The sequence below is a fragment of the Martinezella rhizogenes genome, assembly GCF_027460065.1.
Taxonomy (GTDB): domain Bacteria; phylum Pseudomonadota; class Alphaproteobacteria; order Rhizobiales; family Rhizobiaceae; genus Agrobacterium; species Agrobacterium rhizogenes_C.
On sequence record NZ_JAPYZZ010000022.1, the window covers coordinates 1 to 57,671 of the forward strand.

Genomic DNA, 57,671 nt, shown 5'->3' on the forward strand with positions numbered 1-57,671 from the left:
GCGGCCAGATGCGTGGCAAGCGAATGATATCAGGCGGACGAAAGCCGATCAGAGACGCTCTCTACGTCGCAGCCTTACCAGCCATTCGTTTTGATCCGAACATGAGAGCCGTCTTCCAGCGGTTGAAGGCAAAGGGCAAACCCGGAAAGGTCGCCCTCGTCGCCGTCATGCGCAAGATGATCATCATTCTCAATGCAAGAATGCGTGATCACAATGCAACGGTGCTTGACGCGTAACACCGTTGCTTTTCTTTTGTGGCGATGAGGTCCAGCGCATGACGGCGGGCTTCTTCGTCCGCCGCGAACACATCGTCCATCGTCTCGGCGGAGCGGCCGTCATGCATGCGGTCCATGACAGTTTCGACGATTTCGGCCATGTCGAGAAAACCGATACCTCCAGCGACGAAAGCGTGAAAGGCGGTCTCCTCGGCCGCGTTGAGGGCCGCGCCTTGCAAGCCGCCGCGCTCCAGCGCCGTACGGGCGAGCCGCAGCGCCGGGAAGCGGGCTTCATCAGGTGCCTCGAAGTCGAGCCGGGCGAGTTTTGCGAAATCCAGTCGCTCGACGCTCAGATTGCCGCGTTGCGGATAGGTGAGGGCATAGGAGATGGCGGTGCGCATGTCGGGAGAACCGAGCTGCGCGATATAGGAGCCATCGATATAGCCAACCATCGAATGGATGATCGATTGCGGATGGACGATCACTTCCACCTGGTCGGGTCTGAGATCGAAGAGATATTTCGCCTCGATCATTTCCAGCCCCTTGTTGAACATCGAGGCACTGCCGATCGAGACCTTCAGCCCCATCGACCAGTTGGGATGGGCGCGGGCGATATCCGCCGTGACATTGGACATCTCCTCCCGCGACCAGGTGCGGAAGGGCCCGCCGGAGGCCGTCAGCACGATGCGTTCCACGGCCTGTTTGTGTTCACCCGTCAGGCACTGGAAAATCGCGCTGTGTTCGCTGTCGACCGGGATCAGCCTGCCACCGCCCTGTTTGATCGTGCGCAGAAAAACATCGCCCGCCGAAACGAGGCATTCCTTGTTGGCAAGTGCAACATCGGCGCCGCGCCGGGCGGCCGTCAGCGTGGGGGCGAGGCCGGGGGTGCCGGCAATCGCTGCCATGACCCAGCCGGCATCCATCGAGGCTGCCTCTTCAAGGCCGGCCTTGCCCGCTGCGGCCTTGATGCCGGTGCCTGTCAGTGCCGATTTCAGCACTTCGTATTTGTCGTCTTCCGCAGTGACTGCAAGCTGCGCGCCAAATTCCCGCGCCTGTTCCGCCAGAAGCGCGATGTTTCCCGCGCCGGTCAGAGCCATGATCTCGAACCCGTCGCGGCCGCCCAGCTGGCGCACGACATCCAGAGTATTGGTGCCGATCGAACCCGTCGAACCCAATATGGTCAGCTTGCGTGGCATTTCACTGGCATTCGTCATCTTCAGCCCGTCGGTTTTTATTTGGCAAATTTAGGCTCTACTCGCGAAAACCCGCCATAACAAGGACAAAGCCCAGGCTATTGTTTTTGTGAGGCGCAAAGCCATATGCAAGAAAATGACAAGAGGATGTTGATGCGACGTTTCGTGGTTTCCAGCGGCTGGATTTTTGCGGCAAGCCTTGTGCTGGTTCTGGTTTTCATTCCTTTCGATCCGCGCCTTTCCGAAACCGCGCAGGCACTGCCGGGCCGAATAGTCACCTTTAATCGCGCGATTACCGATTTCGGAACCTTCCGCTGGATGCTTTATTCCACGGGCGCGCTCGCCATTCTCGCTTATGTTGCCGCGCGTGTCCTGCAGGCGCAGACCTATGGCGGGCGGCTGAGAACGGCGTGGCGGCTTCTGGCTTATTTTTTCCTGACGATCGGCACGGCGAGTATTCTCGTCCATACGCTGAAATTCCTGATCGGGCGCGCGCGGCCGGAGCTTTTTCTGGAAATGGGTGCCTACAGCCTCACGCCTTTCACCGGCGACAATCTTTATGAGAGTTTCCCTTCCGGCCATTCGACGGCTGCCGGAGCGTTTTTCGGTGTTTTCGCCATGCTGATGCCGCGCTTCCGCTGGGCGTTTCTGCTGCTTGCGCTTGTCATCGGCGTGTCGCGTGTCATCGTCGGTGCGCATTATCCCAGCGATGTCGCAGCCGGGCTGCTGCTCGGCCTGTGGACGGCCATGGCCTTCGCCTTTATCTTTGCCCGGTCCGAAATGCTGTTTCGTTTCGATGCACAGGGCTGGCCGCAACCGAAGAATGCAAGCCCTGCGGCGGCTGAAATAAGATAAAGACATTTAACGGGACGGGATGGGGGCGAGAGTGATGGAAGACGCGAAAGCCGGGCATGAAAAGGACGTCAGAGCCGTTCAAGCCATACGCACCTGCGTTGCCGTGGCCGGTGGCGGACCGGCAGGCATGATGCTCGGCCTGCTGCTCGCCCGTAGCGGTATCGATGTTGTTGTCGTCGAGAAACACGGGGATTTTCTGCGCGATTTTCGCGGCGACACCATCCATCCTTCCACGCTTGAACTGATGGAACAGCTCGGTTTCATCGACGAGTTCCTAAGCCTTCCGCATACGCGTGCGCCGCGGCTGAATGCGGTTATCGGCGGTGAGCGCGTCACGATTGCGGATTTTTCCCGCCTGCCGGTCCGGCACCGTTTCATCGCCTTCATGCCGCAATGGGATTTTCTCAATTTCATCGTCGGCAAGGCAGGGCAATATGAAAATTTCCGCCTGCTGATGAATGCGCCGGTCACCGGCCTCATCGAACGGGACGGGCGCGTCGGCGGTCTCACCGTCGAAACGCCGGAAGGGGTCATCGAGATCGCTGCCGATCTGGTGGTCGGTGCGGATGGCCGTAACTCCATCGTCCGCGAAGCGGCGGGGCTCGAGGTCCAGCGCTTTGGAATTCCGACCGAGGTGCTGTGGCTGCGCCTTTCGAAACAGCCTGATGATCCGGCCGAAACCATGGGGCATGCCGGTTCGCGACAGGGTTTCGTGATGATCAACCGGAGTGATTACTGGCAATGCGGTTATGTGGTGCGCAAGGGATTTTTCGCGGACATAAAGCTGGAGGGGATCGAAGCCTTCCGGGACAGGGTCGCGGAAATCTGCCCTTTCCCACGCGAAAGGCTCGATGAGCTCAAGAGCTGGGACGATGTGCATCTCCTGACCGTCCGTATCGACCGTCTGAAGCGCTGGTGGAAACCCGGCCTGATCTGCATCGGCGATGCGGCTCATGCTATGTCACCCGTCGGCGGCGTCGGCGTCAATCTGGCCATTCAGGACGCGGTTGCCGCCGCCAATATATTGGTGCCGGTGCTGGTGTCCGGCCGGGCCATTCGTGACGACGACCTCGCCGCAATCGAAAAGCGGCGGTCCTTCCCGACCAAGGCCACGCAGTTTCTGCAGCGGATGATGCGTATCGGTCGCAAGAAAGGGCAAGAGGAAAGGGCGGAAAAACCCAAAGGCCCGCCCGCCTTCGTGCGGGCGATCATCCGATTTCCGCTTCTTTCCCACCTTACTGGCCGGCTGGTGGGATTGGGTTTCCGCCGGGAAAAGATCGAGACGCCGTGAGGGCCATCAGGACGAGCGGCCGATTTCCTGCGCATATTTCAACCCGATAACGGCTGATCCGATCAACCCCGGTTCGATGCGGCAGATGGCGGGCACGACCAGCGGGCGGTCGAAGCGTCTGAGAATGCGGGCCCTGACTGCTTCATCCAATGCGGCGAGAAGCTCCCGCGAGTTCGAAAGCCCGCCGCCCACCGGCACAATGGTCGCGCCGGTGACATTGATCACCATCGCCAGCGGCGAGGCGAGAATATCGATGAGAACATCGATGGTTCTGGCGGCTTTTACATCGCCCGCCTGCCAGGCGGCGATAATATCCTCGCTGGTCATCTCCTGCCGGTGCAGATGCGCATGCAGTTTTTCCATGCCTCGGGCGCTGCCGATGGCGTCGACACAGCCTGTGAGGCCACAGCCGCATTCGAAGCGGGGCAGCGAGACCGGCGGATTGCCGGCCGATGTCGCGGCCACGGGCCCATGGCCCCATTCGCCGGCAAAACCGCCATGGCTATTGATGAGCTTGCCATCGATCACCAGCCCACCGCCGACACCGGTTCCAAGGATGACGCCGAAAACCACGCGGTGGCCCTGACCCGAGCCGATTTCCGATTCGGCGATCACGAAACAATCCGCGTCATTCGAGACGATGACGGGAAGGTTGATGGCTTTTTCCAGTTCGTCCTTCAAGACCCGGCGATGAATGCTCGGAATATTAGCGACGGTAGCCTTGCCGGTGTCGGGATCGATGACCCCGGCAATCGACAACGATACGCAGCCGGGCGTACCTCCGCTCGCATCGATGACGGATTTGAGGCCGGCGGCGAAGTCTTCGAAACTGGTTTTCGGCGTTGGAATGCGCGGCATCGGGCGAATATCGTCCGGGGCATGGGCAATCGCGCCCTTGATGGTCGTTCCGCCAATATCGAAACAAACGATCATGGTTTAAACTCCGGAATGCGCGGCATCGTAGATTTTTTCTCCACCAATCCAGGTCGAATGCATCTGGAGGTCGGGTGTGAGCACAACGAAATCGGCATCGAAACCGGGCAGGAGTTTTCCCTTGTCCGATGCGCCGACAGCCTGTGCAGGATAGGCGGATGCCATTCTCAAAGCTTCTTCCAGCGGCGTGTCCAGCTTTTCGTGCATGAAGCGGACGCAGGAGAGCATGTCGATATCCGCCCCCGCCAGCGTGCCGTCTTCAAGCGTCAGCCGGCCGCCATTGCGATAGACACGTCTGCCATTCAGTTCGAACCCATCATCATCCGTGCCTATAGTCGACATGGCGTCGGTGACGAGGAAAATCTGGCCGGGGCCATTCTTGGCGCGTAGCGCAATGCCGATGGCGGCCGGATCGACATGGAAACCATCGGCGATCAGCCCGCAATCCAGCCCGCCGTTCGAAAGGGCTGCGCCAACCAGACCGGGTTCGCGGTGGCCAAGCGGGCTCATGGCGTTGAAAAGATGCGTCACCATGGAAGCGCCGGCCTCGGTATAGGCCGTTGCAACGTCGAGGCCGGTATCTGTATGGCCGAGACTGACCACGATGCCGGCTTTTCTCAGCGTTGCGGCCTGCTCCTCGGTCACGTTCTCAGGGGCAATGGTCGTCATCACGAAGGCAAGTTCCGCCTTGCAGCCGGTCAGAACGGCAAGATCGGCCGTCTCCATCTTGCGGATCAACGCCGGATCATGGGTGCCCTTGCGTGCGATGGAGAGATGCGGCCCTTCGAAATGCAAGCCCAGAAAGCCCGGCAGCTGCGTCTTGCCGGCGGCAATACCCGCCTTTGCCGCTTTCGAGGTTACATCCGGCCGGTCGGTAATGAGCGTGACCATCAGCGCCGTTGTGCCGAACCTGGCGTGAGCGGAACAGATGCGGGCAATGCCTTCGACATCCGGCTGATTGTTGAACATCACCCCGCCGCCGCCATTGACCTGGAGATCGATGAATCCAGGCGCGATCAGCAGTCCCTTCGCGTCGATCGCTTCGGATTCGGCTGGCACGCAGTCGGAGATGGCAGCAATATGCCCGTCGCCGACCACGAGCACCCTGCCGTCATGCCACGCGGCGCCGTCGAAAATGCGGGCGCCGACAAATGCCTTGATGCCGCTCATTGGGTTTCCGTTACCTTCTTCAATGCCACGGGTGCATCCGGGTTGAAGCCACGCGCGCGGGACAATTGTTCTATGAAGCCATAAAACGGCGCAATCAGCAGCAATGCGTCGGTCAGCGGGTGGTTGGTCTCCACGAAAGGCAGGGGCTTGGCCGGGCTGCCCTCTGTGGAGGTGACGAAAACACTCGCACCCTTATGGGCAAGACCTGCAGCGATGTCAGTGACGGAGGTTTCGGCGCGGTCGCGGGCGGCAAAGGCGATGACGGGGAATTGCGGCGCGACCAGCGAGACAGGGCCATGCATTACTTCAGCCGAGGAGTAGGCTTCGGCATGCAGCTCGCAGGTTTCCTTGCATTTCAGTGCGGCTTCCGCGGCAATGGCAAGGGCAGGGCCGCGGCCCAACATGTAAAGCGATTCTTCGCCCTTCACCGCCTCGCCGATATGGCTCCAATCGAGCGCGACGGCCTTGGCGAAATTCTGCGGCAGAGCGCTGACGGCCTTGGCAAGCAGGCTGTCTTCCGTCCATTCTGCAAGGATCGCCAGACCGGCGACGATGGAGTTGACGAAGGATTTGGTTGCTGCCACGGCTTTTTCCGGCCCCGCCTGGATATTGATGGCGTGGTCGGCCGCCTCACCCAGTGGAGAAGGCAGGGTGTTGACGAGCGAGAAGGTGAGCGCGCCGCCCTTGCGGGCGCTTTGTGCGAGCGCAACGATGTCAGGGCTCTTGCCGGATTGCGAGACGGCAAAGGCCGCTGCCCGTTCCAGCCGGAGTTTCGTCTGGTAGATGGAGGCGAGCGAGGGGCCGAGCGAGGCGACCGGCAGACCGGTCTGCAATTCGATCGCATATTTCAGGAAATGTGCGGCGTGATCGGAGGAGCCGCGGGCGATGGTGACGACGACCGCCGGGTCACGGGCCTTCAGCTTGCTGCCGGCCTCCAGGAAGTCGGTCTTGGCATTGTCCAGCAGGCGGGCGACAGCATCGGGAATCTCATCGATTTCCTGGCGCATCAGGGTTGTCATTGTTTCGTGTCCTTGGTCAATGTTTCACTCTGGACCCATCGTCAGTTCGGCGACGAGGTCATAGGCATCACTACGGTAAAGTGCGCGGGATATTTCCATGAGGCGCCCGCTTTCCAGATAGGCCATGCGCTGAACGGAAAGCGCTGCCGAGCCGAGCGGAACCCCAAGCAGCTGGGTTTCCTCATCCGTGAGATTGCGGGCCGAGATGCGCTGAATGGCGCGCACGGGGCGGATACCGTTTTTTTCAAGCTCCAGATAAAGCGAGTTTTCAACCAGTTGCGGATCGGGCAGAATATCGCCCGGCAGGCTGGTGACTTCCAGTGCGATCGGCTGGTCATTGGCAAGACGCAGGCGCGTGAGCCGCGCCACCATGGCGGATTGGGAAAGACCGAGCGCCATCATTTCATCGCCGGTGGGGTGGAACAGTCCCCTGTCCAGCCAGCGGGTGCTCGCCGTCATGCCGCGCCGGCGCATGTCCTCGGTGAAGGAGGTGAGCTTGGTCAGCGGCTGCTGCATGCGGGTGATGGGCTTGACGACAAAGGTGCCCGAACCATGCCGGCGAACGAGAAGGCCGTCGCGGACAAGATCATCCACCGCCTTGCGCACGGTGACGCGGCTTACACAGGCGCTTTCAGCAATATCGCGCTCCGGCGGCAGGGCGTCCCCATGTTTCAGGCGGCCGCCATTGATGGCGTCTTCGATTGTCTGGCGCAATTTCAGGTATAGCGGGCCGCCGCCTGATTGCAGGTCCTCCAGATTAAGCGCTGCCCCGTTCATCCATAACCTCTGTCACAATCCGATATGGCTGCTTCTGGCTATACCACAGAAGATAGGATCGGCAATACCAAAATAGAACCATTCGGGAACTTGTATTATTAATCGGAGCATTTTTCGTTCATGCGCCTCAAATTAAGGCCACATGATCGAAATTTACGCATTAACCAAAAAAATTTTCCCATCGACGGAATTGCTATAGACGATTGGCATTTTTTTGGTATTGTTTTGGCATCGGTTGCCGGTGAATAGCTGTTGCGCGTCCCGCTGGCCTGGAAGAATCGGTTTCTTATCCGCGACTTGCCAGAGTAAATCGAATTTTGCTTGACCGTTGTGAAAACTAATTTCATCATGGTTAGAAATTATCGCAGATAACTGAATAACCAACGCAGAATTGGTTGCTTTTGCGAAAATTATTTACGAGTGAGCAGGGAACAAAGTTCATGAAGGTGGGAATTATCGGACTCGGATTCCGTCTCGGTTATCTGGGCTACGTTTTTCATGAGATCGACAAGGATTTCGAGATCGTCGGTTATGTCGACCCTCATCCGGCAGGTCTGCCGGGTTTGCAGGAAAAGGGCATTTCGGCCGGCAAGGTCTATGACAGCCCGGAAGCGCTGATCGCCGGTGAAAAATTCGATCTCCTGATGATCGGCTCGCCGAACCACATGCATCTGGAGCATATCCGCATCGGCCTCGAGGCCGGTTGCACCATCTTCTCGGAAAAACCCATCGTCGTCAGCATCGAGGAAAGCCTCGAACTCGCCCGGCTGCTCAACAAACACGGCCATGAGCGGCTGCTGGTCGGTCTGGTCCTGCGTTATTCGCCGCTTTACCGCGATCTGCGCGCCGCGCAGGCCGAAGGCAAGCTGGGTGATGTCGTTTCCATCGAGGCCTCGGAGCATATCCCGCCCTATCATGGCGCATTCTTCATGCGCGACTGGCGGCGTTACGAGAATTATTCCGGCTCCTTCATGTTGGAAAAATGCTGCCACGATCTCGATCTCTATAATGGTGTGGTCGGCGCGCGGCCGCGTTTCGTATCGAGCTTCGGTGGGCGCAAAAGCTTTACGCCGGCAAATGCGCCGCAGAATGACGGCATCAACGACATGGAGGTCTATCACCGCAAGCCGAGCGGCTGGATGGGCTCCGACAGGGTCTTCGACAGCGACGGCGACATCATCGATTACCAGACGGCGATCGTCGAATATGAAAACGGTGCCTCGCTCGCCTTCCATACTAATCTCAACGTTCCCGACGATTTCCGCCGCTTCTGCGTCATCGGCGCCAAGGGCATGGCAGAGGGTGATTTCGTGCGCGGCTTCCTGAACGTTCACAATGCCCGCACCAATGAGAAGACCGTCGCCAAGACCTATTCTGCGGCGACCACGCTCTCCCAGCATTATGGTGCGGACGAGCAGATGGCCGAGGACGTCATCGCCCATATCGTCAAGGGTACGCCCTTGCCAGTTTCCGCACTCGATGCGATTGAGGCCGGCATTCTGGCGCTTGCCATGGATGAGGCGCGCCATGGCCGCAAAGTGGTCGATCTGAAACCGGTCTGGGAGGAGTATGATCTGGCGCTGCACGGTCAGCCGCATTCCCCCGCCGTGAAATCGGCTTGAGGGGGTCTGCGCGATGGATGCCAAACGCAGCGCAGTCATCTTCGCCTGGCTTCTTCTCGTCCCGGCGCTTTTATATATCACGCTTATCGTTGCTTACCCGCTGGTGGACACATTCATCCTGTCGTTCACCGATGCGTCACTCAAAAAAGTGACGAACTGGGTCGGCTTCATCAATTACGAGAAAATCTTCAACGCGACTTTTGCCGATGTCATCACGCGGACCTTTATCTGGACGTTCTTTTCCGTCTCGATAAAGATGATCATCGGTACATTTGGTGCAGTGCTGTTGAATTCCGCCGTTCCAGGCCGTGCGGTATTCCGCATCCTGACCATGCCGCCATGGATCGTGCCGATGGCTATCGGCATCTTCATGTGGGGCTGGATGTATAATGGCCAGTTCGGCATGATTTCCGGGGTATTGCAGAATCTCGGCCTGGTGGATGGCCCCGTCGCCTTCCTTGCCTATGGCAGAACCGCCTTCTGGGCGACGATCGTGACCGATGTGTGGATCGGCGTGCCGATGGTGACGCTTTATCTGCTGGCCGCCATCCAATCCATTCCGCAGGATCTCTACGAGGCGGCCTGGACGGATGGCGCAAGCCGCGCCTATCGCTTCCGCCGCATCACGCTGCCGCTGATGCTGCCGGCCATGATCACCATGTCCGTCCTGTCATTGATTTCGACGTTCAATTCCTTCGATATCATCTGGATTCTGACGCGCGGTGGTCCGAATGGCGAAACCACGACGATGATTATCGACACCTACAAGACGGCGATCGGGGCCTACAAATATGGCGAAGGTGCCGCGCGCGCCGTGCTGATCTGTATCTTCCTGTCGATCTTCACCTTCTTCTATTTCCGCATAACCCGCCGTTTCTCGCAGGAGGCCACACGATGACCGACAGACATGCGAGGATCAACCGTTACACCTGGTATGAAATGGTCGGAATCTATTGCGGTATCGCCGTATTCCTGGCCTTCGTGCTGGCGCCTTTCGTCGAAGGCTTCCTGGTATCGCTGAAGCCGCTCAGCCTGCTGTTTTCCTCACCCTACAGGTTCTGGCCGGAGAACGGTTCCTTCGAGGCCTACCGGACGATGTGGGTGAGCGTACCGGGCTTCGCGCTTTATATTTTTAATTCGTTCTTCATTGCGGGTTCCATCACCCTGATTGTGCTCGTGCTCGTCATCCCCGCCGCCTATGCCTTTGCGCGTTTCGAGTTCAAGGGAGCCGGCCTACTTCTGGGCATATTCCTGGCGGTGAAGATGTTCTCCGGCGCGGTGCTGCTCATCCCGCTGTTTCGGTTGATGCGGTCCATCGGCGTGCTGAACAGCTATTTCGCGATGATCATTCCCGGTGTTGCGTTCATCATCCCCACGGGCATTCTGCTTCTCGTGACCTATATGCGCCGTATCCCGCGGGAGCTGGAGGAAGCGGCCTATGTGGATGGGGCGAGCCGGCTTTATACGCTTCGCAGGGTGGTCTTGCCGATCGCAACGCCGGGCATTGCCGTTGTCGCGATTTCCTCCTTCATCGAAGCCTATGCTCAGCAATTCATCTACGCGCTGACCTTCAACTCGAAGACAGAATACATGCCGCTGCCGGTCGGGCTGTTTGCCTATTTCGGTCGGCAGGAAGTCGTCTGGAACGAGCTGATGGCGGCGAGCTTCGTGGGCATCGCACCGGCGATGATCGCGATCTTCCTGATGCAACGATATCTCGTCGGCGGGCTGACTGCCGGCGCGGTGAAATAAGCAATAACCGGAACGACTACCAAAACGGGAGACTAACTATGGCACTGAAACATTACGGATTGGCGCTCTGCGCTTTCGCATTTGCCGGTTCCACCGCCCTTGGCACGGTGGCGGCGCATGCCGCCGACAAGGAGATCAGCTGGATCTATTGCGGCGACAAGATGGATCCCATCCATGAAAAATACATCAAGGAATGGGAAGGCAAGAACGCTGGCTTCAAGGTCGTGCCTGAGGTCGTTGGCTGGGAACAGTGCCAGGACAAGGCCACAACGCTTGCTGCCGCCGGCACGCCTGTCGCCATGGCCTATGTCGGATCGCGCACGCTGAAGCAGTTCGCGCAGAACGATCTGATCGTTCCGGTGCCGATGACCGAGGACGAAAAGAAAACCTATTATCCCAACATCGTCGATACGGTCACCTTCGAGGATACGCAATGGGGCGTGCCGGTCGCTTTCTCGACCAAGGCGCTCTACTGGAACAAGGACCTGTTCAAGCAGGCCGGTCTCGATCCGGAAACACCGCCGAAGACCTGGGCTGAAGAGATCGCCTTTGCCAAGCAGATCAAGGAAAAGACCGGTATCGCCGGTTACGGCCTGCCTGCCAAGACCTTCGACAACACCATGCATCAGTTCATGCATTGGGTTTACACCAATAATGGCAAGGTTATCGATGGTGACAAGATCACCGTCGACAGCCCTCAGGTTCTCGAAGCTCTCAAGGCCTACAAGGACATCACGCCCTATTCCGTCGAAGGTCCGACGGCCTACGAGCAGAACGAAATCCGGGCCATCTTCCTTGATGGCAAGGTCGGCATGATCCAGGCTGGCTCGGGTGCTGCAACTCGTTTGCAGGCAACCAAGATCAACTGGGGTATTGCAACGCTTCCGCTCGGCCCTGAAGCCAAGGGTCCCGGCACGCTGCTCATCACCGACAGCCTTGCGATCTTCAAGGGAACCGGCGTGGAAGAAAAGGCGACCGAATTCGCCAAATTCATCACCTCGCCCGGCCCGCAGGGTGAATACGAGTTGCAGGGCGGCGCTGGCCTCACCCCGCTTCGTCCGTCGCCGAAGGTTGATGAGTTCATCGCCAAGGACCCCTTCTGGAAGCCGCTGATCGACGGTATCGCCTATGGTGGTCCCGAGCCGCTCTTCACCGACTACAAGGGCTTCCAGGACGTGATGATCGAGATGGTGCAGTCTGTGGTCACGGGCAAGGCTACGCCGGAAGACGCCGCGAAGAAGGCATCTGCCGCTCTCGAGCAGTACAAATAATTCCTCGTGAACACGGATGCGGGCGCAAGGCCGCCCGCATCCTCTCAATTTCGCCGCGGGAATGCCTGCGCCCCTTTTTTGGCGCTCCGTCCCCGTGTTTTTCAACGGTTCCGATCCAGCGCGGTTTTGTCCCTGTTTCGGACCATCTCTGAACGTGGCCTGATGTCGGCCGCTGACGGGAGAGGCAAGTCTTGGGTCAGCTTTATCTCAACAACGTCCGCAAGAACTATGGACATTTCGAAGTCATCAAGGGCGTTCAGCTCGACATCAGGGATGGCGAGTTCGTCGTTTTTGTCGGCCCTTCGGGATGCGGCAAATCCACATTGCTGCGCATGATCGCCGGCCTTGAGGAGATTTCCGCCGGTGACGTCGTCATTAACGGCGTGAAGGTCAATGAATTGCCGCCGGTCAAACGTGGCATCGCCATGGTGTTCCAGTCCTATGCGCTCTACCCGCATATGACGGTTTTCGAAAACATCGCTTTTCCCCTCCGGGTCGAGAAGATGGAGCAGGAGAAGATCAGGCAGAAGGTTGAGGGTGTCGCGAAAATCCTCCAGCTAGACCAGCGCCTGCAGCAGCGGCCCGGCAATCTGTCCGGTGGCCAGCGCCAGCGCGTGGCGATCGGCCGCGCCATCGTCCGCGAGCCGAAAATATTCCTGTTCGACGAGCCGCTTTCAAACCTCGATGCCGCCCTTCGCGCCGATATGCGCATCGAGCTGACCAATCTTCACAAGACGCTGAAGGCGACGATGATCTATGTCACCCACGATCAGGTGGAAGCCATGACCATGGCTGACCGAATCGTGGTGCTGAATGCCGGGGAAATCGCGCAGGTCGGCGCGCCGCTCGAGCTTTACCACAAGCCGGCGAACCTGTTCGTGGCCGGCTTCATCGGTAATCCGAAAATGAACTTCCTGAAGGTCACCTGCAAATCAGTCAGCGCCGAGGGCGTGACGGTGGCCTATGAGGGCCAGACGATCACCGTGCCGGTGGAGCCCCGTGCCGGTCTCGAGGGTAAGCAGCTGACGCTCGGCATTCGCCCGGAACATACCGGTCTCGAAGCGGCCGATCTCAACATCAAGGTCGCGCCGAGCGTGATCGAGCGGCTTGGGGTGAATACCATCGCTTACGGCGTCGCGCCGACGGGTGAGAATTATTGCGCTCTGCTTCCCGGCTCCGCGCCTGTCGTCGTGGATGAGACAATCGTCACCGGCGTCAAGGCATCGGATTGCCATCTGTTCGATGAAAGCGGCATTGCTCTCGATCGTCGCGTCGACCTGTCAGTCCTCAAGCTGATCCAGTAGGAACGGAGCCGGGCCATGCACTCTGTCGTTCCACGCCCGGCTTTTCCTGATGTGATCCGTTTTCGTCGTTTTTCGCCCGTCGTCGCGAGGCGAAAAAACAACGCCGGGCTTCCGGCCCGGCGTTCAAGACTGTCATACATGTCTGCTGGATCACGGCATGGGGTTGGGCATGTAGCCGGTAAAGCCGCTGATCTTCCAGCGGCCCTGATGCAGCCGGCAATAATAGAGCGTCTGCCACTTCATGACGTCGAAGCTGCCATCGGCCTTTCGAAGCCCGCCATCGAACTTCTTGCGCACCAGCGCGGTTTCGCCTTCCACTTCGATCTCTTCCAGCGTGGTGGTCGTGAAAATCGCATGGCGCGGGTCTTCGGAAAATTGCTGGGTTTGGAAATCCTTCGCCTGTTTCAGCCATTCGTCGCGATAGGCGGCAAGCGAGGGGAAGGACAGGCGCCAATTGTCCGGGTTCGCATCACGGTTGGCGTTGATGCCGAGGAAACCGTCCTCAACGAAATCATCCGCGACCTTCGACCAGTCGGCCGCAAGGAAAGCGTCGATATCGCGCGTCACCAGCATCTCCCAGATGGAATGGCGGGCGGTGTCGGTTTCGGGAAAGGGGTTTTTGAAGGGATCGTGCATGGCTTGGGTCCGTTGTTGAAATTATTTTCAAGATTTGGAGATTTTTCTGGTGAATATTGTTGGCATATGCTCATCTCCCAATCAACAGAGAAAATAATTTTCAAATCAAAGGTATCCGTTGTGTCGTCAAGGGGACGAAACTTGGTCGATTCATGGGTCTATGCGGTTGACGGGCGCGCTTTATTAGGGTGCATCGGCAATGGGGCCAAGCGTTAAGTTTTGGCGGAACGGAGACCGGTGAGCATGGATATTTTCGCAAGGATACAGGAAGACAAGGGGCAGTTCTCGCAATCGGAACGGCGGATCGCCGATATTCTGGTTTCGGACTTCGAATTCGCTGTCAATGCGTCGATCATCGAGCTTGCGGCCCGCGCCGAAGTCTCGCCGCCGACGGTGACGCGGTTCTGCCGTCGTGTCGGTTGCCAGAGCTTTTCGGATTTCAAGGTCAGCCTTGCCAAGACGGCCTATGTGGGTGTCCGGTATCTCACCTCTGAACCTTCCAGCACCGGCCCTTCCGATGTCGCGGAAGAGGTGTTGGCCAAGGCGCAAGAAGCACTGTTCCTGCTGCACAAGACACTCGATCCCGCGATCGCCGACGAAGCGGCGGTCAGGATCGCCAATAGCGGCATGATCTACGCCTTCGGTGCGGGCGGCAATTCCTCGATGATCGCTTCGGAAATCCAGAACCGGCTGTTCCGGCTGGGTTTGCGCGTTTCGACCAGCGCCGATCATAGCATGCAACTGATGATGACGGCCGCAGCGCGCAAGGAAGACGTGATTATCGGTTCGTCGTTTTCCGGCCGCAACATGGAACTGGTGAAGTGTTTCCGGCTGGCGCGGGAAATGGGGGTCACCACCATCGCGCTTACCCAGAGCGACACGCCTGTCGCTGCCGCTGCCGATATCGTGGTGGCGGTTAATGTGCCCGAAGGAAACAATATCTTCCGACCGACCTCGTCCCGTTACGCCTATCTGGCCGCCGTCGATATTCTCGCGACGCTTGCTGCCTATCAGCAGCGGCAGAGATCGATGGTGACGTTGCGTCACATCAAGCAGCAGCTCGTGGAGCATCGCGATCCGGATGACAAGCAATTGCTCGGTGACTGACGGCGAGGAAAAAATACGGGCAGTTTTGCCTCGGACCCCTGTGGTGGGTTGGAAAGTTTCAAGGGAGTTGTAAAGGTGATGAAGGACAGGAAAGACCAGCTCGCCATCGTAACCGGTGCGGCAGGGGATATTGGCCGGGCGATTGCTGCGGCACTTTCTGAAAGCCATGCGAAGGTGGTGCTGGTCGATATCGATGCCGGCGCGCTGTCCGATGCGCTTTCCAGGCTTTCCGGTCCGGGTTTCGTTGCGAAAACCTGTGATGTCACCGATCCGCAGGATCTTGCGCGGCTGGCCGTCGAGGTCGCGGAATTGGGCGAAGTCGCCACTCTCGTCAATAATGCCGGTGCGGCACGGGCTGTCAGCCTGCATGACACGACCGCTGAAATCTGGCGCAAGGACAATGCGCTCAATCTGGAAGCGCCGTTTCTGTGCTTCAGGGCTTTAGAGGAGGCGTTGAAGCGCACCCAGGGTTCCGTGGTCAATATCACCTCCGTCAATGGCATGGCGGTGTTCGGTCATCCGGCCTATAGCGCGGCAAAGGCCGGGCTGATCCATCTGACCAAGCTGATCGCCGTCGAATACGGCAAATTCGGCATCCGCGCCAACGCAGTTGCGCCGGGCACCGTGCGCACGCAGGCATGGGAGGCGCGGGCTGCCGCCAATCCTCAGGTCTTCGAGGAAGCCAAGCACTGGTATCCGCTGCAGCGTATCGTCAGACCCGAGGATGTGGCCAATGCGGTTGCCTTTCTGGCCGGTCCGCAGGCCGCCGCCATCAGTGGCGTGTGCCTGCCGGTTGATTGTGGGCTGACGGCGGGGCAGGCGCCGCTGGCCCGGACTTTTTCGCAATCCGAACATTACTGACCGAAACCCTCTGACGGGTTCAATGCGCAATAAGGGGAGCATCATGGCGCTCGCACAGTATCGTCTTGAAAATTCATGGCATCCGCTCGCAGAGTCCGCATCTGGCGGCTTCACCTTCACGCTTGTCAATCTATCCGGCGAACCGCTGAAGGATTTTCGCATCGTCTATACCTCGCTCACGCGAACAGTCGACAAGCCGGTGTGCGGCAACGCCATCTATCTGCGTCGCAACGCCAATTTCCATGAATTTGCCCCTTCGGCCGGTTTCGTGCTGGAGGCGGGAAAATCCTGGCGCTTCACCGTCGATGGTCTTTTGAGACCGGCCCGGCATCGCACGGACGGTGCAAAATCCGCCTATGTCAGCCTTGCCGATGGCACACATCGCGCCGTGGATGTGGGTGACCTGATGCTGGATGGGCGCCACAGCGAGCCGGCGCCGGTGCTGTTTCCCGAAGGCAAGCTCGATCTGCCCTTCGCCATCCAGCCCTGGCCGGCTGAAATCGATGCTGAGCCGGGCGAGGGCTTTCCCGTCGCACTTTTCCCGACGGAAGACGCCAGGGCGGAGGAAGTGCTTGCGGTGGAAACAGTGCTGTCGCTGTTCCGCAGGCTCTTTGCCGTCGGGCATGTGCCTTTCAGCCTTGCGCCGGTGCATGAGGGAAAACCGCTGCGTTTCAAGCAGCATAGCGGGCTCGAAGCGGAAGGTTACCACATCACGTTTTCGAACGATGCCGTCACCGTGGAATATTCGGCCGCTGCCGGCCTGCAATATGGCCTGACGGTTCTGGCGCAGCTGCTGCATGGCGCGCGCATCGATCCGAAGTTCCGTTTCCCGGCCTCCGGCACCATCAGCGATGCGCCGCGTTATAGCTGGCGCGGCTGCCATCTGGATGTTTCCCGGCAATTTTATCCGACCGATGATGTGCTGCGGCTGATCGATATTCTCGCATGGCTGCGCATGAACCGCTTCCATTGGCACCTGACGGATGACGAGGCGTGGCGTCTCGAAATCAAGGCCTATCCGCTGCTGACCACCGTCGGCGCGACGCGTGGCCCGGATGGGCCGCTTCTGCCGCAGCTCGGTAATGGTGCGGAGCCGGTTTCCGGCTATTACACGCAGGATGATGTGCGCCTGGTCGTGGCGCATGCGGCGGCGTTGAATGTCGAAATCTTGCCGGAGGTGGATATTCCCGGTCACAGTACCGCGGCTCTTGTTGCCTATCCGGAACTGACGGACGGGCAGGAGGCGCCGGACAGCTATCGCTCGGTGCAGGGGTATCCCAATAACGCGCTCAACCCGGCCATTGAGCCGACCTATGAATTCCTAGGCAAGATATTCGACGAGATGGTGGAGCTCTTCCCGTCGCGGCTCATCCATATTGGCGGCGACGAGGTTGCGGATGGCTCGTGGCTCGCCTCGCCGCTCGCCAAGGCGCTGATGGACAAGGAAGGGCTGGACGGCACCTTCGGCATTCAGTCCTATTTCATGAAGCGTATTCAGGGGATGCTGCATGAGCGTGGCCGCCAGCTTGCCGGCTGGGACGAGGTTTCCCATGGTGGCGGTGTCGATCCGGCCGGAACATTGCTGATGGCCTGGCAGAAGCCGGAAGTCGGGCTTGAGCTCGCAAAGCAGGGTTATGACGTGGTGATGACGCCGGGTCAGGCCTATTATCTCGACATGGTGCAGGACGAAGCCTGGCAGGAGCCCGGCGCAAGCTGGGCCGGAACGGTTCCGCCGTCGCATACCTATGCTTATGAGGCTGTCGGGGATTTCCCGGAGGAATTGAAGGAGCGGATGAAAGGCGTTCAGGCCTGCATCTGGTCTGAACATTTCCTCAACCGCGCCTATTTCAACCATCTGGTTTTCCCAAGGCTGCCGGCCATTGCCGAGGCGGCATGGACGCCAAAGGCGCAGAAGGACTGGCTGCGTTTTTCCGCCATCGTTCCCTTGAACCCGGTTTATTGAGGGGAAGGCGAGATGCGTATTGCCGTTGGTGGAATCCATACCGAATGCAGCACCTACTCCCCTGTTCTGATGGGGCAGGAGGATTTTCGCGTCTTCCGCGGCGCGGAGCTTCTTGAGGCCGAATATTTCAATTTCCTCGGCGAAGGCGGAGCGGAGTTATTGCCGCTTCTGCACGCCCGCGCCGTGCCGGGTGGCCCGGTGTCGCGTGCGGCCTATAACGCATTCAAACAGGAGTTCCTCGACCGCCTGAAGGCCTCTTTGCCGCTGGAAGGGCTTTATCTCGCCATGCATGGTGCGATGAATGTCGAAGGCATGGATGATGCGGAAGGCGACTGGATTTCCAGCGCCCGTGCCGTGGTCGGGCCGGATGTCGTTGTTGCTGCGAGCTATGACCTGCATGGCAATGTCAGCCAGACCATTATCGATCAGCTGGATATCTTTGCTGGCTACCGAACCGCGCCGCATATCGATGTGCGCGAGACGATGGTGCGGGCATGGACGATGCTGCTGAAGGCTCTGAAGACGGGAGAAAAGCCCGGCGTGGCCTGGGCGAAAATCCCCGTTCTGCTGCCTGGTGAAAAGACCTCCACGGAAGATGAGCCCGCCAAAAGCCTTTATGCCGTCTTGCCGGATTACGATGCGCGGCCCGGCATATGGGACGCAAATTTCATGATCGGTTACGTCTGGGCCGATGAACCCCGGGCGACGGCCTGTGCGGTGGTGACGGGAACCGACAAAGCGGCAGCAAAGGCCGTCGCCACAGAGATCGCACAATCCTACTGGAACGCCCGGCAGGATTTTCGTTTCGGGCCTGTGACGGAGCCGCTCGACGCCATCATGGATATTGTGGAAAAGACAACCACCCGACCCATCATCCTTGCCGACTCCGGCGATAACCCGACCGGCGGCGGGGTGGGTGACCGCGCTGATGTTCTTTCGGCGCTGCTTGAGCGCAACTGGCAGGGCGCTCTTCTGGGCGGCATCACCGACCGCCCGGCTGTCGAAGCCTGTTTTGCGGCAGGTGAGGGCGCGCGCCTTTCTCTGAAGATCGGCGGCAGTCTCGATCCGCAAAGCCCGTCCGTCACCGCCGAAGCTCAGGTTCTGAAACTGGACGATCCCGGCGCTGCCGATCAGCGGCAGGCGGTGGTTGTCATCGGTGGCATCACGATCATTCTGGCGGCGCGGCGCAGGCCCTATCACATGATTTCGGATTTCACCCGTCTGGGCTTCGATCCGAAGGAAGTCAGGCTGCTGGTCGTCAAGTCAGGTTATCTTTCGCCGGAGCTTGCGCCGATCGCCAATCCCAATCTCATGGGGTTGACGGAAGGGGTTATCAATCAGGATATCGAAAACCTTCCCAATCACCGCCGGTCTGGCGATTTTTATCCGTGGAAGCCGGATTTCGACTATACACCCGAACCCATCCTTTCGGCCCGCTGGCGATGACAGCGGTTCGGTAGCTTTTACCCAGCGATCCGGCCCTGCCGGATCATCTCAGGCGAATATCCATGCCGTCGGCTCTTTCCATCGTCATCAACAATCCGTCGATCCGCATCGGGGCGCTCGCCATCCTGTTTTTTGGGTTCTCGAATGCGGCGACCGCGCCCTATCAGGCGGTTATCGGCATTCGTGAAATCGGGCTGAGCAACAGCGTCTATTCGCTGTTGATGCTGTTTGCCGCCGTCATCAATGTCAGCGCCAGCGTGCTCATGGGCATCGTCGCCGACAGGCTGGGCGAATATCGCAAGCCGATGCTGCTTATCGCGCTCTTCGGTGTCAGCGGTTATATGCTGGTCTATCTGGTCGGCAACGCCACGGCTTTTGTCAGTGCCAAGCTTATTCTACTGCCGATTTTCGGGGCGATGAACTCGCTGATCTTCGCGCATGTGCGCGCCGATGCCCGCAATCTTTCAACGGGCGACATGATCGCCGTGAATTCGATCATGCGGGCCACCATCTCGCTGTCCTGGGTGTTGGTGCCCGGCATTGTCGGCATTTTTCTGGTGAATTCCGGCAATATGCTTCTGGCATTCCTGTTTTCGGGTATCTGCGCGCTCATCTGTTTTTTGCTGGTTGCTTTCTGTCTGCCACGCGCGGCCACGCCAGCGGTCGTCAATACCGAAGCGCGCTTCGGCCTCATGGCTTCCCTTGCGGAAATCGGATCGCGGCGGGTGCTTTTGCGGATCATTGCCATCGCCCTGATCTGCTCCATGCTGCATCTGAATGATTCCATTCGCTCGCTGATCATCACCGGGCAGGCAAAGGGTACGGTCGCGGATATCGGTATCGTCGCAGGCATTGTCGCCGCGCTCGAAATCGTTTTCATTCTCTTTTGGGGCTGGATCGAAAAGAAAGTGCCGCAAACGCTGACACTGGCGGCGGGTGCGGTGCTTTATGCCATCTATCTCATCCTCCAGGGGCTGGCTTCCGCGCCGTGGCACATCTATGCACAGACCGTCATCAGCGCGCTCGGCGCCGCCGCCATCATCAGCATTCCCATCACCTATCTGCAGGAGTTGATCGCCGACCGGCCGGGGCTCGGAAGCTCGCTGATCGCGGTCAATATCTTCCTCGGTGCCGGTCTCGGTGCACTGATTTTTGCCGTTGGAACCCTGGTCTCCAGCTATTCGGGAACGTCGATACTGGGTGCGATCGTCGGTCTTTGCGGTGTTTACATGCTCTACACGCTTGATGGGACCGGCCGTCGCAGGTAACGGCCACCCTGATGAAAGAGGTACCAATGATTCTCGAGATTTGCGTGGACGATGTGGCCGGTCTGGAAGCGGCTGTCAGTGGCGGGGCTGACCGGATCGAGCTTTGTGCGGCGCTGTCCGGCGGCGGCGTGACGCCATCGGCGGGGTTCATGCAGCGGGCGGCGACCTATGGACTACCTGTCAGCGTCATGATCAGGCCGCGCGCCGGGGATTTCGTATTCACGCACGACGAGGCCGATGTGATGAAACGCGATATCGATGCGGCGCGCGCCGCAGGGCTTTCCGGCGTGGTGCTCGGCGCATCGCGTGGCAATGGCTCGCTTGATATGGCTTTGCTCGAAGAATTGCGTTGTCACGCCGACGGGCTGGATGCGACGCTGCACCGGGCGTTCGATGTCGTACCGGATATGGAAGAGGCCCTGGAGGCTGCCATTTCGCTTGGTTTTCCACGCATCTTGACCTCCGGCGGCGCGCGTTCGGCACTTGAGGGTGTCGAGACGCTGGCGCGCCTATCGGAGATTGCCAGAGGCCGGATCGTCATCATGCCCGGAGCCGGCGTGCGCCCGCAAAGCGTTCAGACATTGCTGGATAGCTTTCCAATCACGGAAATCCACGCTTCCTGTTCCGCCGTCCCGTTTTTTGATCCGGAAAGCAGGGTGGCGAAGCTCGGTTTTACCGGCGCGGGGCGCAAGGCGACGGATGAGGCGGCGGTTCGTGAATTGAAGACGATCCTCAACGCTCATCATAAAGGCGACGCAGTGCTCTAGCGGTGCCTGCCGCGCCATCGAGATCAAGGTGGATATTGTCCGGTTCCGGCAGCGCCAAAGCCGCCTTGATGGCTTCGGCCATGGACTGCGCGGAGATATGTTTTTCTTCCAGCACCTGTGCCAGCCCTAGCCGCGCCAGTCGTTCCGCGCGTGCGCTCTGTTCCGTTTCGCCACCGGCTGCGAAGGGGATCAGGAGCGAGCGGCATTTGGCCTGGAGAATATCGCAAACCGTATTGTAACCCGCCTGTGAGACCGAAAGTCGCGCCCCGGCAAGCAGGCTCGCGAAATCCTTGCGGAAGCGGAAGACGGAGACATTGTCCGGCGCTTCGGCGGAAATCGCATCGAAATCCACCTGCGGCATGTTGGGGCCGGTAACGAGGCACCAGTTTTTGATGCCAGGGAGCAGCGGGGCCGCCTCAAGGGCTGCCCGGATGAGGGCTGCACCGACGGCACCGCCACCTGCGGAGACGACGATATCGAATTTTTCCGCCGGTTCCGGGGGCGGCAGCGGGGCGACGAGCCCGGTATAGACGATGCGCTGGCTGATCTCGCCGGCGAGGGGGAAAGTGTCTTCCAGTCGGGCGAAATCGGGATCACCGTGCACGAGCACCGCGTCGAAATGTTTCTTCACCAGGGAAACGGTCTCTTCGTCCCGGCCCGGCTTGGTCTTTTCCTGCAGGATATCACGCAGCGACGTCATGACGAGCGGGCGCGGTTCGCTATCCTCGATCTCGTCCAGCAGCGGCAGCAATTCGAAGCGCACCTGCCTGCGGCCGAAGGGGAAAGCCTCGATGATGACGATATCAGGCTTCGCGCCGTGATAGGCGCCGATCAGCATATCGGTTCTGAGGTTCTTGAAAATCTCGTCCACCGGCTTGCCGGAACTGTCCACAAGTCCCGAAAAGTTGCCGTCGCTGACGGCGATTGGCGGCAATTCGACATGGCGGATGCCTTCACCGGGAAAGCCCGGAACCGGTGTGCCGCCCGTGACCAGAACGACATCGAAACCATCCGCCTGCAGCGCATTGGCAACGCGGCTGGCACGGGCAATATGGCCGATGCCGAGAAGATGCTGCACGTAAAAGAAAACGGAAGGACGCTTTTCCATCTCGGTCATGGTGTCTTTTCCCACTCGGTCTCGAACAGAGCCTTCAATTCGGCGATGCTGGTGCGATGGTCGAAAGCCGTTCGAACGTGGTTTTCGGCGGCAGCGCCGAGACGGTGGCGCAATTGCGGATCGGTGATTGCGGCACGCAGCGCTTCTGCAAAGGCTGGCGGATTTTCCGACTCGGTCAGCAGGCCGTTTTCGCCGTTGACGAAGAATTCCGGGATGCCTGATATATTGGTGGAAATGCAGGTCAGCGCCTGGCTCGCGGCCTCCACCAGTACATTGGGAAGACCGTCGCGGTCGCCATCGCTGGTAATGCGGCAGGCAAGTGCGAAGAGGTCCGCCTCGCGGTAATTCTCCAGTACCTGTTTCTGGTCCATGGCGCCGGTCCAGACGATCCTGTCGGCAATGGCGAGTTCGTCGGCCAGTTTTTTCAGCGCGGAGAGTTCATCGCCACCGCCAATATGGGTGAAACGCCAATGGACGGTCCCAGGAAGCGAGGCGAGCGCCCGCAGCAGAATATCGATGCCCTTTTTCTTGACCGCGCGGCCGACACTCAGGATCCTGACCGGATCGTCAGCGGTTGACCCATCCCTTTCGGGGCGAGGTCCATCGAAATGCGGGAAACGGGTGAGATCGAGCCCGTGATAGCTCAGATGCACATTCTGCTTTGCGCCGGAGAGCGTCTGCAGGTGCTGGAAACCGCCGGCAGTGCAGGTCACGGCCCAGCGGGCGCTTTGCAGCTTGGCTGCGAGGTCGCGGTCGCTGGAGGTCCAGATGTCCTTGGCATGGGCGGAAATCGTCCAGGGCGTGCCTGTTATGAGATGGGTATAGGCGGCGACGGAGGCGGGCGTGTGGATGAAGTGAACATGCAGCCATTCGGCATCCACAGGCCATTCGTGAGCCAGTACCGCGGCCTGCCCGAAACGGCGAAAGCGGTTGCGGCTGAGATCATGCGGCAGGTCGCTGAAAAACCGGCGAAGCGCCTTGGCAAAGCCCGGCTTTTTACGGCAGGCCCATAGCGCCTTCAGAACCCGCAGGGGCTCCTCATGCAGATATTCCGGCAGATATGTGACGGGCGCGCGGATTTCATCGTGAACGGGGTGGCGCTTCTTGTCCGTCGGACGGCGCATCGACATGAGTTCGAGTTCCAGCCCGGCCTTCTCGAGCCCCAGAAGCTCCTGGGCGATGAAAGTCTCGGACAGGCGCGGATAGCCCTTGAGGAGCACCACGATTTTTTTTGTGTCGGTCACGTTGCGCGTGTCTCTTTTGAAGCGGTGTTGGTTGGAAAGCCGATTACGCGGTGAGCGTAATCGGTGCCTTTTCGCTCTCGGGCGGCAGCCATTCGGCAATCCGGCGCGATATGTTTTCCAGACCGTCGAGCTTCAGATTCTGTGAGTTGACGGAAGGAGGTGCGCGGTTCGGCAGGGCTTTGAGAGCCTCTGCCATTTTTGCGGGGTTCTCTGCGTCTTCCGGCAGAAGCATGTCGAAAAGGCCAAGCTCCGATGCGCGGGTGGCGCGGATGAGTTGCTCTTCCCGCGGCACCGTGCGGGGCACGACGAGGGCGGGCTTGTCGAAGGACAATATTTCGCAGACGGTGTTGTAGCCGCCCATCGAGACAACGGCCTGGGCTCCTGCGACAAGGTCTTCCATGCGGTTGTCGAATTCGATGATCTCGATATGCGGAATATCGGCAACGCTGCTCATGAAGCGCTGGCGCTGATCCGCCGGCATATAGGGGCCGAGCACCACCAAAGCCTTGTGCGTCAGTTCGCTATCATGGCGATAGGCGTTGATGACGTCGTCGATCAATTCACTGCCATCGCCGCCGCCGCCGGTGGTGATGAGAAGATAATCGCCTTCCGGCCGGTGCGCCACGGTCTCGGCCTGCGTCTTGGATCGCTGCAGGAATCCGACGAAATCCATCTTGTCGCGCACGGTCTTGGGAACGTCGAGCCCCGTCAGCGGGTCGTGGAAATCCGGCGGGCCGTAAACCCAGACATGGTCATAGAACTGGCCGATCTTGGTCATGACGTTGTTGCGCTTCCACTCGGCCTCGAGCAGTTGCGGCGCATCCATGACGTCGCGCAGGCCGATGACGAGCTTGGTGCCCTGTCCCTTGAGGTAGGCGAGTGTTTCCTCCACCTCGCCGCGCAGGCCCATGGGCTCCTTGTCGACGATGAAGATGTCAGGCTGGAAGCTCTCGGCGGTATGATAGATGATGGAGCGGCGCATCTTCAGCGTTTCCTGAAGATCGATATGCCTGTCCATTGAGGTGTATTCGCCGTTGCGCAGCTTGATGACGCTCGGGATTTTCACGAAATCGACGCGGGCGCGGTAATCGAAGGCGCCGGCAATGGTTGCGCCCGATATGATGAGGACGTTGAGGCCGCGATAATCCTCCACCAGGGCATGCGCGATGGTGCGACACCGTCGCAGATGGCCGAGACCGAAGGAATCATGGCTGTACATGAGAATGCGCGCGTCGTTCAAACGGGAGCTCATGGGCCACACCTCTTTTTGCCTTTCACGATGAAGGCGGCTTCGGAAGGGCAGTTTATCAAGGCGTATTCCATTTTATCTGAAGGGGTCCGCAGCATCACGTAGTCCGTCGCCGAAGAAATTAAAGGCCAGAATGACGAGAACGACCGGGATCGTCGGGATGAGAAGCCACGGATATAGCGCAATGACGCTGACGCTGCGCGCCTCCGTGAGCAGAATTCCCCAACTTGTGATCGGTGGTCTGAGACCGAGTCCGAGGAAGCTCAGTGCGGTCTCGCCGAGAATCATGCCGGGTATCGTCAGGGTGGCCGAGGCGATGAGATGCGACATGAAGCCGGGGATAAGGTGTCTGCCGATGATGCGCGGTGTGCCGGCACCCATCAATTGCGCAGATAAAACATAGTCTTCCTCACGAAGCGCCAGAAGCTTCGAGCGCACGGCGCGCGCAAGGCCCGTCCAGTCCAGCATGCCGAGAATGATGGTGATGCCGAGATAGACGAGGATCGGGCTCCAGGTCACCGGCATGATTGCCGCCAGCGCCAGCCAGAGAGGAATGCTGGGGATGGATTGCAGCACTTCGATGATGCGCTGGACGATCAGGTCAAAGGTGCCGCCGCGATAACCCGCCAGACCGCCGATCACAATGCCGAGAACGAAGCTCATGGCGACGCCGAGAAGGCCGATGGTGAGCGAAATGCGCGCGCCGTAGATGATGCGGGACAGCACGTCGCGCCCCAGCCTGTCGGTCCCGAGCAGGAACATTTCACCGCCTTCGGCCGGGCATACGAAGTGGGTTCTGCCCTCGAACAGACCCCAGAAACGATAGGTATCGCCCTTGCAGAAGAAACGCAGCGGCTGGATATCCGTCGGCACATCCCGGTAGACGCGCCTCAGATTGTCCATGTCGAGTGTCATTTCCCGGCCATAAACGAAGGGACCGACAAATTTTCCGTCATTGAAGAGGTGGATAGCCTGCGGCGGCGCGTAAATATGCTCGATATTGCGGGTATGCAGATTGTAAGGCGCGAGGAACTCGCTGATCAGGATCGAAAGATAGATGACCGCCAGAAACGCGCCGGACCATACAGCGATCTTGTGCTGGCGGAATTGCCACCACATCAGCTTCAGCTGTGATGCCTTGCTGAAGGCCGCCATTCCAGATGTGTTGGGTTCGATGAGCGACGGGTCGAAGGGTGCCGTCGAGACGTAGTGGGGCAGCGCTTCGCCTGATTTCGGAATGGATGAAGTCATTTGACGTTACCACCTCCGAAGCGGATTCGCGGATCGAGTATGGCAAGGGCGATATCCGACACCAGAACGCCGATCACCGTCAGGAAGGCCAGGAACATCAGGAACGAGCCGGCCAGATACATATCCTGGCTTTGCAAAGCCCGGATGAGCATCGGGCCGGTGGTTTCGAGCGACAGGACGACGGCGGTGATTTCCGCGCCTGAGATGATGGCGGGCAGGATCGAGCCGATATCCGAGATGAAGAAATTCAGCGCCATCCGCAACGGATATTTGATCAGCACCTTGAAGGGATGCAGCCCCTTGGCGCGGGCGGTCACCACATATTGTTTCTGCAACTCGTCCAGCAGATTGGCCCGCAGGCGGCGGATCATGCCGGCCGTGCCTGCCGTTCCGATGATGAGGACGGGGATCCAGATATGTTCGAGGATCGATTTGAACTTCGCCCAGCTCATCGCCTGGTTCAGATATTCCCGGTCCATCAGATGGCCGATCGAAATACCGAACCAGATATTGGCAAAATACATCAGGATCAGCGCCAGCATGAAGTTGGGGATGGCGATGCCGAGCAGGCCGAGGAAGGTGAGCCCGTAATCACCCCAGCTATATTTATGCGTGGCGGAATAGATGCCGATCGGAAAGGCAAGAATCCAGGTAACGATGATGGTGACGAAGGAGACCAGAACCGTCAGCCATAGGCGGTCTCCCACCACATCGCTGACCGGCAGCTGATATTCGAAAGAATAACCGAAATCGCCGACCAGCATGCCGGTCGCCCAGCGGAAATAGCGGATCGGTGCCGGCTGGTCGAAGCCGTAGCGGACGCGCAGCTCCTCGATTTCGGCAAGGTTTGCCGTCTCGCCCATGGCGCGCAGCTCGGCGACGTAGCTTTCGAAATAATCGCCCGGCGGTAGTTCGATGATGGTGAAGACCAGCATCGAGATCAGGATCAGCGTGGGGATCATGACGAGGATGCGCTTGATTATATACCGCAGCATATCAGGCGTCTCCGTCATACCAGAAGGCATCCGGCATATAGACGCCGAGATAGGATGTGGGCTCATAACCGAAAAGCGCCTTGTCCGGCACGTTTCGCATGCGTTTGACGTGGACGACGGGTTGCAGCGCGCCGTTGACGATGCCGATCGAAAACACCTGCTGCGTATAAATCCCGAGCATTTCCAGCCAGATCGCCTCGCGTTCTTCCTCGGTGACGCTTCTGCGCCATTTTTTGAGGAGATCGAGAAGATGCGCCGCCTCCGGCAGGTCGGGCTCCTTGCCCTCACGGCCGCCGGACAGATAATGAATGCCCCATACCGGCCATTGCAACTGATCGTCACCGGTGGGGGCTAGGCCGGAAGGCAGCATGTCAGCTGTAGGCACGCCATTGTCCATGCCCATCCACACCGACATCAGCACCTCGCCGCCCATGGCGCGCTTGCGGAAGACGTCGCGCTGGGTGGGGCGCACCGAAACCGCAATGCCGATATGCCGCCAGTGATCCGTTACCAATTCCATGACATCGGTTTCGAGCGTGCTTTCGCCTGTCGTCTCGACGATGATATAGGCGGGTCGACCATCTGGCAGGAGCCGAAGGCCGGCATTGTCGCGCTTGTCGAAACCCGCTTCATCGAGCAGCCTGTTGGCCGCTGCCCGGTCGAAGGCGCTCCAGGCGTCGGCAAATTCCTGCCGGTAAAGCGGGCTTTCCGGCAGGACGGTGTCGGCGCTTTCTTTTGCCAGCCCGTAGAAGCAGACCATGTTGATTTCATGCCGGTTGATCGCGAGAGACAGGGCACGTCGCATGCGCACGTCCTGGAAAGCGCTACGCCAGACCGGGTCGGCGCAATTAAGATTGGGCAACAGCGCGATGCGCGAGCCCTGGGAGCGCTTGTAGAGATTGACCTTCAGGGGAAAACGCTTTTCGGCATCCTTCAGGAAGGTGTAGTCGGCGAAATCGAGGCCGAAATATTGCAGGTCGCTATCGCCCGATGCCGTCTTGGCCGAGATGATATCGGAGGAGGTGACGTTGAGCAGGAACCTGTCCAGATAAGGCAGCTGCAGGCCATTCTCATCGACGCGGTGATAATAGGGGTTGCGCTCGAACACGAACTGCTCGGCCGGCGGCGAGGTTGTGTTTCGCCATGCGTCGAGCGTCGGCAAAGCGGGGTTCTCCGGCCGGACCTGCCGTGACATCTTGATATGCAGCCCGCTCCAGTCATCCGCCTTGTTCTTCTTGATGAGCTTGGCGAGATTTTCTGCGGTCTGATATTTGACGTGGAACTGCTTCATGTAAGCGGCGGGAAGGAACAACCGCGCAGGCGAGGCCGCCGCGAGCTTTGCCAGGAAATCCGGGTTCGGGCCTTCCCAGGTGTAACGCACCGTCAGCCGGTCGATGACTTCGATCAGCGGCGGATTATTGTTGACCAGAAGTTCGATCGGCGGACCGCCCTTGTGAATTTCCTTATTGAGGGCGACATCCTCCCAGAAATAGCGAAAATCCTCGGAGGTGAAGTCGCTGCCGTCGGACCATTTGTGGCCTTCGCGCAGCTTGAAGGTGAAGATGCGCTCTTCCTGAACCTCGTAGCTTTCGAGAATGTCCGGATGAAGCTCGAATTTTTCGTCATAACCGACAAGGCGGGCATAGTTGCTGATCGGCATGAGCCGGATGTCACGCTGGCCGCCAATGAGCATGCGCACCGAGCCGCCATGTTTTCCCGGTTCGCGGCCAAGCGCTTTCATGTCGATGACGCGCGGGTTTTTCGGCAGGCGCTCGGCCACGTCGGGCAATTCGCCCTTTTCGCGTTTTTCCTTAAAATAGGCCGGGTCGATATAGGCGGCGCGGGCATAGGTCGGCAGGAAGACGGAGGCCAGCAAGGCGAGCGTGGTGCGGCGCGTGATCAAGGGCGAAGCTCCCGGATATCGGCATTGCCGTTGGCAAGGACGAAATGGCCTTCGCCGAGATCGGCTGATATCATGTCGCCATCACCCTCGTCCCGGAACTGCTTGCCCCAGTCGAATTTGCCCGTCGCGCTGATCTTGCCGATGGTGCGGAAATCAAGCGGACGATCGAGATCGGGGAAAGGCACGGCGGCCAGCAGGGATTTGGTATACGGATGAACCGGAGAGCGCATCAGGATTTCCCGCGGGGCCAGTTCCACGATACGGCCCTCGCACATCACCGCCACGCGGTCGGCCATATAGTCCACCACCGCGAGATTATGCGAGATGAAGAGATAGGTGAGCCCGAGGTCCTGCTGCAAATCCTTCAGCAGATTGAGGATCTGCGCCTGCACCGAGACATCGAGGGCGGAGACGGGTTCATCGCAGATCAGCAATTCAGGGCCGAGCGCCAGGGCGCGGGCAATGCCGATACGCTGCCTCTGGCCGCCGGAGAAACTATGGGGATAGCGGTTCAGCGCGCTTTCTCCAAGGCCGATGGCCCTGACGAGATTGCGTACTTTTTCGATGCGGTATTTTGCATCTCCCCGCCCGTGGATTTCGAGCGGCTCGCTCAGGATATTGCCGACGGTCATGCGGGGGGACAGCGATGAAATCGGGTCCTGGAAGACCATCTGTATCTTCGACCGCAGCTCTTTGAGATCACCGTCCTTCGCATTGAGGACATCGATATCGCCTTCCGGTCGGTGAAAGGTTATCGAGCCCTCATCCGGCCGGACGGCGCGCATGAGGATTTTACTGACAGTGGTCTTGCCGCTGCCGCTTTCGCCGACCAGCCCGAGGCATTCGCCGCGGCGGATTTCAAAACTGACGCTGTTGACCGCCTTCGTGGCGTTGGCGTCGCTTTTGCGGAACCAGCTGGATTTGCGGGTCGTGAAGGTCTTGCTGATATTGTCGACGGTCAGAAGCGGACCGGGGGTTTTGTTGACCGCGGCGGTTTTTTTGCCGACGAGGCTTTCGTGGTCCACCTTGATTTCGCGCAGCGCCTTCAGCCTTTCGCCGGGCTTCATGTCGAAATGCGGTACGGCGGCCATCAGGCCCTTGAGATAGGGGTGGCCCGGCGCCTTGAAAATGTCATCGACCGTGCCGGCTTCCATGATCTCGCCCTGATAGATCACGGCGACCTCGTCGGCAATATTGGCGACCACACCAAGATCGTGGGTGATGAGCAGCATGCTCATATTCAGCCGGCTCTGGAGATCACGCAGCAGCTTGAGGATTTGCGCCTGTATCGTCACATCCAGCGCCGTCGTCGGCTCATCCGCAATCAAAAGTGCAGGCCGACAGATGAGCGCCATGGCGATCATGGCGCGCTGGCGCATGCCGCCCGACAGTTCGAAGGGATACATGTTCACGACCTTCTTGGGTTTGGAAAACCCTACGAGATCGAGCGTTTCATGCATTTTTTCCGCGCGCTCGGCCGGTGACAGGATGCTGTGGATCCTGAGCGCTTCATCGATCTGGTTGCCGATGGTGTGCAGCGGCGAAAAGGAGGTCATGGGCTCCTGGAAAATCAGGCCGATGCGATTGCCGCGGATCGAGCGGATTTCCCGGCCGTCCTTCGGTAATTGCAGCAGATCGACGGGGCCGGCGGCGGCATTTTCAGGGTCGGTGAAGAGTACGCGGCCGTTTACCCGCGCCGTCTTGGGATGGATGCCCATGATGGTTTGGCCGATGACGGACTTTCCCGAGCCGGATTCGCCGACAAGAGCCGTGACTTTTCCCGGAAGAATACGAAGACTTGCGCCCCTGACGGCATCAATGGTGCCGTCCATGAGAGAAAAAGAGACCCGCAGATTTTCAATACGGAGCAAATCTGCGCCAGCGCTCATGCCAAAAGGTTCCTTGCCGTCTCTTTATCGTTGCCTTGTGACAATTGTTCAGGAGGGCTTAAATTCACGTTATCGCAGGGTTTGTTGTCTGTCTATGCCTCTGAAACATCGAATTGTTTAGCAAATTCAAAGCCGGCTTCCGAAATGTGGCGGCTTGCCTGACCGTGCATGTTTGGTGCTATGTTAACGGGCGCTTTGGAACGAGGATCCATGTCCGACAAGAAATATTACGACGCTCAGCTCGATAAGGCCCGGCAGTTGCAAAATGAAGGGCAATATGCGGAAGCAGACGCGCTTCTCTTATCGCTGGTTGCAGCAAAGGACGCGCATCTGATGGGCGAGCGAACCGTGCTCGGCCTGCCGCGCCGGTTGCATGCCGCGCGGCTGCGTCTCGCCAAGGCCGAAGGCGATCTGGTTGCCCGGATCGGGTATCAATATACGCTGGTTCCGCCGCCGCAGGCGCTGGCAAAATATGCCCGGTTTTCCCCGGAAGAACGGCGCATGATCAATCTCAAAAGCCGGGAGGATGTGCCGCGGCTCATTCACCAGATATGGATCGGTGGAAAGGCTCCGCCGGTATCGGTCAAAGCCTGGGCCGCCCATGCCGCTCAGCATGGTTATGACTATCGCCTCTGGCGGGAGGCCGATCTTGAGCGGGAGGGTGTGTTTTCGAACAGCATCTTTAACAGGATGCTCGGCGAGGGTGATTATCCCGGCGCGGTGGATGTGGCCCGTTACATCCTGCTGGAGCGTTTTGGTGGCATCTATCTCGACTGCGACTGGTATCCGGCGCGTGATGATGCGAGTTTCGATGCCTTCCTGCCTTTGATGGGGCTGACGGCGTTTGACGAAAAGACGCCGCGCGATACGGGGCAGGGCAGCATGCTGCTTGCCAATTCCTTCATCGCCGCCCCGTCTGGACATCCGGTCTTCCGCAAGATGCTTGCGGCCTTTCCCGGGATCATCGAGGAAATGCCGCGTGCGCCGGCCTGGTGGTCGACCGGTCCTTTGATCTTCACCGTCATCGCCCGGGCGGGAAGCATCAGCCTTGCGCCGGCGTCATTCGTCGCTGCGGCCCTTGCCGATCGCGCCCCGCTTGAAGCGGTGGAAGCGATCAGGCGAGAACTCGCCACACAGGAAAGCGGGATGCTGATCGCCTGGAAGTCATGGTGATATCCCGTTGACGAGGTCCTTCGAGGAACGCCAGCGGGCGGCGGGATGCCCTGTCGTCACCTCGAACAGCCGCTGCAAAAAGCGCCAGACATTGTCGTCATGCACGAGATGATGGGTGAGGAAGCCGGTCGTGCCGCCCTCTTCGGCGGTGTGCAGGATGCGGGCGGCGGTCTCGGAAAACAGGATATCGTCGTCACGGCCGCCGCGGGTGCCGTGCCAGTCTATGACGTCGACATGGGTGTTGAGGCAGGGCGGTACGGTGTTTTTCTCAGGGCCGAAGACGGATAAAGCGCGATATCCGATATCCGCCAAACTCTTCACGATACCGGCGTCGATACGGTTCCACGGCGGCACCAGCATCGGCACCAGACGTCCGCCATGCAGGTCGTGGAGCTTGTCCAGCCCGGATTGCAATTCATCAAGTACGATGGCCGGGTCGCGATGCGACCCGAGTTCCTGTTTCTTTTCTTTGGCCGAGGCGTAATTCACATGGGACCAGCCATGGACGGCGACCTCAGCGATGTCTGAGGCATCCAGATGTGTTGCAAGCTTATCCGTCGTCATCTCTGGAATGACCGCGAGCGTAACCGGGACGGAAAAGCTGCTGCAAAGATCAAGCAGCATGTCGAGTGCCGGTGTTGGTTCCACCGCATCGTCGTCCCGCAGCCAGAGATCGGCCTTTATGCCACGCCGGCTGCATTCATCCAGTGCCGCGGTGAGTTTTTCCAGACTCATGATGTCAGTGCCTTTGCCTGCAAAAGTATATGGTTCAGCGTCGTTGCGGCGTTTTCCAGAGATCGTTCATCGATGACGAACCGGCGGGCCGCTTTTGCCAGTTCCTCACGCTGCCTGTCATCGCCGAGCAGGGTCTTGATTGCCTCGGCATAAGCGGCTGTATCATGTTCCGGTGTCAGTAATCCTGTCGTGCCGGATTTTACCACTTCGGGAACGCCGGCGACTTTTTCGGCCACGACGGGCAGGCCGGCAGCCTGTGCTTCAAGATAAGCGAGACCATAGGCCTCGCCATGGCCCGGCCAAACATAGAGGGCAGCTTTTGAAAGAAGTGCCGCGATCTCTGTCGGTTTTTTTTCCCCGTGCCAGACAAGGCGGTGATCGGGAAAATCGCTGAACATCGCCTCCACGGCTGCGCGTTCCGGGCCGTCGCCGACGATGTCGAGCGTCCAGTCGACGCTCTCAGGCAATAAAGCGAGAGCTTCAGACAGGGTACGATAGCTCTCGAGCTTGTCGCCCGCCCGCATCATGGCGACGGTGATCAATCTTGCGGGCTCCGGCCGGGGTGTGTTGCGGAGAAATGCCCCGGCGTCGATGAAGGGCGGCAACATCGCCCATTGCAAGTTGGGGGAAGCGTGCACAAGCCCTTCACGATCCCGCGCGGTGAAACAGATATTGACCGCGGCCCCGTTCAATGCCGCGAGCAACCCGTCCTGAACCGCCTGCCAGCCCATGCCGTTGCGTTTCGGCGAATAGGATGCCTCTGCGGTGACATAGGGGAGGCCGAAACGTTGCACGAGTTCTGGGCCGAGCAAGTCGGGGGCCTTGTAATAGGGGTGATAACAAAACCAGAGGTCCGGCACACCCTCCTGTCGCCAGCGTTCTGCGATCGTTTCGATTTCGCGCGCCGCCTCGTCAGTGAGTGCTGTCTGCGCCGGATCGTCCGGTTGTTTCAGAAAACTGCGCAGTTCGGAGGCGACGAAAACCTCATGGCCAGCCATCGTCATCGCTTTCATCAAAAGTCGGGCCATCAGCCGGTCGCCGGAGGGAACGGGATGGTTGGGTGATTTGAGCGGCGAATAAAAGGCGATCTTCATGCGGATGGTTGTGCGTCGCCGGCGGCTGGGGCGTCAACCGGAATTTGAAAGGGCCGAGCCTTGACAGGTCGGTCATTCTTGCCCAACTGAAAGGCATCTTTTGCACATGCGCGGAGCGTGACACGCTTTGACTTCTCCAGACATTTCCCAGACCCTGCTTTCCAGCATCGAAAACAAAAGCGCCAAAGCGGGGGTGATCGGCCTCGGCTATGTCGGCCTGCCGCTTGCCATGACGGTGGCCAAGGCCGGTTTCAAGGTCGTCGGTTTCGACATCGACCCCGGTAAGATCACCGCGATCGAAGCGGGCCGCAGCTATATCGAGGCGGTTTCCGATGAGGTGCTGGCAGGTGTGCGGTCGGATGACGGTTTCGTTGCCAGCAGCGATTTCTACAGGTTGGCCGAATGCGATGTGATCGCCATCTGTGTGCCGACGCCGCTGACGAAATATCGCGAGCCGGACCTTTCCTATGTTGAAAAAACCTGCCGGGAAATTGCCGCCCATCTGCGCAAAGGGCAACTCGTGGTGCTGGAATCAACCACCTATCCCGGTACGACCGACGGGGTGGTGAAGAGCATTCTGGAGAGTACCGGCCTCGTCTCCGGCGTCGATTTCTTCATCGGCTTTTCGCCCGAGCGGGAGGATCCCGGCAATCGCGATTTCGAAACTTCGACCATTCCGAAGGTCGTCGCCGGTGACGGTGAGGCCGCCGGAAAGCTGATGGCCGCGTTCTACGGCTCCGTGGTGAAGAAGATCGTTCCGGTTTCGACCAATGCCACGGCCGAGGCGGTGAAAATCACCGAAAACGTCTTCCGTGCCGTCAATATCGCGCTCGTCAACGAACTCAAGGTCGTCTACGAGGCAATGGGCATCGACATATGGGAAGTGATCGACGCGGCGAAAACCAAGCCGTTTGGTTTTATGCCGTTTTATCCCGGTCCGGGTCTCGGCGGTCACTGCATACCGATCGACCCGTTCTACCTCACCTGGAAATCGCGTGAATATGAATTGCCGACGCGGTTCATCGAGCTAGCAGGCGAAATCAATACCGGCATGCCGCGCCATGTTGTCGGGCGGGTCGCCGAAGCGCTCGATATTCATTCCGGCAAGGCGCTCAGCCGCTCGAAGGTGCTGGTCGTCGGTCTTGCCTACAAGAAAAACGTTCCCGATATTCGCGAAAGCCCGTCGCTGAAGCTCATGGAGCTTATTCAGGAGCGCGGTGGCGAAGCCGCTTATTTCGATCCCTATGTGGCGGAAATTCCGAAAACCCGGGAATATAGCCATCTGATGGGCATGAAATCCGTATCATGGGACAGTGAGACCATCGGCAGCTTCGATGCCGTTCTTGTTGCGACGGATCACGACAATGTCGACTACGCCGCGCTCAGCGACTGGGCGCCGCTGATCGTCGATACACGAAATGTCTTCGCGCGCCGGGACATCGCAGCAAAACACATCATCAAGGCCTGATAATATGAGCAGACTGGACAGTTTCATTCGCCGGTTGACCGCGCAGCGCGATATCCTCAACCATGTCGAGGCCGATCTCGAACTGCCTGATCAGGGCGCGCTCATGGAAATCGGGCTGGGAAACGGGCGCACTTTCAATCACCTGCGGGAACTGTTTCCCAACCGCCGAATCATCGCTTTTGACAGGGCCATGGGCGCACATGCCTCTTCCGTTCCGGCGGAAGAGGATCTCGTGATCGGTGAAATCGCGCAGACCGCTCAGGCCTTCATTGGCACAGATGCGGCGATGGTGCATGCCGATATCGGTACGGGTTATCCGGAAAAGGATGCGGTTACGCTCACATGGTTGCCCGATCTTGCCGCGGGCATGCTGGCCAAAGGCGGCATCGCCATCAGCGGTCTGCCGCTCGATCATGCCATGCTGAAACCGCTGCCGGTGCCGGAAAGCGTTCCAACGGATCGCTATTTTCTTTATCGCAAGATTTGACGGTCGACGGCCCGGCGATGGAAGCGCCGTGGCTGTCTCATAGATAACGCTCACTCTCTTCTCTTGAGAGCAGATACACTTTCATCTGCGAGTTTCGACCGCGAATGGCGATTTCTTCGCTTCTGAGATCGTCAATATCCTGTCCTGCCTGGATGATGGCCGGTTCGGAAACGACGATGGCGGCGCCGAATTCCTTGGCTTTGGATTCGAGACGGCTTGCCACATTCACGGTATCGCCTATGGCCGTCAGGGTTTTTGCCGCGCCATATCCCATCACGCCGACGATGCTCGGGCCGGAGTGAATGCCGACCACCACTTCAAGACGGACGGCGAATTGTTTCTCCAATCCCTCGTTCAGAATTGCGATATCCCGCAATATGGTTGCGGCCGCCTTCATGGCGCTCTGACAGGCCCGGTCCGTATCCTCGCCAAGCCCAAAAAGGGCCATGGCGCCATCGCCGATGAATTTGTCGAGATGACCACCGGCCTGTTCGACGGCCTGGCCGACGATGGTGAAGTAGCGGTTGAGAAGGAAGACCACATCATAGGGCAGCTTCGCTTCGGACAGCGTGGTGAAATTGCGCAGATCGCAGAAGAGGATAGCGATTTCTTCTTCCCGACCAGGGCGGGCCGGCTGCGCATCCGCGGGCAGATCGCTTTGCTGAGGCGGTGAAACGAGGAGCGCGATGTTAAGGTCGCTGGTGGGGCGCAGCTGACAGCCGAGCCGCACGTCCGAATCGGCGTGGATGCGCCTTAGCGTGGTTTGCTCGATATCCCCGGGTGGCGGAAGCGGGCCCTTGCTGTTCAGAACCTTGACGCGACAGGTAGAACAGCGCCCCTTGCCACCGCAGACGGAGTAATGCGGGATGCCCGCAAGCCTGCTGGCTTCGAGAATGCTGAACCCGGCTGGGATACGTGCCTGTGCGCCTTGTTCATAGTGGATTTCAATCGCGGTCAATCGTTGCCGGAAGCTTCGCACACCGCGCAATACGAAAACCAGCATCACCGCGCCGGCAAAAATCGCCTCGGTTGCGCCGGTGATGAACCGGATCTGCGTTTCCATCTCCCTTTGCAGCGGCAGTTCGTCCCTCTGGATGGTGTTATCCGTGAGCCCCGGGGGAAGCGCATATTTCTGATCCACCTCTTCCAGCCAGCGGCCTGCATCGCTGAAGCCCAGCAAGGCCAGAAGCGGCAACATCACCGCGACAGTCATGAACAGCCCGGCGATTTTCGGATACCAGTCGCGATAACGCAGCCAGAAATAGAGGCCGATGCATCCATGGGTCCAGATGACAATCAATGCGAGGCTTTGCCACGCGCCTGCGACGGGATTGTTGATCCAGAGCCGGCGGATGACCGAATAATAACCGACGTCGATGCCATAGAGGATATGTGAGACGCGGATATTGACGGCGTGGCCGATGATGAGAAAGGGAATCGACAGACCCAATATGACCTGAAGCGCCTCGCGCAGCGGCATGCGCAGGGTTCTGCGCAGATAAAGCGAACGCAGGACAAGGCAGACATGCACCACGACCGAGCCGTAAAAAAGCAGGCTGCTGACGGGATTGAGCCAGATCAGGCTGAACCATTTTCGCGCCCGTTCAGCCGTGTCGATGGAGATGAGTGCAAGGGAATGATTGGAGAGGTGGGAAAAAACAAAAGCAAATATGATGAGGCCGGATGAAATCCGGGCGCGTCTTAAATTGGTTTCCGAAAAGAAACTGTTCATGCAAATCCCATCAAATGGCCGTTCGGTATAGAATCGTCATGCAATATATGGTGGCGATCTTTTAGACCGTTTTATCGCACTTCCGGACGGAAAACCGAGGTTCGCTTTTCCCTGGAAATACCCTAAATGCCGGCGGCCTCGTGGCAATATCGTGGAGCAATTGATCGGAACTGGTCAATTGTGCGTGTTTGAAATGCACGTATCGTGAAGGGTGTTCCATGAGGACGTCGAAAAACGGTTGACCGTCGCATCCTGGTGGAAGCCAGGATGCGATCAGAGTTCGATGACCTGGCCGTCCATAGCCGCGAATGCGCCGTTGAACTCGGCTTTCGCCTGTTTTTCGATGGTGTCCAGCTCCTCGTCGCTACGGCTTGGGGCGTGGTGGATGAAGCCGACATTTTTCGCGTCGGCAAGTTTGGCAAGGCGGATTGCCTGTTGCCAGGAGGAATGGCCATAACCGCGGTAAAGGCCCATTTCCTCATCGGTGAACATGGCATCATAAAGGAAAAGATCGACGTCCCTGATGAGATCAAGAACGGTTTCGTCGATACTGCCGGGCTCATGTTCGGTGTCGGTGATGATGGCCAGCGACTTACCTTCCCAGTCCAGCCGATATCCGATGGCATTGCCGGGATGGTTGAGCATTCCGGTTCTGATCGAGAGGCCGGGATGCACATCGAGCACGTCACCCGCCTTGAAGTCCTGGGTCGCGATCTTTGCGCAGCAAATCTCCAATGGCACGGGGAACCAGGGAGGGCTCATGAAATCCTTGAGCATTTCCCGGGTGGTCATGCTTCCGGCGAGGTGGCCCGACCAGATGGCGACATCGTTGGCGCTGTTATAAAAAGGCTTGAAATAGGGAAAGCCGACAATGTGGTCGTAGTGACAGTGCGAGAAGAACAGATTGACGTCGGTAATACCTTCCGCCCGCAGCGCAAGACCAGCGGGATGCAGGCCGGAACCAGCATCGAACAAAAGGACGTGATCACCGCATCTCACCTCGATGCAGATTGTATTCCCGCCGTATTTTCGGAAGTTTTCACCTGAAACGGGAAGCGTTCCCCGCGCACCCCAGATCTTTACCCGAAAATTTCTATTACTTTCCCGACTTCTCGTGTCGGAATCGAACGCCATGGCACACCCCAATAACAACGGAATCTTGCACGCTTTCCTCCCATGAAAGCCCGTTGTTTCTATAGATTCTTATATCCGCACATTTTTGGCGGACCCCTTTACCCCTTATTCAGTCAGCATTTCATTTATATTGCAATAGTACGACATTTATTTTTCCAATATCGCCATTCAGGGTAGCAAGGAATTGTCGTTTATGTCCTGGCGCCTGCGCGTGCTTTGCTCAGCTCAGCCGTCGTCTGGGTAAGGCGTTCGGCGAGAACGCGCATGACCTTGATGGTGATGTCGGGGAAATCGGACATGAGCTTGAAGAACTGCTCCTTGCCAATGCGCAGGGCTTCCACGTTGGTGGAGGCGCGGATGGTCGCGGTTCTGACGCTGTCACAGAGGATGGCGATTTCACCGACGATGGCATTGCCGGTCATTTCGGCCACTTTCAGCGTGCCCGATGGAGAATCGACCAGAACATCCACTTTTCCGGTCAGGAGAACATAGGCCGCATCGCCGACGTCTCCCTGCCGAAACAGTATATCTCCGGCGTGATAGGACACCCGGTCGGATGCGAATGCGAGCAGCTTGAGTTTGGATGGTTCCATTTCCGAGAAAAACGGGACCCTTTTCAACATCTGAATTTCGTCTTTAAACAGCATTGCCTTACCCTGTTCTTGTTCCACCTCGGTCACGTTCTTGGACTTATGTTGCGACCATGTCCTTGAATGTACCGTTTTCCTCGGCGAGAGTCTCGTAACTTCCGTCAGCCGTGATCAGGCCCTGATGAACGACGATCACCCGCTCGAACATACGTGATAGGTGTGCATTCGACAGGACCCACACGATCGAGGGGTTATTGTTGTTCTGTTTCAGGAGTGTGATGACCCGTTCGACAATTTCCTCCTGCTGTCGAGGGTCGAGACCGGGAAGGGGGCGGTTGAAGACGTAATAATCGGATTTACGGATCAGCGCCCGCGCGAGATTGAGCTTCTGGCGTTGAAGCGGTCCAAGCCGCTTGCCGCCGGCACCCAGGTTGAAATCCAGCCCCACCGCCAGCACGCGCTCATAGACGCCCTGCTTGCGCATGACATCCGCGACGATGCGGGTAATGCGCCGCGAGGCGTCGGTATAGCGATGGCTCACCTTGCCGAAGAGAATATTGTCCAGAAGGCTGGTGGCGCTCATATATTTGGTCGGATCGTAGATTTCGATCACGTTTTTAAGGCTGTCGGGCAGGTTTTCGTGGAACATGTGCCGGACCTCGACGATCCGGTTCATGATTTCCGGCGACAGCAGGCCGAAACGCTGGCGAGGTTCTATGTAGAAGAAGCTCAGCCGCAGCATCGCGCGCTTTTCGCTTTCGTTGGCCTCGTCGAAACTCTTTCCCTGAAGCCGCTGCAGCATCTGCTGATAGACTGGAATGTCATCGGGCGTCATGAAGGTGAGTTGCTGGAAAAAGGGATGGTCTCCCGGCAGGTCGGCGAAGATTTCCACGATGTTTTCGGCAATCGTGTAGCCCATTTCGAACAGGGTTTTGACGAGGCCGGTTTCGCGCATCAGCGAGCGGAAATAGTCGCTTTCGATGATGGTCCTGATCGTCTGGGACGAGTCACGCATGGTGCCGAACAGCAGGTTTTCGCCGACTGTCGCCTCGCTATTGTAGCTCTCCAGCTCGAAGGGCGCGATGAGGCCGCTCAGATTTTCCTTTTCCAGTTCGGCGCGCAGCACATGCCGCAGTTCCACGATGCGGGCGGCAAGATGCAGATCGGTCAGAGGATCGATCGACGAGCGCAGGGCAAATTCCAGAATATCCTGTGACAGCTCCACGCTGTCGAGCACGGCCAGAATGGCTTGGATGAGGTTCTCGGGTTTGCCGTCGCCGGCCGGGCTTGAGGCGTAGTCGATCCATTCGCTGTTGATGTCGATCAGCGGATTGCCTGCCATCTTGGCTTCGCGGATTTCCCACTTGCGATGCTCCAGCGCAGCACCCTCGTAGTTCTTGTCCGAAAGCGGCGCATGCTTGAGGCCGTAAAGCAGATTGTCCTTCAGGCTGGCGTGGAAAAAATAACTGTCCGAGGAGACATAGGAAATGCGCCGCCCGGTCAACGATTCCGGCAGTTCCAATATGTCGACATCATTGATGCTGACCTTGCCTGAGGTTGGCCAGAGCGTGCGGCCGATCGCATCCGCCAGCGCCTCGGCTCCCGAGCCGCCGACGATGGCGATCACCTCGCCCGGTTCGATCTTCAGCGACGCCTGCTCCAGAAGCCGGCTGCCGCTATCGTCCTCGAGTGTCAGATTGGCGATGACGAGCGGCGCGGTGATCGCCGCTACGGTTCCCGGGGACAGTTTCTGCACCTTGTCGTCGATCATGTTCGACGTATTGAACTGTTCGAAGACCTGCTCGTATTTTACCTGGACATCCTGTCGCGCCTGATCCCAGTCGATCAATTCCTTCAGCGGTCCCGGCAGTTCCTTGTAGGCGTTAATAACGGCGACCAGCTGTCCGACATCAAGGCTGCCTTTGAGGGTCAGATAACCGCCGAGCGCATAAAAGAAGAAGGGCGTGAGCTGCGCGAGGAAGTTATTGATAAACTTGACCAGAAACTTCCATTGGTAGAGATCGTAACGGATCTTGAAGATGTCGCCGAGCCGGTGCGAGGCATCGGCGCGCTCGAAATTAGACGTGTCATAGGCATGGATGGTGCCGATGCCGTCGACCATCTCGCCGATACGTCCTGCGAGCTGGCGCGCGCTCAACTGCCGCTGGCGGCCAAGTTCGATGAGGCGGCGGCGCATTTTGGGGATGATGCCGACCTGTATGGCGGCCATGAAAGCCGCAATTAGACCGAGCCATAAATTCTGCACGAGAATGAAGAAAAGCGCGGAGAGTGCCTGGCCGCCGAGAAGCGCCGGCTGTACGAAGGCATCGCCGGTAAATCCGCCGAGCGGTTCCACCTCGTCCTTCACCATGCTGGAGATTTCAGCGCCCTTTACCCGCTTGAAATGCGTGGGCGGGAAACGCAGAATCCGGTCAATAAGTTCGAAACGTATACGCCTGAGAAGCCGCTCGCCAAGGCGGCCCTTGTAGGTATTGATGTAATATTTGAAGAGCCCGTTGATGATGACGAGCGCAAGGAATGTGAGGCTGAGCCCCATCAGCATCGACATGCGGTTGAGTTCGACCCCGGGGAACAAAGTCACGGTACCCCAATAGGGAATATCCACCGTGAGGTGCATGAAGAGCTGCGTCGCATTCGCCCCTTCGAAGCCGTCCCCCTGAATAGGCCCGTTGACGATCTGTTTGGGCAGATCGAATGCAAGGAAATAGGGGATCATGGACAAAGCCACGATCAGCAGAATGAAGAGCTGCTGCCGCTTGGTGTGCGACCAGATATAACGCGTAAGGCTTTGTTCCATATAAAACTTCTATGACCTGGCGGGCGAGGCCCGGCGTGTTGGTTTGCGCGGTGTCTAGACGATCCGGTGGCCGGGTGGCGCAACCTCCTCCTGCAGATAGGTGTGGGACTCGCTATTTATCAGTATATTCAAGCGGTTTCGAGAAAAATAGCGGACCTGTCGAGACTTGTCCTTCACCCCGGCGATTGTTTTTGCAACGTGTGGGTGGCTGGCGATATAAATACGACTATATTTTTAGAGTTCTCTAATATTGTTGTTTTTATTGTAGAACAGGCGTTAAGACGCTTCGATATAATGAACCCGTAATGGTTGAGCCAGACACTGGCGCAATGATGGCAAGGTTGATGGCGATAGATATTTCAGAGCATACAGGCAGCGATCCGTCTCTTGATGCATTGTCGCTTTCCGGCATCAGCCTGGATGGGGCGGTTGCACATCCCATCTCTTTTGACGGGCTGGCTGGAATTTTCCATCCGGCACGCAAGGATGTGAGGCAGGCCCATGCCGTTCTTTTCGTCAGTCCCTGGGGTATGGAGGAGCTGTGCAGCCGCAAATTCCAGCGGGTTCTGGCAGAGAGGCTGGCGGCTCGCGGCGTTGCGAGCCTGCGATTTGACTATCTCGGCGCGGGTGATGCCTTCGATCCTGAAGATGCGGGCCGCGCGGCGGACTGGCTTTCCGACACGCGTGCGGCTTTCGCATATCTGAAGCGTCTTTCCAGATGCGCGGATGTGGTGGTGGTCGCGCAGGGGCTCGGTTGCCTGATCGCGGCGCAGGCGCTTGCCGATGTAGCGGGCGCCGGTTCGATGGCGTTTCTGGCGCCTGTCGTTTCCGGTCGTGCCTATCTGCGCGAATTGGCGATGTGGTCATCCATGATTGATGACGGCCTTGGCCTCCGGCCCGGTCAACGTCTCGCGGAGGCGGGCGCGATTGCGGGCATGGCCATGCCTGAAGGTGTTGCGGATGCGATCAAGAAGACCAATCTTGGCAATCTCGCTGCCGCTCCGGCGCACACCATTCTGGTCCTGTCGCGACCCGGTCGTGTGACCGATGCCGATTTCGCCAAACATCTCGCTGCAATCGGCGGTGAGGTGGAGGAGGTCGAGTTTTCCGGCTATGACGATCTCGTTTCCAGCCCCACGCTCTCGAAGATTTCAGGTGACGTGGTGAACCGGCTGGTGGATTGGGTTCTGTCTCAGACCCATGCCGAGAGCTCCGCCAATACCGGAGAGGATATCGTCCTCAATGCTCCGCAGTGCGGCCGTGGTTTCATCGAGCAACCGGTGCAGTTTGGCGAAGGCGGGCGACTCTTCGGTGTGTTTTGCGGGCCGGATGATCGGGAGACGGCGTCTTCGGTGCTTCTGCTTGGCGCCGCTTACGACCGGCATGCGGGCTGGGGCAGGCTTTCCGTGCAGATGGCTCGTGCCCTGGCGCGCGACGGTGTTATGTCGCTGCGTTTTGACGCGGCCAATATTGCTGACAGTCCGCCCGTCAAAAACGCGCCCGATCAGGTTCTGTACGATGCCGCGCAGAATGACGACGTGGCCGCTGCGCTCGATTTTCTCGGCACGCGTGGCAAGGGGCCTTTCATTGCGGCGGGCCGGTGCAGCGGCGCCTATCTCGCTTTTAACGGCGCGCTTGTCGATGATCGCATTGGTGCCGTGGTTGCGGTCAATCCAGTTGTTTTCCACTGGCGCAAGGGGCGTTCGGTGGACGAGGCCCTGCATAAACGTCCACGTTCCTTCGGCGAATACAGCCAGCGTTTTCGCCAGGGTGCGACATTCAAGCGCCTCATCAGCGGCGATGTCGATGTGGCAAGCGCCGGGCTGAACATCCTCAAGGCGACGATGAAGCGGCTTTCAACAAAAACGGCAAGGCTGTTTCGCAGGGGCAGTGAGGAAGGGCGGGCCATCTTCGGCGCCTTCGATAAGCTCAAGACGAAGAATACCTCCGTCCATCTGCTCTATAGCGACAATGACGATGGTCTGGAGCATTTCCAGTATTACTTCGATGCGGATGGTGACGGGCTGGCAGCCTATCGCAACGTGTCGCTGACCATCATTCCCGATGCCGATCACAATCTCTCAACACCGGAAGCGAAGACGATCTATATCGAAACGGTGAAGAGACTTGCCCTAGAAGGAAAACCGCCGGCTGGAGCCCAGTGACACGACCTCTCCGGAGGGAGGGGCCTCGGTTGTGGCGGTTTCCGGTAAAAGGCCGATTTTTCTGGTTTCGCCGGGGCCGAGATGGAACCAGCTTTCGCGGGCGCGGTAGCCCTCTGCCGTGATATGGACCGATTGCGCCAGCCGGTCCGTGCCGATTTCGAGGGCCCAGTTGCCGTTTGTTTCGCTGATTGCGACCTGAAGGTTTGCGGCATGCAGCGCCTTTTTCCGGCCGAGCGGAAAATGGAAGGCGTCGGCGATGACATGCCCGGTCGCAATATCCCGAAGGCGGGCGATTGTCACATCGTGGGATGGCGGGCCGAAACGATAGGCATAGGTCGTATCGAAAAAAGCGCCGAACAGGTCGGTTGCGGCAATCGTCTGGCCCTGTCGGGGCAAGAGTGTAAGTGGCCGTTTGGCGTGAACGACGGGCTGCACACCTTCGCGCAGGCAGGTCAGTTCCAGCATGGCGTCCAGGCCGTCGCCGGTCTCGTTGAGGATGTGAATGTCGAGCCCGTTGGTGCCTTCGTCGGAAAGGCTGACCTGAACGGGGCGGAACGCTCTTTTCAGCGCATGCCAGGCGGATTTGGGCCTGCCGGCGGCATCGATGATACCCCAGCCCGCACCGGGAACGAGGTCCTGCAGCGTCCAGACCAAAGCGCCCTGACAGGAAGAGCCGTTGCGCCGCCATTCGGCGAACGTCGCCTCCATCACCTCGGCGGTCACGGCGCGCGACATGTCGAGATAGAGGGCACCATCTTCCCGCCGCAGCACATCTGGTTCGACCTCGTAAAGCAGCTTCAGATAGTGATCGCGGACATCCTCGAAATCCCAGGAAGCGCCGCGGTCACGCGGTGTTCGCACTTTCCATCGCGGATCGTGAACGGCCACGCCGGGAAGATATCTGTCCAGCGTTTCCTGCTCGGGAATATTGGCGAAGGCGAGACATTCGGCGGCGAAACGCAGATCGGCCCGGCGGGCATCTTCCAGTGGCCGGCAATAGGCGCCTACGCCGTAATAATGGCCGACGCCGGCGTTGGGAAAAAACGGTAATGCGCCGCCGGAAGGGGAATTGGCGACATAGGCCGCATCCGGTCGTTTTTCGGCGACCAGTTCAGGCAGGACCTCCTCGGTCAGCGTTCCCTTCCATATCTGCTCCGGCAGGCCGAGCATTGCGCCCTGCTGGTACATTTCACTGCCGCCGCAGAAAATGGCAAGCGATGGAGAAAGCGCTGTCGCCTCGAGAAACTGTGAGATTTCCGTGACGATATGCTGGCGCAGGCCTTCATCTTTCGCCGGGTAATCGAAATTGGCGAGCATGGCATCCTGCCAGACCATGATGCCGAGTTCGTCGCAAAGCACGAAGAATTCCGGCGTCTCATAAGCCATGGTGCCGCCGATGCGGATCATGTTCATGCCGGCTTCCGCGGCTTTTCGCAGCCACGGCTCATAATCCGGCCTCGTTCCCGGCAGGCGCACAATGTCTGCCGTCGTCCAGACCGCACCGCGGCAGAAGACCGGCTGACCGTTCACCTTGAGGCCGAAACCGTTGCCGTCTTCGCCACGGTCGACCTCGATTCGCCGGAAGCCGGTGTGCCCAAGGTGATGTCGAGTGCCGTCCAGTTCGAGAACGACGTCGTGCAAAGCCGGCCTGCCGTGTGTGTGCGGCCACCACTGCTCGACATCCAATATGCGCAATTCGCCGGAAAGCTTGCCGTTTTCGTCTGGAGACAGATCGGCGCTGTAACCGGCGCAGCCAAGCCTTGCCGATTTTATGGGCCGGCTGGTTTCCAGCACGATGCTGACAGTTCCCGTTCCATCCTCGTCCAGCGAAGACCGGAGCGTACACAGCACCCCGTCCTGTCTGATGAGGCTGATGGGTCGCCTTGGGCCGGCGGCATGGATTTCCGGGCACCAGCCGGGCATATAACCGAGCGCCGTGGTGCGGATCAGCCGCAGCCCCTGCGTATTCATCATCTGCGGGCGCCAGCGGGCGCGGGGGCCAGTTTTTTCGAGCCGGGGGGCCAGCGCCCGGAAGCAGATCGACAGTTCATCCGCGCCTGTCATCTGGACCGGCACTTCCAGCCTTTCGAACATGCTTTGGCTTGCGGCAATCAGTTCACCGTTGAAGAAGATTTCGGCAATGGTGGAGAGACCATCGAAGCGCAGGGTGGCCCGTTCCCGGGCGTCTGAAATCATCGTCAGCCGATACCAGGCATCCCTGTCATTGAGGGCGACGGGAGCGAGGCGGTCGAATTTGCCGGCCGCTTCCAGAGCCTGCGCCACGGTGCCGGGTACGGAGACATGAAGGCTCTCAAGCGATGCCGGAATATCGGACGGGGTCTCGCAGCCATCGGCGGGCGTCAGTGTCAGCGTCCAGCCTTCACTCAGCACTTCTTCGCTTTCACCCGGAAGATAGGTCCTCACGCGACCTCGCTGGCATCAGATAGTTTTTCGCCAAGGTTTTCCATCAAACCATCCCATGCGTCCGCGGCGGGATCGAGCACGGTGGCCAGCGCATCGAATTTACGTCGGGTGACGGCGCGTGCAAGCTGGAACTGAACGGTCTTGGCAACCTCGGAGATTTTGAGTGCGTGGTTTCTGGCTTCCGAAAAACCATCCGCGTCCAGCCATTCGAAGTGGCTTGCCGCCAGTTCGAAATTGGCGCCGAGTTGCCGCAGCGTGTTGAAGGCGTATTTGTGGAAGAAGCCGAAGGGCCTGTCGGCGACCTTTTCCACCTGCGCCGGAAATACGTTTGCAAAAGCCCGGACCGGGTTGGCGGAAGGGCGTCTGGAAAAATGAAACTTCAAGAGCCGTTCGGCGGCCTTGCGACTATGCGCGGGGGAAGGATTGCTGTCCGCGAATTTCGCAAATTCCGTATAGGGCAGGAAAGGCGGGTCGGTCTCGGTGAGATGATGCTGGAACAGCCCGTCAAAGTCCTCGCCGGAGAGATGGAAAAAGCCGGCATTGTGGAAATAGTCAAGTTCCCGCTTTTCTAGATCGAGCCGGTTGATGGCGATGGTGGTCTTACCGTGTTCCTTCCGGTAGCCCACCCCATGGGTGTCGGGCATATAGAAGCTGTCCATCTCGATCAGGCAGATGCGGCCGCGCTCCAGTTGTGCCTCGATGTGGTTTTCCACCCTGTCGAAGATCGCTAGTTCGGTGGCGCGAACGCCATAAAGGGCTTCGAGGTCTTCCAGCGGCACCTTGAAAAAGGTGAACTGGTCACCTTCGAAATCCTGCGTCAGGGTAAAACCGAACATGGCTTCCGGGGATAAGCCTTTGGAGGCCAGCACTTCGATCCATAAATCGATGTAGCAATTGGTTTCCGGCCACATTCTCTCAGAGGAATGAAGCGGATGCTGCACATAGTTTTTGGGATCGAGGCCCGGAAAAATCTGCCGCATGGATAATCAGCCCCAGAGGGTTTCCACGACCTTTGCAGGCCATTTCTTCACGTCGAGACCGTGATGGGCAAACAGCGCCAGCGCGATGCGCTCCAGCCCGAAACCGACGCATGCGGTGTGAGCGACATCGCCATTTTCGAGATTCAGGCCCCATTTCTGGCCGAAGGCGTCCTGATGGTAATTGAAGCTCATGCAGGCTGTCGGGTTCGTCGTCGATGTGACCGGGATCAGCAGTTCGAATTTCAGGTTCTGGTCGCGCTGGTTGTTGGCCAGCATCTTGCCGGCGCGGCCGAAGAAGGGATCGTTGGCAATATCGATGGTGACCTCAAGCCCGACTGCCTTCATCATCTCGACGCCGCGATCCATCCAGGTCTGGCGGAATTCGGTGACGTCGGACTCGGTGCCCATGCAGACATATTCGCGCATGCGGAAAAGCTGCTGGCGGGCGGGATCCTTGGAGGGTTCATGGCGGAAGCAATAGGACTGGATGTCATAGAGACTGCCGCCGGCAGGCAGCGCGCCACGCTTGGCGATCGTCGGATAAAGCGGATAGCAGGCTGCAGGCGTCAGCACGATGTCGGTGGCTTTCTGGTCTTTCGTCCAGTCGCCGCCCTCATCCATGGATTTCAGCAGGCTGACATGATCGAGTTCGCAGCCACAGAAGGAATGGACCGTGCCGGCGAGCTGCGGAAAGCTCTTCATGTAACCGCTCTTTTCGAAATAGGCGCGGTTGATGCCGGGCGGAAAACGGATCGCTTCGGCGCCATCGGCGCCACCCGTGCGGTCGATCAGCCGCTCGAATGCGGCAATCACGTCTTCGAACTGGCCGCTGCGCCCATAAAGACCGTCCACACCCGTTTCAATCAGCAGGCCTTCTTCGAACAGTCGATCGAGGAACGATGTTTGCATGTCCATGGTTTTATCCCAAGAGGCTCGTGTCCTGCCTGTGAACCAGCAGGAGATTGGCGGAATTGCCGAGAATACGGTCGTTGGAAATCATCAGCCGGGCGGAATGCGCGTCGCGCAGGTGTCGGCCGAGGCTGTAGGGCGTGCCGTTCTTGTAACCCATGATGCCGCAGACCAGCATGGCATGATCGATGATCTCAAGAATGGTTTCGGAAGAGCAGATCTTCACATTGTTCATCGCCACCGCAAAGGCCATGGACATCAGTTTTTCCGGGTCACTCTTGGTGTCCTCGTAGGCCTTGATGCCGGCGATGATGTTGGATTTGACCACCTGCAGCTTGGTGGAAACCTCGGCAAGGCGGATTGCGCCGGGAGGGGCGGTGCCGGGCGATTTGCGCGCCGCGGCTCTGACAAAAGACTGGGCGCGCAGCACGGCATCGGATGCGATGCCGTACCAGACGGCGCTCCACAGGAGATGTGAGCTTGCAAGCATGGATTGTGCGGCGATTTCCGCGAAAGGCTTCGGGAAAATCTGCGCCGCTGGCGCTTCGCCGCGAAACAGGAAGCCGTCCGAACAGGTGCCGCGCATGCCGAGCGTATCCCAGATATGGGTCTTCTCGAGCGTATATTGGTTTTTCAGGAATACGGTCATCACCTGGTCGGCGGGCGCGGCATCCTTGTGGGCGCGAGAGGTGATGAGGATCGCATCGGCATTGCTGCCGTAGGAAATGACGGTGGCATCCTTTTCCAGCCGGCAGCTATCGCCTTCGACTTCGATCGCACAGATGGAGTTGCGCAGATTGCCGCCGATGCCGCCTTCGGTGGTGGCGGAGCCGAGCAGTAGCTGTTCGCCTGCAACGCGGCGCATAAAGCCCGGATGCCAGGTGCTTTCCACGCCATGTTCCACCAGGCTCGACAGCTTGATGTGGTGCATGGCGAAAATCATTGCGGTTGCCGAACAGGCCTGGCCGAGCCGGGCGCAGATATCGGCGATCTCTTGAATGGAGGCGCCTTCGCCGCCGAGTGAGGAGGGCACCTGAATGCCGAGCAGCCGTTCCTGCCGCAAGGCATCGACGGCTTCCTGCGGGAATCGGCCGGTGACATCCACCTCATCCGCATGCTTTGCGGCAATGATCGCGACACGGCCCGCGCGCGCGGACAGAGTTTCATCCTGCGGCGCTACGGTCACGTTCATCAGGCAGCCTCTTTACCATCCAGAATGAGCTTAACGGTGTCTTCAATGGCCTTGATGCTGGCGAAGGACTTGCGATTCAGCAGGTTATCGGGGAATTCGATATCAAAAGCTTCTTCAATACCCAGCATCAATTGCACCGACGCAAAGGAAGAAAGGCCCGCTGCATAAAGATCGGCTTCATCTGCAATCGTATCGACGGGTGTGGGAAGCTGGCCGAATTTGGCCAGTATTTCACGAATAGTCGCATTCATTCCGACGTATCTCCAATGAAATCAACATTAGGAAGGTTTGTGCTTATCGTTATGCCGCAAACGATAATATTCACCTAAACCGTTAGGTTAATTACAACTAACGGCAGCATGCGCCATTCCCGCACCTTTGCCAAGCGTTGATGAGCGGCCTTGACAAAAGCCGGACGGTGTCTTTTCCTATGGCCATTCACCAGGGGTGTCCCGTCAAGGGGCTGAGATTCTGCTTTCATGCGCAGTGACCCGTTGAACCTGATCCAGTTCATACTGGCGTAGGGACGGTGCAAAGATCGAAGGTCGGCTGGCGTCAAAACGTTCGGTGCCGGCATTTCGGTATTTTCCATCATTCCGGCTCGAACTGGGTCTCCACTGTCAAACTTTGGAGCCTCAAGATGAATATCGCTGCCAAGAATATCCCGCTTACGGTCACCACCGGACCGCATGCCGCCTCCACGAAAATCCACAAGTTAGGAATTTTGCACCCGCATATCCGCGTGCCGATGCGCGAGATCGCGGTGCACCCGACGGCGGGCGAACCGCCGGTGACGGTCTATGATTCCTCCGGTCCCTATACCGATCCAGCCCATCCCGTTCTGATCGAAAAGGGTCTGCCGCGCCTGCGTCATGACTGGGTCGTGGCGCGCGGCGATGTCGAGGCTTACGAGGGCCGGCACGTCAAACCGGAGGATAACGGCTTTGCCACCGGCGAGCGCCTGACGCCCGAATTTGGCGTGCGGCACCAGCCGCTGAAAGCGACGGCGGGCAAGGCGGTGACGCAGCTTGCCTACGCGCGGGCGGGCATCATCACGCCGGAAATGGAATTCATCGCCATCCGCGAAAATCTCGGGCGGGAGGCCGCGAAGGAAAAGCTTGCACGTGACGGCGAGAGTTTCGGCGCGTATATTCCTGATTATGTCACGGCGGAATTCGTGCGTCAGGAAGTGGCATCGGGTCGCGCCATTATTCCCGCTAACATCAACCACCCGGAACTTGAGCCGATGATCATCGGCCGCAATTTTCTGGTGAAGATCAACGCCAATATAGGCAATTCCGCCGTTACCTCCTCCATGGCGGAAGAGGTGGAGAAGATGGTCTGGGCTATCCGCTGGGGTGCGGATACCGTCATGGACCTTTCGACCGGGCGCAACATCCACAATATCCGCGAATGGATCATCCGCAATTCACCGGTGCCGATTGGCACGGTGCCGCTTTATCAAGCGCTGGAGAAGGTCAACGGCATTGCCGAAGACCTCAACTGGGAAGTGTTTCGCGATACGCTGATCGAGCAGGCGGAGCAGGGGGTGGATTATTTCACCATCCATGCCGGGGTGCGGTTGCATTACATCCCGCTCACCGTCAATCGTGTCACCGGCATCGTCTCGCGCGGCGGGTCGATCATGGCCAAGTGGTGTCTGCATCATCATCGCGAAAGCTTCCTCTATGAGCATTTCGAGGAGATTTGCGACATCTGCCGCGCTTATGACGTCTCCTTCTCGCTGGGCGATGGTTTGCGTCCCGGCTCCATTGCCGACGCCAATGACGCGGCGCAGTTTGCCGAGCTGGAGACGCTGGGCGAGTTGACGCAGATCGCCTGGGCAAAAGATTGCCAGGTGATGATCGAAGGCCCCGGCCATGTGCCGATGCACAAGATCAAGGAAAACATGGACAAGCAGCTGAAGACCTGCGGTGAGGCGCCTTTCTACACGCTTGGGCCGCTCACGACAGATATCGCGCCCGGTTACGACCACATCACCTCAGGCATCGGGGCGGCGATGATCGGCTGGTTCGGCACGGCCATGCTCTGCTATGTCACGCCAAAGGAACATCTCGGTCTACCTGACCGGAACGACGTGAAGGTCGGTGTCATCACCTACAAGATTGCCGCCCATGCCGCCGATCTTGCAAAGGGTCATCCGGCGGCGCAGGTGCGGGACGATGCGCTGTCGCGCGCACGGTTCGAGTTCCGCTGGGAAGACCAATTTAACCTGTCGCTCGACCCGGATACGGCGCGCTCCTTCCATGATGAGACCCTGCCGAAAGAGGCGCACAAGGTTGCGCATTTCTGCTCCATGTGCGGACCGAAATTCTGCTCGATGCGGATTTCTCACGATATCCGCGCTGAGGCGCAAAAGGAGGGGCTGGAGGCGATGGCCGCCCGCTTCAAGGAAGGCGGCGAGCTTTATATGCCGCTGCCGACGCCGGCAAATGCCGAATAAAATGCGCGTCCTTGTCAAGGGAACGGGGGTCGCCGGATTGACGGCGGCCTTCGAGCTGGCGCGGAGCGGCGTTCTCGTCGAGGTGTCGGAGTGCAACGCCGAGCCTTCTCGCGGGGCGTCGTTCTATGCAGGCGGCATGCTGGCGCCCTGGTGTGAGCGTGAAAGCGCGGAAGAGGCGGTTCTGACACTGGGCCATGCGGCGCTTGACTGGTGGGATGAAGCGACGCCCGGCCTTGTGGTCCGCAACGGCACGCTGGTGGTCGCGCCCGCGCGTGACAAAGCGGAGCTTTCGCGTTTCGCATCGCGGACCAGCGGCTATCGCTGGGTGGACGAGGCCGAAATCGCCGATCTGGAGCCCGATCTTGCCGGGCGCTTCCGGTCCGGGCTCTATTTCGCCAACGAAGGGCATCTCGATCCGCGCCTCGCACTTGCATTGCTGTATCGGCGGCTTTGCACCATGGGTGTGCGGTTTCACATGGGCGTCCCGGTGAACGAGCGGCCGTTCGACCGGGTGGTGGATTGCACCGGGCGTGCGGCGGTGGGCAGGATTTCCCGCCTTCGTGGTGTGCGGGGAGAGATGCTCTATCTCGCCTCACGGGAGGTTTCTCTCTCCCGTCCCGTCCGGCTGCTGCATCCGCGCATTCCGCTCTACATCGTGCCGCGAGAGCCGGGCCGCTTCATGGTGGGCGCGACGATGATCGAGACGGAAGATGCCGGCGCCATTTCCGCCCGTTCGATGATGGAATTCCTGAACGCCGCCTATGCCGTGCACCCGGCCTTTGCGGAAGCGGAAATCATCGAGACCGGCACGGGTGTGCGTCCGGCCTATCCCGACAATCTGCCAAAAGTCACCGAGGATGGCCGAACCATCTTCATAAACGGTGCGTACCGGCATGGCTTTCTGCTCTCGCCGGCAATGGCGCGGCGGGCGGCCCGGATCGTGTGTGAAACTCTTATTCAAAAGGAACAGGATCATGAAACTCTTGGTGAATGGCGACGAGCTTGATCTCGCTGCCGAGACGCTGGCCGGTCTGCTCGCCAGCCTCGACTATGAAGGCGAGTGGCTGGCGACGGCGGTCAATGGCGATCTGGTGCATTCGGAGGAACGCGCCGGTTACGTGCTGAAGGCTTTCGATCGTGTCGAAATCCTCTCACCAATGCAGGGAGGTTGAGGCCATGCTGACGCTTTATGGCCGCGAGGTCTCGTCCCGTCTTCTGCTCGGCACGGCGCGTTATCCGTCCCCCGCCGTGCTCGCGGATGCGGTGCGGGCCAGCAATACGGATATTCTGACGATTTCGCTGCGACGGGAAATGGCAGGGGCCAAGAAGGGCGGTCAGTTTTTCGAGCTGATCCGCGAACTGGACCGCCATATCCTGCCCAATACGGCCGGTTGCCACACCGCCAAGGAAGCGGTGCTGACGGCGAAGATGGCGCGCGAGGTATTCCGTACAGACTGGATCAAGCTCGAGGTTATCGGCAATCACGACACGTTGCAGCCCGATGTCTTCGCGCTTGTCGAGGCTGCGAAAATCCTCTGCGATGAGGGTTTCGAAGTCTTTCCCTATACGACGGACGATTTGGTCGTGGCCGAAAAGCTGCTGGAGGCCGGCTGCAGGGTGCTGATGCCCTGGTGCGCGCCGATCGGCAGCGCCATGGGGCCGCTCAACCTGACGGCACTGAAATCGATGCGGGCGCGGTTTCCCGACGTGCCGCTGATCGTTGACGCAGGGATCGGCCGGCCCTCCCATGCGGTGACCGTGATGGAGCTTGGTTACGATGCCGTTCTCCTTAACACGGCGGTTGCGGGTGCGGGCGATCCAGTCGGCATGGCGGAGGCTTTTGCCCGCGCCATAGGGGCGGGCCATCAGGCGTATCTCTCGGGGCTGCTGGAACCACGGGATATGGCCGTTCCTTCGACACCCGTGATCGGGACGGCGGTTTTCTCCTGATCGGGGCTTTCCGCCAAGGTCTGGCACGCCACCTTTTGCGTTGACAGTGCCCCGCGGTGGCGGGATACCGGGAGGAAAGGGGAACGGCATGGCGGCACGCAACAATCTTCTCACGGATATCGACGGTGTTCTGGTCGGCAACGTCACCGATCTCTCCCTCGGCTCCGGTGTCACGGCGATTGTTTTCGAAAAGCCTGCCGTTGCTTCCGGTTCGGTTCTCGGTGGCGCACCCGGCGGGCGCGATACCGGTCTGCTGGACCCCGCGATGACGGTGGAAACGGTGGATGCGCTGGTACTATCAGGCGGTTCGGCCTTCGGACTGGATGCGGCGGGCGGTGTTCAGGCCGGGTTGCGGGAAATCGGTCGTGGGTTGCAGGTGGGTTCCACCCGCGTACCCATCGTGCCGCAGGCGATCCTCATGGATCTGTTGAATGGCGGGAATAAGGACTGGGGGTTGCATTCGCCCTATCGCGAGATGGGATATGCGGCTTTCAAGGCGGCAGGCCGCGACCCTTTCGAACTTGGAACGGCGGGTGCAGGAACGGGTGCGACGACCGCGACCTTCAAGGGCGGGCTCGGTTCGGCAAGCGCCATCAGTTCTGGCGGATACAAGGTTGCGGCCATCGTTGCCGTCAATGCGCTTGGTTCCGCAACAGTCGGCATAAGCCGCCATTTCTGGTCAGCACCTTTTGAAGCGCATGGCGAATTCGGCGATCGCGGTTTTCCCGCCCGTTTTACAACTGATGATACCGCGCTTCGCCTTAAGGGCGTCAATCTCACCGCGACGACCATCGGCGCCGTGGTAACCGATGCGGTGCTCACCAAGGCGCAGGCCCATCGCCTCTCCGTCATGGCGCATGACGGGCTGGCGCGTGCGGTTCTGCCCGCTCATTTGCCGAGCGATGGCGATACCATGTTCGCGGCTGCGACCGGCGACAAGCCGCTTGAGGGCGGCGTTCATTTTGCCGAGCTTTGTTATCTCGCGACAATAGTGATGGCGCGGGCGGTGGCGCGCGGCGTCTATGAGGCGACGGCCCTGCCGGTGGATGGGGCGCAGAGGGCCTATCGTGACATTCATGGCCGGGGTGTTTGAACCATGAGCGAGACACGCCTGCCACTGAAGCCTGTTCTGCGCATCGATTTTCCGCCCGGAGAGCGTCTGGGGCACGGCAAAGTCGAGTTGATGGAGTTGATTGCCGAGACCGGATCGATCTCGGCCGCCGGTCGGGCGATGGACATGTCCTATCGACGTGCATGGCTGCTGGTGGATGCGCTGAACCACATGTTCAGGCAGCCGGTGATCGAATCCCAACGGGGCGGCAAGCAGGGCGGCGGTGCGGCACTGACTGTTTTCGGCACCGCATTGCTGGAGCGTTATTGTGGCATGGAAGAGCGGATGAACGAGGCCCTGCGCGTGGATATTGACTGGCTGGAGGCCAACCGCAATCCCGATGATTCGCTCAATAGGGATCGAGAGCCGCCGACTTTATGATCGCATGCACCGGTTTTCCGGGTTCCAGTCGTAGCCGCTCGCGGGAGAGGTCGGTGATGCGCGACTGGATGATATCGCCGCCGCAATCCACCTGGATCGTCACCATTCCGTCTTCGCTTGCCGAGATACCGGCGACATGGCCCTCGAGAATGTTGAGCGCACTGAGACCCTCGGGCTTTACCAGAGCCAGCATGACATCGCGTGCAGGTATCAGCACCCGTGCGGGCGTTCCGGCTGTTCCCTTTTTTGCCGGAACCTGCAGGAGCGAGTTAGTGAGCCTGACGGCGGCAAGCCCGTGTCTCTCATCGAAGCTTTCGATGTTTCCTGAAAGGATGCTGCCCGCTTCCCGCCGCTCGAGATGGGTACTGAAATCGGGTCTCGACAGCACCTCGGCCGCTTTTCCCTCAGCCTCCACCTTGCCGTCTTTCATCACCACGATGCGGTCTGCAAGGCGGGCGACTTCCTGGATGGAATGGCTGACATAAACGATCGGGATTTTCGTCTCGTCGCGCAGCCGCTCGAGATAGGGAATGATCTCGGCCTTACGCTGTTCGTCCAGCGAGGCGAGCGGTTCGTCCATCAGCAGCAGTCTTGGCGATGAGAGTAGTGCGCGACCGATGGCTACACGCTGTTTTTCGCCGCCGGAGAGCCTGTTCGGGCGGCGCTGCAGAAGATGGCCGATGCCAAGCATGTCGATGATGCGGTCGTCATTTGCATTTGTGTCTTTGCCTGCCGCGAACCATCGGCCGTATCGCAGGTTCTGCGCTACGCTCAGATGCGGGAAGAGCCGTGCCTCCTGAAAGACATAACCGAAGCGGCGTTTATGGGCCGGCAGAAACAGACGCTTTCCGCTATCGGCCAGCACTTCGCCATCCAGCGAAACCTTTCCCTCATCCGGTCGCAACAGACCGGCAATGATGCGGATCATCGACGTCTTGCCGGAGCCGGAACGCCCGAACAGGGCGGTGACTCCGCCTTCGGAGGTGAAGGATGCGTCGAGTTCGAAGGCGCCGAGGCGGTGACGGGTGGAGACTGAAAGCGTCATTCCATGCTCACCCGTTTGCCGATGATGCGGGCCAGAAACTCCGAGACGAGCAGCGCCAGCATGGAAATCACGACCGAAACGATGGTGAGGCGCAACGCACCGGCATCACCGCCCGGCACCTGTGTGAAGGTGTAGATGGCGGCGGACAGCGTCTGTGTCTCGCCCGGAATGTTTGAAACGAAGGTGATGGTCGCACCGAATTCGCCCATGGCCTTGGCGAAAGCGAGGATCATGCCGGCGATGATGCCGGGCAGCGTTAGTGGCAGGGTGACGGTGAGGAACACCCAGAGTGGGCTTGCCCCCAATGTTCCAGCTGCCTCCTCGAGCTTGAGATCTACCGCTTCGATGGAGAGACGGATGGAGCGCACCATCAGCGGAAAGGCCATGACGGCGCAGGCAAGTGCCGCCCCTGTCCAGCGGAAGGAAAAGACGATGCCGAACCAGCTATCGAGAAATTGGCCAATCGCACCGCGGCGGCCGAAGAGGACCAGCAGCAGAAAGCCGGTGACGACGGGCGGCAGAATGAGGGGCAGGTGGACGATGCCGTTGAGCAGCAATTTGCCCCAGAAGCGGCCGCGCGCCAGCGCCACGGCCACCGCTATGCCGAAGGGCAGGCTGGCAAACATGGCGATGGAGGACACCCACAGGCTGAGCCTGATCGCCGTCCATTCTTCAGGGCTGAGTGTCCACCAATGCAATGCCATATCCTGCAATCGTCATG

Annotated in this window: 50 protein-coding genes and 1 riboswitch; of the genes, 24 read left to right on the plus strand and 26 right to left on the minus strand. The window is 59.1% G+C overall.

Features of this window, described 5'->3' with window-relative positions:
* Positions 1-236 (plus strand): transposase (locus O8B93_RS23920; protein ID WP_473774532.1); only part of this gene is annotated, 236 nt, incomplete at its 5' end.
* Here the strand turns inward: O8B93_RS23920 and dxr are convergent.
* On the minus strand, positions 209-1,429 hold the full coding sequence (dxr, locus tag O8B93_RS23925) for a 1-deoxy-D-xylulose-5-phosphate reductoisomerase (RefSeq protein WP_269712324.1): 1,221 nt from the start codon (positions 1,427-1,429) through the stop codon (positions 209-211). The genes O8B93_RS23920 and dxr overlap by 28 nt on opposite strands.
* 132 nt (positions 1,430-1,561) lie before the next feature.
* Here dxr and O8B93_RS23930 point away from each other — a divergent pair, with 132 nt between their 5' ends.
* Positions 1,562-2,263, plus strand: coding sequence for a phosphatase PAP2 family protein (locus O8B93_RS23930; RefSeq protein ID WP_269712325.1), 702 nt, complete (start codon positions 1,562-1,564; stop codon positions 2,261-2,263).
* A gap of 34 nt (positions 2,264-2,297) precedes the next feature.
* Positions 2,298-3,554 carry an FAD-dependent oxidoreductase gene (locus tag O8B93_RS23935; protein ID WP_269712326.1) on the plus strand — a complete coding sequence of 419 codons (1,257 nt, stop codon included), beginning with the start codon at positions 2,298-2,300 and terminating at the stop codon, positions 3,552-3,554.
* Between the two features lie 6 nt (positions 3,555-3,560).
* Here O8B93_RS23935 and O8B93_RS23940 read toward each other — a convergent pair whose 3' ends face one another.
* The 4 genes from O8B93_RS23940 to O8B93_RS23955 are packed head-to-tail and all read right to left on the minus strand — an operon-like array spanning position 3,561 to position 7,453.
* The gene (locus O8B93_RS23940) at positions 3,561-4,487 is read right to left on the minus strand and encodes an ROK family protein (protein WP_269712327.1); all 927 of its coding nucleotides are present in this window, start codon (positions 4,485-4,487) and stop codon (positions 3,561-3,563) included.
* A gap of 3 nt (positions 4,488-4,490) precedes the next feature.
* A complete protein-coding gene (gene nagA / locus O8B93_RS23945) occupies positions 4,491-5,657 on the minus strand; it encodes an N-acetylglucosamine-6-phosphate deacetylase (RefSeq protein ID WP_269712328.1) in 1,167 nt (388 codons plus the stop codon).
* Positions 5,654-6,676, minus strand: coding sequence for an SIS domain-containing protein (locus O8B93_RS23950; RefSeq protein WP_269712329.1), 1,023 nt, complete (start codon positions 6,674-6,676; stop codon positions 5,654-5,656). The genes nagA and O8B93_RS23950 overlap by 4 nt, the downstream gene beginning before the upstream one ends.
* Positions 6,677-6,700: 24 nt before the next feature.
* Positions 6,701-7,453, minus strand: coding sequence for a GntR family transcriptional regulator (locus O8B93_RS23955; protein ID WP_269712330.1), 753 nt, complete (start codon positions 7,451-7,453; stop codon positions 6,701-6,703).
* Between the two features lie 440 nt (positions 7,454-7,893).
* Between O8B93_RS23955 and O8B93_RS23960 the strand changes: the two genes are divergently transcribed.
* From O8B93_RS23960 to O8B93_RS23980, 5 genes are all read left to right on the plus strand, one after another.
* A complete protein-coding gene (locus O8B93_RS23960; protein ID WP_269712331.1) occupies positions 7,894-9,075 on the plus strand; it encodes a Gfo/Idh/MocA family protein in 1,182 nt (393 codons plus the stop codon).
* 13 nt (positions 9,076-9,088) lie between these two features.
* A complete protein-coding gene (locus O8B93_RS23965; RefSeq protein WP_269712332.1) occupies positions 9,089-9,973 on the plus strand; it encodes a carbohydrate ABC transporter permease in 885 nt (294 codons plus the stop codon).
* Positions 9,970-10,827: a carbohydrate ABC transporter permease gene (locus O8B93_RS23970; protein ID WP_080827164.1), complete on the plus strand. Its 858-nt coding sequence runs from the start codon at positions 9,970-9,972 to the stop codon at positions 10,825-10,827. Before O8B93_RS23965 ends, O8B93_RS23970 begins: the two co-directional genes overlap by 4 nt.
* Before the next feature lie 38 nt (positions 10,828-10,865).
* Positions 10,866-12,098, plus strand: a complete 1,233-nt coding sequence (locus O8B93_RS23975) for an ABC transporter substrate-binding protein (protein ID WP_269712333.1) — start codon at positions 10,866-10,868, stop codon at positions 12,096-12,098.
* A 191-nt stretch (positions 12,099-12,289) separates the two neighbouring features.
* On the plus strand, positions 12,290-13,402 hold the full coding sequence (locus O8B93_RS23980) for an ABC transporter ATP-binding protein (protein ID WP_269712334.1): 1,113 nt from the start codon (positions 12,290-12,292) through the stop codon (positions 13,400-13,402).
* A 150-nt stretch (positions 13,403-13,552) separates the two neighbouring features.
* On the opposite strand, the gene O8B93_RS23985 is transcribed toward O8B93_RS23980, so the two are convergent.
* Positions 13,553-14,038: a hypothetical protein gene (locus tag O8B93_RS23985; protein ID WP_269712335.1), complete on the minus strand. Its 486-nt coding sequence runs from the start codon at positions 14,036-14,038 to the stop codon at positions 13,553-13,555.
* Positions 14,039-14,281: 243 nt separating this feature from the next.
* On the opposite strand from O8B93_RS23985, the gene O8B93_RS23990 reads away from it, so the two are divergent.
* The 6 genes from O8B93_RS23990 to O8B93_RS24015 all read left to right on the plus strand — a co-directional run bounded on the left by O8B93_RS23990 (position 14,282) and on the right by O8B93_RS24015 (position 21,450).
* A complete protein-coding gene (locus tag O8B93_RS23990) occupies positions 14,282-15,145 on the plus strand; it encodes a MurR/RpiR family transcriptional regulator (RefSeq protein ID WP_269712336.1) in 864 nt (287 codons plus the stop codon).
* Between the two features lie 78 nt (positions 15,146-15,223).
* Positions 15,224-16,006, plus strand: a complete 783-nt coding sequence (locus O8B93_RS23995; protein ID WP_269712337.1) for an SDR family oxidoreductase — start codon at positions 15,224-15,226, stop codon at positions 16,004-16,006.
* A gap of 43 nt (positions 16,007-16,049) precedes the next feature.
* Positions 16,050-17,969 (plus strand): beta-N-acetylhexosaminidase, encoded by a 1,920-nt coding sequence (locus O8B93_RS24000; RefSeq protein WP_269712338.1) that lies wholly within the window; start codon positions 16,050-16,052, stop codon positions 17,967-17,969.
* Positions 17,970-17,981: 12 nt separating this feature from the next.
* A complete protein-coding gene (locus tag O8B93_RS24005) occupies positions 17,982-19,415 on the plus strand; it encodes a M81 family metallopeptidase (RefSeq protein WP_269712339.1) in 1,434 nt (477 codons plus the stop codon).
* A 62-nt stretch (positions 19,416-19,477) separates the two neighbouring features.
* Positions 19,478-20,683, plus strand: a complete 1,206-nt coding sequence (locus O8B93_RS24010; RefSeq protein ID WP_269712340.1) for an MFS transporter — start codon at positions 19,478-19,480, stop codon at positions 20,681-20,683.
* Between the two features lie 26 nt (positions 20,684-20,709).
* Entirely contained in the window at positions 20,710-21,450 is a 741-nt protein-coding gene (locus O8B93_RS24015) for a copper homeostasis protein CutC (RefSeq protein WP_269712341.1), read from the plus strand.
* Here the strand turns inward: O8B93_RS24015 and O8B93_RS24020 are convergent.
* The 7 genes from O8B93_RS24020 to O8B93_RS24050 all read right to left on the minus strand — a co-directional run bounded on the left by O8B93_RS24020 (position 21,416) and on the right by O8B93_RS24050 (position 31,098).
* The gene (locus O8B93_RS24020) at positions 21,416-22,567 is read right to left on the minus strand and encodes a glycosyltransferase family protein (RefSeq protein WP_269712342.1); all 1,152 of its coding nucleotides are present in this window, start codon (positions 22,565-22,567) and stop codon (positions 21,416-21,418) included. The two genes, O8B93_RS24015 and O8B93_RS24020, sit on opposite strands and share 35 nt — an antisense overlap.
* Entirely contained in the window at positions 22,564-23,811 is a 1,248-nt protein-coding gene (locus O8B93_RS24025; RefSeq protein ID WP_269712343.1) for a glycosyltransferase family 4 protein, read from the minus strand. Before O8B93_RS24025 ends, O8B93_RS24020 begins: the two co-directional genes overlap by 4 nt.
* A gap of 43 nt (positions 23,812-23,854) precedes the next feature.
* On the minus strand, positions 23,855-25,063 hold the full coding sequence (locus tag O8B93_RS24030; RefSeq protein WP_269712344.1) for a glycosyltransferase family protein: 1,209 nt from the start codon (positions 25,061-25,063) through the stop codon (positions 23,855-23,857).
* Positions 25,064-25,135: 72 nt separating this feature from the next.
* Positions 25,136-26,311, minus strand: a complete 1,176-nt coding sequence (locus O8B93_RS24035) for an ABC transporter permease (RefSeq protein WP_269712345.1) — start codon at positions 26,309-26,311, stop codon at positions 25,136-25,138.
* On the minus strand, positions 26,308-27,306 hold the full coding sequence (locus O8B93_RS24040; protein WP_269712346.1) for an ABC transporter permease: 999 nt from the start codon (positions 27,304-27,306) through the stop codon (positions 26,308-26,310). The genes O8B93_RS24035 and O8B93_RS24040 overlap by 4 nt, the downstream gene beginning before the upstream one ends.
* A 1-nt stretch (position 27,307) precedes the next feature.
* Positions 27,308-29,209, minus strand: a complete 1,902-nt coding sequence (locus tag O8B93_RS24045) for an ABC transporter substrate-binding protein (RefSeq protein ID WP_269712347.1) — start codon at positions 29,207-29,209, stop codon at positions 27,308-27,310.
* Entirely contained in the window at positions 29,206-31,098 is a 1,893-nt protein-coding gene (locus tag O8B93_RS24050; RefSeq protein ID WP_269712348.1) for an ABC transporter ATP-binding protein, read from the minus strand. The genes O8B93_RS24045 and O8B93_RS24050 overlap by 4 nt, the downstream gene beginning before the upstream one ends.
* 210 nt (positions 31,099-31,308) lie before the next feature.
* Between O8B93_RS24050 and O8B93_RS24055 the strand changes: the two genes are divergently transcribed.
* On the plus strand, positions 31,309-32,271 hold the full coding sequence (locus tag O8B93_RS24055; protein ID WP_269712349.1) for a glycosyltransferase family 32 protein: 963 nt from the start codon (positions 31,309-31,311) through the stop codon (positions 32,269-32,271).
* Here the strand turns inward: O8B93_RS24055 and O8B93_RS24060 are convergent.
* Complete coding sequence (locus O8B93_RS24060) at positions 32,263-33,006, minus strand: polysaccharide deacetylase family protein (protein ID WP_269712350.1); 744 nt, start codon at positions 33,004-33,006, stop codon at positions 32,263-32,265. The genes O8B93_RS24055 and O8B93_RS24060 overlap by 9 nt on opposite strands.
* Complete coding sequence (locus O8B93_RS24065) at positions 33,003-34,100, minus strand: glycosyltransferase family 4 protein (RefSeq protein WP_269712351.1); 1,098 nt, start codon at positions 34,098-34,100, stop codon at positions 33,003-33,005. Before O8B93_RS24065 ends, O8B93_RS24060 begins: the two co-directional genes overlap by 4 nt.
* A gap of 127 nt (positions 34,101-34,227) precedes the next feature.
* Here O8B93_RS24065 and O8B93_RS24070 point away from each other — a divergent pair, with 127 nt between their 5' ends.
* Both O8B93_RS24070 and O8B93_RS24075 read left to right on the plus strand, forming a co-directional pair.
* A complete protein-coding gene (locus O8B93_RS24070) occupies positions 34,228-35,568 on the plus strand; it encodes a nucleotide sugar dehydrogenase (RefSeq protein ID WP_269712352.1) in 1,341 nt (446 codons plus the stop codon).
* A 4-nt stretch (positions 35,569-35,572) separates the two neighbouring features.
* Positions 35,573-36,055: a class I SAM-dependent methyltransferase gene (locus O8B93_RS24075; RefSeq protein ID WP_269712353.1), complete on the plus strand. Its 483-nt coding sequence runs from the start codon at positions 35,573-35,575 to the stop codon at positions 36,053-36,055.
* 37 nt (positions 36,056-36,092) lie between these two features.
* Here O8B93_RS24075 and O8B93_RS24080 read toward each other — a convergent pair whose 3' ends face one another.
* The 4 genes from O8B93_RS24080 to O8B93_RS24095 form a co-directional block, all read right to left on the minus strand.
* Positions 36,093-37,787, minus strand: a complete 1,695-nt coding sequence (locus O8B93_RS24080) for an adenylate/guanylate cyclase domain-containing protein (protein ID WP_269712354.1) — start codon at positions 37,785-37,787, stop codon at positions 36,093-36,095.
* Between the two features lie 273 nt (positions 37,788-38,060).
* Positions 38,061-38,921, minus strand: a complete 861-nt coding sequence (locus O8B93_RS24085; protein ID WP_269712355.1) for an MBL fold metallo-hydrolase — start codon at positions 38,919-38,921, stop codon at positions 38,061-38,063.
* Between the two features lie 191 nt (positions 38,922-39,112).
* The gene (locus O8B93_RS24090) at positions 39,113-39,568 is read right to left on the minus strand and encodes a cyclic nucleotide-binding domain-containing protein (RefSeq protein ID WP_269712356.1); all 456 of its coding nucleotides are present in this window, start codon (positions 39,566-39,568) and stop codon (positions 39,113-39,115) included.
* A gap of 43 nt (positions 39,569-39,611) precedes the next feature.
* A complete protein-coding gene (locus O8B93_RS24095) occupies positions 39,612-42,329 on the minus strand; it encodes an ABC transporter ATP-binding protein (RefSeq protein WP_269712357.1) in 2,718 nt (905 codons plus the stop codon).
* Between the two features lie 344 nt (positions 42,330-42,673).
* Between O8B93_RS24095 and O8B93_RS24100 the strand changes: the two genes are divergently transcribed.
* Positions 42,674-44,494: an alpha/beta hydrolase family protein gene (locus O8B93_RS24100; RefSeq protein WP_269712375.1), complete on the plus strand. Its 1,821-nt coding sequence runs from the start codon at positions 42,674-42,676 to the stop codon at positions 44,492-44,494.
* Here O8B93_RS24100 and O8B93_RS24105 read toward each other — a convergent pair.
* From O8B93_RS24105 to O8B93_RS24125, 5 genes are read right to left on the minus strand one after another with little or no spacing between them, the layout of a single operon-like run.
* On the minus strand, positions 44,462-46,918 hold the full coding sequence (locus O8B93_RS24105; protein WP_269712358.1) for a glycoside hydrolase family 2 protein: 2,457 nt from the start codon (positions 46,916-46,918) through the stop codon (positions 44,462-44,464). The genes O8B93_RS24100 and O8B93_RS24105 overlap by 33 nt on opposite strands.
* Positions 46,915-47,898 (minus strand): DUF1839 family protein, encoded by a 984-nt coding sequence (locus O8B93_RS24110; RefSeq protein WP_269712359.1) that lies wholly within the window; start codon positions 47,896-47,898, stop codon positions 46,915-46,917. The genes O8B93_RS24105 and O8B93_RS24110 overlap by 4 nt, the downstream gene beginning before the upstream one ends.
* A 6-nt stretch (positions 47,899-47,904) precedes the next feature.
* On the minus strand, positions 47,905-48,813 hold the full coding sequence (locus O8B93_RS24115; protein ID WP_269712360.1) for an amino acid--[acyl-carrier-protein] ligase: 909 nt from the start codon (positions 48,811-48,813) through the stop codon (positions 47,905-47,907).
* Positions 48,814-48,817: 4 nt separating this feature from the next.
* Positions 48,818-49,999 carry an acyl-CoA dehydrogenase family protein gene (locus O8B93_RS24120; RefSeq protein WP_269712361.1) on the minus strand — a complete coding sequence of 394 codons (1,182 nt, stop codon included), beginning with the start codon at positions 49,997-49,999 and terminating at the stop codon, positions 48,818-48,820.
* Positions 49,999-50,250, minus strand: a complete 252-nt coding sequence (locus tag O8B93_RS24125; RefSeq protein ID WP_003504852.1) for an acyl carrier protein — start codon at positions 50,248-50,250, stop codon at positions 49,999-50,001. The genes O8B93_RS24120 and O8B93_RS24125 overlap by 1 nt, the downstream gene beginning before the upstream one ends.
* 182 nt (positions 50,251-50,432) lie before the next feature.
* Positions 50,433-50,544, plus strand: a riboswitch (TPP riboswitch).
* Positions 50,545-50,639: 95 nt separating this feature from the next.
* Here O8B93_RS24125 and thiC point away from each other — a divergent pair.
* The 6 genes from thiC to O8B93_RS24155 all read left to right on the plus strand — a co-directional run bounded on the left by thiC (position 50,640) and on the right by O8B93_RS24155 (position 55,905).
* Positions 50,640-52,463 (plus strand): phosphomethylpyrimidine synthase ThiC, encoded by a 1,824-nt coding sequence (gene thiC, locus O8B93_RS24130; RefSeq protein WP_269712362.1) that lies wholly within the window; start codon positions 50,640-50,642, stop codon positions 52,461-52,463.
* Position 52,464: 1 nt separating this feature from the next.
* Positions 52,465-53,469, plus strand: a complete 1,005-nt coding sequence (gene thiO, locus O8B93_RS24135) for a glycine oxidase ThiO (protein WP_269712363.1) — start codon at positions 52,465-52,467, stop codon at positions 53,467-53,469.
* Entirely contained in the window at positions 53,438-53,635 is a 198-nt protein-coding gene (gene thiS / locus O8B93_RS24140) for a sulfur carrier protein ThiS (protein WP_010972407.1), read from the plus strand. Before thiO ends, thiS begins: the two co-directional genes overlap by 32 nt.
* Positions 53,636-53,639: 4 nt before the next feature.
* Entirely contained in the window at positions 53,640-54,413 is a 774-nt protein-coding gene (locus O8B93_RS24145) for a thiazole synthase (protein ID WP_269712364.1), read from the plus strand.
* Positions 54,414-54,501: 88 nt separating this feature from the next.
* Positions 54,502-55,506, plus strand: coding sequence for a P1 family peptidase (locus O8B93_RS24150; protein ID WP_269712365.1), 1,005 nt, complete (start codon positions 54,502-54,504; stop codon positions 55,504-55,506).
* 3 nt (positions 55,507-55,509) lie between these two features.
* The gene (locus O8B93_RS24155) at positions 55,510-55,905 is read left to right on the plus strand and encodes a winged helix-turn-helix domain-containing protein (protein ID WP_269712366.1); all 396 of its coding nucleotides are present in this window, start codon (positions 55,510-55,512) and stop codon (positions 55,903-55,905) included.
* On the opposite strand, the gene modC is transcribed toward O8B93_RS24155, so the two are convergent.
* Together modC and modB are read right to left on the minus strand one after the other, a co-directional pair.
* Positions 55,874-56,950 (minus strand): molybdenum ABC transporter ATP-binding protein, encoded by a 1,077-nt coding sequence (modC, locus tag O8B93_RS24160; RefSeq protein WP_269712367.1) that lies wholly within the window; start codon positions 56,948-56,950, stop codon positions 55,874-55,876. The genes O8B93_RS24155 and modC overlap by 32 nt on opposite strands.
* A complete protein-coding gene (modB, locus tag O8B93_RS24165) occupies positions 56,947-57,654 on the minus strand; it encodes a molybdate ABC transporter permease subunit (RefSeq protein ID WP_269712368.1) in 708 nt (235 codons plus the stop codon). Before modB ends, modC begins: the two co-directional genes overlap by 4 nt.
* Between the last annotated feature and the right edge of the window lie 17 nt (positions 57,655-57,671).

Coding starts and splice junctions, on each gene's coding strand:
- O8B93_RS23970 (WP_080827164.1), top strand. CDS start 9,970: ATGACCGACAGACATGCGAGGATCAACCGTTACACCTGGTATGAAATG.
- O8B93_RS24065 (WP_269712351.1), bottom strand. CDS start 34,100: ATGAAGATCGCCTTTTATTCGCCGCTCAAATCACCCAACCATCCCGTT.
- O8B93_RS24125 (WP_003504852.1), bottom strand. CDS start 50,250: ATGAATGCGACTATTCGTGAAATACTGGCCAAATTCGGCCAGCTTCCC.
- modB (WP_269712368.1), bottom strand. CDS start 57,654: ATGGCATTGCATTGGTGGACACTCAGCCCTGAAGAATGGACGGCGATC.
- O8B93_RS24075 (WP_269712353.1), top strand. CDS start 35,573: ATGAGCAGACTGGACAGTTTCATTCGCCGGTTGACCGCGCAGCGCGAT.
- O8B93_RS23985 (WP_269712335.1), bottom strand. CDS start 14,038: ATGCACGATCCCTTCAAAAACCCCTTTCCCGAAACCGACACCGCCCGC.
- thiS (WP_010972407.1), top strand. CDS start 53,438: ATGAAACTCTTGGTGAATGGCGACGAGCTTGATCTCGCTGCCGAGACG.
- O8B93_RS24015 (WP_269712341.1), top strand. CDS start 20,710: ATGATTCTCGAGATTTGCGTGGACGATGTGGCCGGTCTGGAAGCGGCT.
- O8B93_RS24050 (WP_269712348.1), bottom strand. CDS start 31,098: ATGAGCGCTGGCGCAGATTTGCTCCGTATTGAAAATCTGCGGGTCTCT.
- O8B93_RS23990 (WP_269712336.1), top strand. CDS start 14,282: ATGGATATTTTCGCAAGGATACAGGAAGACAAGGGGCAGTTCTCGCAA.
- O8B93_RS23960 (WP_269712331.1), top strand. CDS start 7,894: ATGAAGGTGGGAATTATCGGACTCGGATTCCGTCTCGGTTATCTGGGC.
- O8B93_RS23940 (WP_269712327.1), bottom strand. CDS start 4,487: ATGATCGTTTGTTTCGATATTGGCGGAACGACCATCAAGGGCGCGATT.
- O8B93_RS24150 (WP_269712365.1), top strand. CDS start 54,502: ATGGCGGCACGCAACAATCTTCTCACGGATATCGACGGTGTTCTGGTC.
- O8B93_RS24030 (WP_269712344.1), bottom strand. CDS start 25,063: ATGAGCTCCCGTTTGAACGACGCGCGCATTCTCATGTACAGCCATGAT.
- O8B93_RS23935 (WP_269712326.1), top strand. CDS start 2,298: ATGGAAGACGCGAAAGCCGGGCATGAAAAGGACGTCAGAGCCGTTCAA.
- O8B93_RS24120 (WP_269712361.1), bottom strand. CDS start 49,999: ATGAACGTGACCGTAGCGCCGCAGGATGAAACTCTGTCCGCGCGCGCG.
- O8B93_RS24020 (WP_269712342.1), bottom strand. CDS start 22,567: ATGACCGAGATGGAAAAGCGTCCTTCCGTTTTCTTTTACGTGCAGCAT.
- O8B93_RS24010 (WP_269712340.1), top strand. CDS start 19,478: ATGCCGTCGGCTCTTTCCATCGTCATCAACAATCCGTCGATCCGCATC.
- O8B93_RS24155 (WP_269712366.1), top strand. CDS start 55,510: ATGAGCGAGACACGCCTGCCACTGAAGCCTGTTCTGCGCATCGATTTT.
- O8B93_RS24055 (WP_269712349.1), top strand. CDS start 31,309: ATGTCCGACAAGAAATATTACGACGCTCAGCTCGATAAGGCCCGGCAG.
- O8B93_RS23995 (WP_269712337.1), top strand. CDS start 15,224: ATGAAGGACAGGAAAGACCAGCTCGCCATCGTAACCGGTGCGGCAGGG.
- O8B93_RS24035 (WP_269712345.1), bottom strand. CDS start 26,311: ATGACTTCATCCATTCCGAAATCAGGCGAAGCGCTGCCCCACTACGTC.
- O8B93_RS24060 (WP_269712350.1), bottom strand. CDS start 33,006: ATGAGTCTGGAAAAACTCACCGCGGCACTGGATGAATGCAGCCGGCGT.
- O8B93_RS24080 (WP_269712354.1), bottom strand. CDS start 37,787: ATGAACAGTTTCTTTTCGGAAACCAATTTAAGACGCGCCCGGATTTCA.
- O8B93_RS24115 (WP_269712360.1), bottom strand. CDS start 48,813: ATGGACATGCAAACATCGTTCCTCGATCGACTGTTCGAAGAAGGCCTG.
- O8B93_RS24100 (WP_269712375.1), top strand. CDS start 42,674: ATGGCGATAGATATTTCAGAGCATACAGGCAGCGATCCGTCTCTTGAT.
- O8B93_RS24110 (WP_269712359.1), bottom strand. CDS start 47,898: ATGCGGCAGATTTTTCCGGGCCTCGATCCCAAAAACTATGTGCAGCAT.
- O8B93_RS24095 (WP_269712357.1), bottom strand. CDS start 42,329: ATGGAACAAAGCCTTACGCGTTATATCTGGTCGCACACCAAGCGGCAG.
- modC (WP_269712367.1), bottom strand. CDS start 56,950: ATGACGCTTTCAGTCTCCACCCGTCACCGCCTCGGCGCCTTCGAACTC.
- O8B93_RS23965 (WP_269712332.1), top strand. CDS start 9,089: ATGGATGCCAAACGCAGCGCAGTCATCTTCGCCTGGCTTCTTCTCGTC.
- nagA (WP_269712328.1), bottom strand. CDS start 5,657: ATGAGCGGCATCAAGGCATTTGTCGGCGCCCGCATTTTCGACGGCGCC.
- dxr (WP_269712324.1), bottom strand. CDS start 1,429: ATGACGAATGCCAGTGAAATGCCACGCAAGCTGACCATATTGGGTTCG.
- O8B93_RS24000 (WP_269712338.1), top strand. CDS start 16,050: ATGGCGCTCGCACAGTATCGTCTTGAAAATTCATGGCATCCGCTCGCA.
- O8B93_RS24090 (WP_269712356.1), bottom strand. CDS start 39,568: ATGCTGTTTAAAGACGAAATTCAGATGTTGAAAAGGGTCCCGTTTTTC.
- thiO (WP_269712363.1), top strand. CDS start 52,465: ATGCGCGTCCTTGTCAAGGGAACGGGGGTCGCCGGATTGACGGCGGCC.
- O8B93_RS24085 (WP_269712355.1), bottom strand. CDS start 38,921: ATGGCGTTCGATTCCGACACGAGAAGTCGGGAAAGTAATAGAAATTTT.
- O8B93_RS23975 (WP_269712333.1), top strand. CDS start 10,866: ATGGCACTGAAACATTACGGATTGGCGCTCTGCGCTTTCGCATTTGCC.
- O8B93_RS24005 (WP_269712339.1), top strand. CDS start 17,982: ATGCGTATTGCCGTTGGTGGAATCCATACCGAATGCAGCACCTACTCC.
- O8B93_RS24040 (WP_269712346.1), bottom strand. CDS start 27,306: ATGCTGCGGTATATAATCAAGCGCATCCTCGTCATGATCCCCACGCTG.
- O8B93_RS24145 (WP_269712364.1), top strand. CDS start 53,640: ATGCTGACGCTTTATGGCCGCGAGGTCTCGTCCCGTCTTCTGCTCGGC.
- O8B93_RS23950 (WP_269712329.1), bottom strand. CDS start 6,676: ATGACAACCCTGATGCGCCAGGAAATCGATGAGATTCCCGATGCTGTC.
- O8B93_RS23930 (WP_269712325.1), top strand. CDS start 1,562: ATGCGACGTTTCGTGGTTTCCAGCGGCTGGATTTTTGCGGCAAGCCTT.
- thiC (WP_269712362.1), top strand. CDS start 50,640: ATGAATATCGCTGCCAAGAATATCCCGCTTACGGTCACCACCGGACCG.
- O8B93_RS23955 (WP_269712330.1), bottom strand. CDS start 7,453: ATGAACGGGGCAGCGCTTAATCTGGAGGACCTGCAATCAGGCGGCGGC.